Source organism: Enterobacter sp. RHBSTW-00175 (assembly GCF_013927005.1).
Classification (GTDB): domain Bacteria; phylum Pseudomonadota; class Gammaproteobacteria; order Enterobacterales; family Enterobacteriaceae; genus Enterobacter.
Window position 1 is genome coordinate 1,840,404 of sequence record NZ_CP055930.1, and the last position, 57,671, is coordinate 1,898,074.

The window sequence follows — 57,671 nt, forward strand, 5'->3', positions numbered from 1 at the left end:
GACGCGCGGCAATTTCGCCATAGCGAGTCTGTTTCTCTTTTGGCAGACCAATACCGGACAGCTCAAAATCACGCAGCGCGTTATCCACAGATTTCTTCTGCGCGGTATTCAGTGACGCATAGTGATCGCCATCGCGCAGGTCGCGGTAGGCCTGGTACAGCCCTTCATGTTGACCCACCCAGGTGCTGTACTCAGAGAGCAGCGGCAGGGTTTGCTCGTAGGCTTCGCGCAGCTCCTGGCTGTTTTTCACCGAGTTCAGATGACTCACTGGCGAAAAGATACGGCCCAGCACGTCATCCACTTCCGCCAGCGGCTGACACAGATTTTCCCAGGTGTACGGCGCACCTTGCGCCACCACGCTTTCTACCGCCGCACGGCAATTATCCAGCGACTGCGTAACGGCTGGAACCACATGCTCAGGGAGGATTTTAGAAAACGGTGGCAACGAAAAAGGCGTCAGTAATGGATTGGTCATAAGCGCTGTCCTGTTGAAGAAGATGAATGAAGCGCGCATCCGGCGCTGTACATATTGGTTCAGTAATGGGGTTAAGTGTAGAGGATTTCAATGGTGCAAGCGGGGAATTACGCCCGACAGCGTAACGCTGCCGGGTATGGGTTACTTAGTGTGCGTGATGCCCGAGTGCATAGGCAGCAGGCAGGTTCAGACGCTGCCAGAACTGCTGATCCGGCGTTGTCCCGGAGAGCGGATAACCCGCAGGCAGCGCAGTTTTCACCATCAGCGCCTGGCGCTGGGCTGCACTGAGGTTTGGCAGTGCCGCTTCCAGCAGCACATCGGCCCCTTCAGGCACTTTCAGACTCTGCTGTTCGCCTTTTTGCTGCGGCAGATCGTAGGTCATGGTGAAGCGATAGAACGTCTGCATGGCCGGGTCACGATACGGATCGTTCTTACCGTCGGTCTTTGCGCACTCAGTCAGCGATGTCCCACACTCTTTTTCCAGCGCGGTGCGCAGCTGGTCGCGGGCTTCGTTAAACAGCGCGCGATAGCTGGCGTCATTCAGATAATGGGCTACATTACGCTGCGCCACCATTCGCGAGCCCATCACATCCAGCGGATAATGCACGCCGAGGACAATACGGGAATAGCCATAGCGTGCCCCCCGCGTCACCAACGCATCAAAACGTTCCGGGATCATCTCTGCCATCAGCAATGCGTCGGTGTAACCGGTGTTGGTGTGCCCGCTCGGGAACGAACCGCCGTCAGCGGTATAGGGTTGATTGTCTTTTACCACCACGTCATCAGGCACCAGATGAATGGTATTGCCCTGGATAAGGAACGGGCGCGGGTTGTTAAAGTGCTTTTTCGCCTCGCCAGTGCTGACTTCAGATGCCTTAATCAGCGCCGCGGCTTTGCCAAGGTCCCCTTTGTCATAGGCATCAAGAAATGCCTTACCCAGACGCGGCCCCAGCGCGTCGCTCAGGAAGTAGAGATAGCTAATCCCTTCGGCATCCGCCAGTGCCTGATGGCGAGTGAGTTGCGAAGCATCGCGGTTAATGGCAGTCACTGTTTGGAGGTTTGCGTTGATAACGGTCTCGGGCAGTTTACTGAATACCGAAAGCAGGTCGATACCCGCCTGCTGGTTCTCTTTCACCCGGAAGTCATAGCCGCTTGCCTTAAGCCAGGCTTTATCGGCCTGGGTTTTGTTCTGCTTCGCCTTTTCGAGCTGGTCACGCGTGAGCGTGGCGGCATCACCTTTCAGCGCCGCACGCAGTTGCGCCAGCGTCTGAATTTCCAGAGCATCAAACGACGGGCTGGCAGATGCCGGCGTAACGCTGCTGGCGATGTCGGCCGCCTGGCTGAGCGGAACCTCTTTTGCCAGTACCGGCAGCGCGAGGAGGAGTGCTGATGTGAGCAGTGTGAATTGCAGCTTCATTATTTTTCCTTTTATTCAAAGAATTACCTTGCCTGCCTGCGACGCTAGCCCTGCTGGTTGACACTTTTATGACACCGATATGTTTTGCAACGCTTTTGCCGGAATTGAAACAGCACGGCGCTTTAGCGGTAATCCAGGCGGATCTACGGTAAACTAGCGCTTAACTTGTCTACTTCCCGGAATCTCTGCATCCATGCTCAGTTATCGCCACAGCTTTCACGCAGGCAACCACGCCGACGTCCTTAAACACACCGTTCAGAGCCTGATCATTGAAGCGCTCAAAGAGAAAGATAAACCCTTTCTCTACCTGGACACGCACGCCGGCGCGGGCCGCTATCAGCTGAGCGGCGAGCACGCCGAGCGTACCGGTGAATATCTCGAAGGCATCGCCCGTATCTGGCAGCAGGATGACCTGCCGGCAGAGCTGGAGCCTTATATCGGCGTGGTTGAGCATTTCAACCGCAGCGGCCAGCTGCGTTACTACCCAGGCTCTCCGCTGATTGCCCGCCAGCTGCTGCGCGAGCAGGACAGCCTTCAGTTGACCGAACTGCACCCGAGTGATTTTCCACTGCTGCGTTCCGAATTCCAGAAAGATAACCGCGCCCGCGTGGAAAAAGCCGATGGCTACCAGCAGCTGAAAGCCAAACTGCCGCCGGTTTCCCGCCGTGGCCTGGTGTTAATTGACCCGCCGTACGAAATCAAAACCGACTACCAGGCGGTGGTGACCGGCATCAACGAAGGCTACAAACGCTTTGCAACCGGCACTTATGCTCTGTGGTATCCGGTGGTACTGCGCGCGCAAATCAAGCGCATGATCAAAGACCTGGAAGCCACCGGCATCCGCAAAATCCTGCAAATTGAGCTGGCCGTGCGCCCGGACAGCGACCAGCGCGGCATGACCGCCTCCGGCATGATTGTGATCAACCCGCCGTGGAAGCTCGAAGCGCAAATGAACAACGTGCTGCCGTGGCTGCACAAAACGCTGGTGCCAGCCGGTACCGGCCATGCGACAGTGGGCTGGATCGTGCCTGAGTAATCGCAGTCATTGGTGGAACCTATTGATTTCAGGTATACAATCGCGGCAATTCACGATTAAGGATAAAAGCTATGACGAAGCATTATGACTACATCGCAATCGGCGGCGGCAGCGGCGGTATCGCCTCTATCAACCGTGCAGCCATGTACGGCCAGAAGTGCGCGCTGATTGAAGCCAAAGAGCTTGGCGGCACCTGCGTGAACGTGGGTTGTGTACCGAAGAAAGTGATGTGGCACGCGGCGCAAATCCGTGAAGCTATCCATATGTATGGCCCGGATTACGGCTTTGACACCACCATCAATAACTTTGACTGGGACAAGCTGATTGCCAGCCGTACGGCTTATATCGACCGAATCCATACCTCGTATGACAACGTACTGGGTAAAAACAACGTCGATGTGATCCGGGGTTTTGCACGCTTTGTTGATGCCAACACGATCGAAGTGAACGGTGAGACGATCACTGCCGATCATATCCTGATCGCCACCGGTGGCCGCCCAAGCCACCCGGACATTCCAGGTGTGGAATACGGTATCGACTCCGACGGTTTCTTCGAACTGCCTGCCCTGCCAAAACGCGTTGCGGTTGTTGGCGCAGGTTACATCGCGGTAGAGCTGGCGGGTGTGATTAACGGTCTGGGCGCCGAAGCACATCTGTTTGTGCGTAAGCACGCACCACTGCGCAGCTTCGACCCGCTGATCGTCGATACCCTGGTCGAAGTGATGAACGCCGAAGGCCCGACCCTGCATACCCACGCCGTACCAAAAGCGGTCGTGAAAAATACAGATGGCAGCCTGACCCTGGAGCTGGAAGATGGCCGCAGCCAGACCGTCGATTGCCTGATCTGGGCGATTGGTCGTGAGCCGGCAAACGACAACTTCAACCTGGCCGTCACTGGCGTGAAAACCAACGACAAAGGCTATATCGTCGTCGATAAATTCCAGAACACCAGCGTGCCTGGCATTTATGCGGTGGGTGATAACACCGGTGCCGTTGAACTGACTCCGGTCGCGGTGGCCGCTGGCCGTCGTCTCTCTGAGCGTCTGTTCAACAACAAGCCGGACGAGCATCTGGACTACAGCAACATCCCGACAGTGGTATTCAGCCACCCACCAATCGGCACCGTGGGCTTAACCGAGCCGCAGGCGCGCGAACAGTATGGCGATGACCAGGTGAAAGTGTACAAATCGGCGTTTACCGCGATGTATACCGCCGTCACCTCTCACCGTCAGCCATGCCGCATGAAGCTGGTATGCGTTGGCCCGGAAGAGAAAATTGTCGGTATTCATGGTATTGGCTTTGGTATGGATGAGATCCTGCAAGGCTTTGCTGTGGCACTGAAAATGGGCGCAACCAAGAAAGACTTCGATAACACCGTAGCTATCCACCCAACTGCGGCGGAAGAGTTTGTGACCATGCGTTAATCTCGCATTGCCTCTGGCGTCAGGCGATTAATATTTGCCCGACGCCAGAACATTCTTCGAAAACAAACATCCTCCTGTGCATATTCATCAAACGCATCCCCGCCACCTGGCAACCACGAAAGACAATAGGTTTTGTCACCACTGAATGCGAAAAACAGACATTGCGCATATCGCAGTTTTCAAATGTAATATTTTCCAGACAACAACGATTTAACGTTAAGTAAGAAAAACAAATATCTCGGAACGAAATTTCACTTAAATTACTGCGATAAATGATTGCGCTTATTTTCTCCCCCCGGATATTCAAACCTACCAATTGTCGATTTTCTATTAAACCATTTAAGTCTGATATAGTGTTTCGCTGCGTATTCTGTAAAGACAAAGGCATAGCGCCCTGACGCTTCGCGTTAAGGTTCATAAAGGTTCCATTTTTAGTGTTGTCATCAGAAAGGATGACGAGTGAGTGGATCCCTTTAATGCCTTACTGCGCTATGCCGAAACAACAGCGATTTTGTCCATTTATTTGCAGAGTTGGTCTGCAAAATAAAAGCGTTTAAATAAACAATTCCAAATCACGTAACGTAATAATTTTATTTAAGTGAGTTTTTAATGCCAAAACACACAAGCAGTAATTGTATTCTGGTGATCGAATCCCCGTGGGAGTTAGATGGGCAAGACTCTAATCGTTCTTCGGTTGTACCGTTTATCGAGGGCATCGCAAAGTTACACGGGGATACTGATGTCTATTTTCTGAATTTTTACGACAAAAGTAGTTTTAAGACCGCGCTTGATTGCCTGTGTAAGCAAACTTTTGCGAATACAATCGTCTATGTTGCAGCCCATGGCAGCTCAACACACATAGCAAAAGTGCCGTTGAAGGATATCCTCAGCGCCGTGAGTGAGAAATCCGCAAAATTCAACATCAGGGGCCTGATGCTGGGGTCATGTTTCGCCGGAGGAAAAACGCAGTTATTGCAGAATTTCACTCAGGGTAGTGGTCTGCGCTGGTGTGCGGGATATGCCTCTTCGTGTTGCTGGCTGACAGGTACGATGATTGATTGCGCCATTATCCGCAGTGCACTGGGGATGCATGAAGAGCATTACCAGGATCGTGATTCAATGAACCATGCATTTGCGAATGCACTCGCTCCGTTTGCACCAAATGCCATTATTGGCAACGGTAAAAAGCGCGATAACGTTCCTCTTTGTGAGTCTCTGCAATTTGTAATTCAGCCTGAAGGCAAAGGTCATCGCCCTCTTCTTGCGGCTGAAGAAATATTCGCGCAGGCACATTCGCTGCGTGTAGAAGTAGAAACAGAAGACGAAGCCTACTAGCCCCCCGGTTAATACATACTCTGTTGCAAAGTGAATGCTCTGAATTTTAAGGTGTTCAGGAATGTAGGGTTAGCAGGTTTATGGTTTAAATATCATGAGCCTGTGTAACCTTTTATCTTTTTCACCTCCCTGCCAAAACGTGATCTACCGCACATTTAACTCCCCACGCATCGAAGCGAATGTCTACGCTTATGAGACACCCGGAAAAACCTGTCATTGTGAATACAACCGGAGGTCCCTATCACTATGTTCAGCCAGAAACTACACGCCGCCGATATCGTCGAGTTCGGGATTGAGGAAGAACTTCGCTACGAGGCCGATCCCTGCGAGTTGAAACTGGATGAAATGATTGAAGCGGAGCCGGAACCCGAAATGATCGAGGGGCTGCCCGCATCCGATGCCCTCACCCCCGCCGATCGTTACCTTGAACTGTTTGAGCATGTGCAGTCATCGCGGCTGTTTGCAGACAGCAAAACCTTCCCCGACTGCGCACCGAAAATGGATCCGCTGGATATTCTTATCCGCTATCGCAAGGTAAAACGTCACCGGGATTTCGATTTGCGCCAGTTCGTTGAGAACCACTTCTGGATGCCGGAAGTGCTCTCCAGTGAATATATTTCTGACCCAAATCTTTCCCTGAAAGAGCATATCGATAATCTGTGGCCGGTGTTAACGCGCGAACCGCAGGACCATATTCCCTGGTCGTCACTATTGGCGCTGCCGCAGGCGTATATCGTGCCCGGCGGGCGCTTCAGCGAAACCTACTACTGGGATTCCTACTTCACCATGCTGGGGCTGGCGGAAAGCGGACGCCACGACATGCTGAAGTGCATGGCGGACAACTTCGCGTGGATGATTGAGCGTTACGGCCATATTCCCAACGGCAACCGCACCTACTACCTGAGCCGCTCGCAACCGCCGGTGTTTGCCCTGATGGTCGAGTTATTCGAGGAAGATGGCGTGCGCGGCGCGCGGCGCTATCTCGACCATTTGTTACTGGAATATGCCTTCTGGATGGATGGCGCGGAATCGCTGCTGCTGAATCAGGCCTACCGTCACGTCGTGCGAATGCCGGACGGCTCTATGCTTAACCGCTACTGGGACGATCGTGACACGCCGCGCGATGAATCATGGATTGAGGATGTAGAAACAGCGAAACACTCCGGTCGCCCGCCGAACGAGGTCTATCGCGACCTGCGTGCGGGTGCGGCTTCGGGCTGGGATTACTCCTCCCGCTGGCTGCGCGATGCCGGGCGTCTTGCCAGCATTCGCACCACACAGTTTATTCCCATCGATTTAAATGCCTTCCTGTACAAGCTGGAAAGCACCATCGCTAATCTTTCTGGTCGGAAAGGTGATAAAGCGGCCGAAGCCCATTTCCGCCAGAAGGCAAGCGATCGCCGGGCAGCAGTAAACCGCTATCTGTGGGATGACGAGAACGGCTGTTACCGTGATTACGACTGGCGACGCGAAGAGATGGCATTGTTCTCCGCCGCCAGCATTGTGCCGTTGTATGTCGACATGGCGACCCACGAGCAGGCCGACCGTCTGGCCGATGCCGTTAACGCCCGTCTGTTGACGCCGGGCGGTATTTTAGCGACCGAACATGAAACCGGCGAACAGTGGGATAAACCTAACGGCTGGGCGCCGTTGCAGTGGATGGCTATTCAGGGGTTTAAACGCTATGGCAACGACTCGCTGGGCGATGAGATTGCCCACAGCTGGCTGCAAACGGTGAACCATTTCTATAAGAAACATCACAAGCTGATTGAGAAGTACCATATCGCCAGCAGCACACCGCGTGAAGGTGGCGGTGGTGAATATCCGTTACAGGATGGGTTTGGCTGGACGAACGGTGTGGTGCGGCGTTTGATTGGGCTGTATGGGGAGCCGTAGGTTACCGGGGTGGTAGCGGTGAGTCACCCCGGCACTCTCCCGCAAAGTTACCGAATCACATCATAAATAGCGGTCTGAATAGACTGCCATTTTTTAGTGTTATCGTCCGGCTGCGCCTGGGCGCGACGCGTGGCCATATCCGTATCATGCTGCTGGCGTTTCACCACCGCAGGTACTGTGCAAAACGCCTTAAGATACTGCTTACGCAGCGAAGTCAGGGCATCACCGTTCGACATGGCATGGCTGAGGGTATTGATAAACCGACGGCACGGTTTTTCCTCCACCATTTGCGACCGGTAACGCAGCATCAACTCCAGCACGCCGTCGTGCTCCGCGGCCATCGCCTCTTCAGTCCATGAAAGCTTCCAGTCCATTCCGCCCTGGAGGAACAGCTGCGCCACGCGGGTGTCGTTACGGTTGATGGCCGAACGGAAATTGTTTTCATCCCAGGTCACGCCCATGCGCGTGAGTGTTTCACGTGAAGTGGGCGCTTCGCGCATCTCCTGAGTCGGGGAAGCTTCCTCTGCGTTTGCGGTTGCAGGTGGCGGTTTACCGCTGGTGACGAGCCAAAAACCTCCCATCACGATGGCAATCACCATCACCCCAACCGCCGCCCATAGCAGGCCAGAAATCAACTGGTCGCGCTGTTCTTGTGTACGCGGCGCACGCTGGGTCGGCTTTTCAATGGTGTCGCGCACCTCGAACAGATCGCCACCGGTGATGCGGTCCATTTTTTGCGCGTTTTCCCAGAAGTTATGCAGCTCGCTGGCGTCCACCGACATCAATCCCGCCGGGTTGATGCGCGTGCGCCCTTCTTCAAACGCCCGCTGAACGGGGCGGGTAATTTGTGTGTAGTAGTTATCCAGCAGCAAAATTTGTGCGGAGCTCAAACGCTGGTTAACGGCAATGCTGTTGCGGATCTGGCGGATATCATTCAGGAAGGTTTGCAGGGTTTTTCGCGGCTCAACCAGCAGCGTCAGCATCATCGGGTCGCTAAACAACGGGGAGTAGTAACGGCTAAATTCCCGTTTATCCACCAGCATCTGTGCCAGCTCGCTAAACATCATGCCGCTGAGGATATCGTTGATTTCACCCAGCTTCAGCCAGCGCCGGACGCGGTCGGCGTTAAATAACGTTTTAAGGTGATTATTGAGCCGCACCGGATCGGGCCACGCCTGCTGGATAAGCCCCTTAATCATCAGCTCAATTGCCCGAACCTGCTTTTGCGCCTGCTGTTGTTGGATCTCGTTGCCTGCCGCAAGCTCCGTACTGTAGGTTAAAAGCGTCTGTTGCAGACGCACGTGTTCCAGGGCGGTCACAAAACGCATGGCCGCAATCAGCTGGTTTTCACTGACATCCTGCCCACTTTCGTACTGTGGGACTCGCTGCTGCAACAGGCGCAGTTGCAGCGTAAAGTCCGACATTTCAGCATCATTCAGGTTGAGTTTTTTCGCCACAGCGCCCCAGCCACCTAATGCGAGGCGGGCGCTATCCAGTTGTTCAAGGAACCAGCGAGGATCTTTGCCTTCCGAAACATGGACATTCAGGAGAAGCAACATTTCGACTGAGGCCTGACGAATGACCGCCAGGCAGTGCTCAAACTGCTCGCGGATATGATGTGATGTGCTGAGAGTCATTGTTTTCCTTCAGGGACAACGAATACATCATGGCAGACCCGATAAGGTCATTTTTCTTTTTATTTATACGAGGTTAAACCATACCTGAGTTTCTGTTGAAATACAGTGACAGCCCTATAATCATTTACACATGCTCTGGAGAACCCGAATGCCTTCCCTCACCACCGCACGTCTGACCTGCTCGCCGTTGCAAGCGTCTGACTGGCCCTTCTTTCTTGCATTGCAGCAGCATCCCGACGTCATGCGCTTTGTCGCAGAAGACCGTTCCGTTGCAGACATCCGCGAAGCCTTTGATTCCCGCCTTGCCCCGTGGGCGCCAGGCAGCGCGCAGTGGTTATGTCTGGTGGTGCGTGATGCCGCCAGCCAGACACCGCTGGGCGTCACGGGTTATATCCATCGGGAAGACGATTGCGCCGAAGTCGGTTTTCTTTTCGCGTCATCCGCCCAGGGCAAGGGCTATGGATTTGAATCATTGCGGGCACTCTGTGATTTTGCGTTTAACCAGGGCGGCATCCGTCGGCTGACCGCTACCGTCACGGCGGGCAATATCGCCTCACGGGCTTTACTGGGAAAATCAGGGTTCAGGCTGGAAGGCGAACTGCGCGAAAGCTATTTCCTCTCCGGACAGTGGCACAATGACTGGCTATTTGGTTTGCTGAAGCATGAGTTTCAGGCTTAAAAAAACAGTTCAACAGCCATTTGGCGGATATTGATCACCCACCATTTCCTCTACAGTCATGCCAGAGAGAGGAAACGAATATGATATGCCGTTCGCTGAAGATATCGTCGTCTGGAATTGAATTAATTAAACAATATCAGGGTCTGTCCCTTGAGAAATATTGTGATGAAAGTGGTTTATGGATTATTGGATTTGGCCACGTGATCGGTCCGAAAGAGACAACTTCCGCGTTTATTACTCTGGCTCAGGCCGAACAATTTCTCTACGACGATATTCAGAAATGTGAAGACGTTCTACGGGAAAATATCGCCCGTCCGCTGACGCAAGAAAAACATGATGCCCTTATTTCATTGATATTCAGCTGCGGGATTAAAGACTGTCTGAACACTGGTATTATTCAGGAGGTTGCACGCGGTAATAACGCGCAAGCGACACTGCTCTGGCGTAATGCTCTTATGCTTAATGGCAAAAAGATCAACAGCCTGGCGCAGCAACGCCAGGCTGAATGTGCACTTTTCGACAGCGAATAAACCTCAGGCTGCCCGGGTATAAAACAGGGCTGCCTGCGTGCGATTTTTGACATCCAGGCGGCGAAAAAGCGCTTCCAGATGGGCTTTTACCGTTCCTGTGCTGATGTTTAGCGTGCGGCTAATTTCTTTGTTTGTCTCACCCGCTGCCAGCAGTTTTAGTACTTCGCGCTGGCGCTCACTCAGCGAAGAGAGCCCCTGCTGCGGCCGGGAATGTTGTTTAAGCCAGTCGCACGGGAAACAGACCATCCCCTTCGATACCGACTTCAGCATTGCAGCGATCATTTCCGGGTGTGCATTGCGGGGAATAATGGCCGTGACATTATTCTGCATAAGCTGCTCCACCCATCTGACATCATTTTTTGCCAGCACCATGACCACACGCAGTGCCGGAAAACGCAGCATAATCTCTTCCAGCATCGTCATGCCGGCATCCTCAATAAAGCGGCCGTCAATCATGAGGATAGATGTTGGCGAGGCGGATAAAAGCGCCCACAGCTCATCAGTCTGACGGGTTCCCGATATATTTATTTCTGGAATTAATTCTTGCAGACGATTTATCGCTCCATGAATAAATATTGACTGCCTGTCAAACATGATAACTCGCATTATTTTTACTCCCACTGAAAACCCCGTGCCACGAAGTATCGTCATGGATAGATAATAAAGACTCAATAATTCGAGGGGGATTCTACAGAGGGTCTGCCTGAGAACAAACTCAACTACGGGAAGCGTTACAAAATGCCCGACTTGATTAAATCTTGCCAGATTTTGACATAATTGCTTTAAGGAACATCTTAATCACTACCAATACGGGGATCCCTCCCCGCAGGCCATTGCATTACAGGAACATCCCGCCTGAAACTTCAATACGCTGGGCGTTCATCCAGCCCAGTTTATCGCTCAGCAACGCGGCGATCGCATCACCAATATCGTCCGGTAAGCCCACACGACCCAGCGCGGTTTGAGACGCCAGCATCTGATTCAGCTGCGCGTTGTCTCGCACCCGTCCACCGCCAAAATCGGTTTCAATCGCGCCCGGGGCAATAATATTGACCGAGATCCCTCGCGCACCCAGCTCTTTTGCCTGATAGCGGGTCAGCACCTCCATTGCCCCTTTCATTGAGGCGTAAGCCCCGGAGCCTGGCTGTGTAAAACGCGCCAGCCCGCTGGACACATTCAGGATGCGGCCACCGTCTTTAATCACCGGCAACAGTTGCTGGGTCAGAAAAAACGGGCCTTTGAAATGGATATTCATCGCCTCATCAAACTGCGCTTCCGTCGTCTCGGCAAAAGGCGCATATAAACCTGTGCCCGCATTGTTCAATAAACAATCAAAGGTATCACGCTGCCAGATGTTTTTGAGCGTTTCCTGAACCTGCCTGCTGAAATCCTCAAAGCTGGCGACATTGCCGACGTTAAGCTGTAATGCTGCGGCTTTAACGCCTTTTCCCTCAATTTCCCGCACAACTTCAAGCGCTTCTTTCTCGCTGCTGTTATAGGTCAGGATAATTCCTGTACCTGCATCAGCCAGCTTCAATACCGCGTTTTTCCCCAGACCACGGCTACCACCTGTTACTAATGCAATACGTTCAGACATAAGAAACCTCGTTCCGGCTGTTATGAAGATTGAGAAAGAGCTTATTAGGTGATAGAAGATCAATAAAGGCAGTAAGAAACGCTTCACTGTTTCATTACGAACAACAATGAGCCACGCCTATGGATAAAATTCACGCAATGCAGCTCTTCATCCGTGTCGCGGAACTGGAAAGTTTTTCCCGCGCGGCGGATACCTTAGGCCTGCCGAAAGGGAGCGTTTCGCGGCAAATTCAGGCGCTGGAAAACCTGCTGGGCACGCAGCTTTTACACCGCACCACGCGCCGCGTCAGCCTGACGCAGGACGGCATGGTCTATTACGAGCGCGCAAAAGATCTGTTGACCAACCTCGACGAACTGGACGGCATGTTCCAGCTTGATCCCTCCAGCATCAGCGGACGATTGCGTGTCGATATGCCTGTGGGCGTTGCTCGAAATTTAGTCATCCCTAAACTCCCGGCATTTTTACAGCAGTATCCCGGTATTGAGCTGGAACTCAGCAGCAGTGACCGCCTGGTCGATGTGATCCGCGAAGGGTTTGACTGTGTGGTGCGCGTCGGCGCGCTGAAGGACTCCGGACTGATTGCCCGCCCGCTAGGCAAGCTGTCGGTGATTAATTGCGCCAGCCCAGAGTATCTGGAGCGTTTTGGTTACCCGGATAGTCTGGACGATTTGGCTTCACATGCGGTCATTCACTATGCCGCCAGTCTGGGCACTCGCCCGCAGGGCTTTGAGTATTACAACGGCAACGTTACGCAGTGGATAAAAACGGGCGGGATCCTGACCGTAAACAGCACGGAAACCTACCATGCGGCCTGTATCGCCGGGCTGGGGATAATCCAGGTGCCCCGTGTTGGTGTGCGTGATTCGCTGCGAGCCAAAAAACTGCTCGAGATCCTGCCGCAATACCGCGCAGAACCCATGCCCGTGTCGCTGATTTATCCGCACCGGCGTAACCTCTCCCGCCGGGTGCATCTGTTTATGGAGTGGCTAACCGTATTAATGAAAGCCTATGTTGATTAAGGGCAGGCTATAATTTCAATTACATCCCGCCAAACGAATAAGGAAAAGCGTGTGACGCCGGAAAACAACCAGCAACGTCCCCCACAGGAAAACACCCCAGGAAAAGCCGTCAACGCGCTGAAAACCGTCACCAGCACGGCACAGAAGATCCAGCGTCGGCCTTTGATTGCTCATCTGATACGCGCGACTGAGCGCTTCAATGATCGTATGGGGAATCAGTTTGGCGCCGCCATCACCTATTTCTCATTTCTGTCGATGATCCCCATCCTGATGGTGTCGTTTGCTGCCGCAGGTTTTATTCTTGCCTGGCATCCGACGTTGCTCCAGGACATCTTCGACAAGATCCTGATGAACGTCAGCGACCCTACGCTCGCGGGTACGCTCAAAAGCACCATCAATACCGCCGTGCAGCAGCGTACCACCGTTGGTCTGGTTGGTTTGCTCATTGCGCTCTATTCCGGCATTAACTGGATGGGAAACCTGCGTGAAGCCATTCGCGCCCAGTCCCGCGAAGTATGGGAACGCACGCCGCAGGAGCAAGAGAAAATTTGGGTTAAGTACTTCCGTGATTTTGTTTCGCTGATTGGCCTGCTTGTGGCCCTGATTGTGACGCTATCCATTACCTCTGTTGCCGGTTCAGCACAGCAGATGATTATCTCAGCGCTCTATCTCGACAGCATTGAATGGCTTAAACCTGCATGGCGAGGCATTGGGCTGGCCATTTCTGTCTTTGCCAATTACCTGCTGTTCTTCTGGATATTCTGGCGGTTACCACGCCACCGGCCACGTAAAAAGGCGCTGATCCGCGGCACACTGATTGCGGCAATTGGTTTTGAAATCATCAAAATCGTGATGACCTACACCCTGCCAGCGCTGGTGAAATCCCCGTCGGGAGCGGCATTTGGCTCGGTGCTGGGGTTAATGGCGTTCTTCTACTTCTTCGCCCGCCTGACGCTGTTCTGCGCCGCATGGATAGCCACCGCGCAATACAAAGATGACCCGAGAATGCCGGGTAAAACCCACACCTGATGGAATATGCGGGCTGAATAAGAATGCAAAAATTCAGCCCGTTCTATAATTTCAGAATATAAATCCAGTCCGTAACTTTTATTTAACCAAAAACCAGTTTTATCATCTAATATTTAAAAACTGTGAAGCATTTCATAGAAGATATTTTGCTGGTCTGAAAATTATTCGCTTTTTGCTGCTTTTATCGCCATTGATCCGGTTTGTTACAGATTGAAATGTCGCTTTTGCTGTGCGTAATATGGCCGTTCGTTCGTCAAAATATAAGAATATTTTATGCAAGCAACCGCCACAACACTCGACACTGAACCGGAAAGCACGCCGGTTAACTCACGTAATAAAGTTGTCGTCGCCTCGCTGATTGGCACCGCCATTGAGTTCTTCGACTTTTATATTTATGCCACAGCTGCGGTTATCGTTTTCCCGCATATCTTCTTCCCGCAGGGTGACCCAACGGCCGCCACGCTACAGTCTCTGGCGACATTCGCCATCGCCTTCGTTGCGCGCCCGATTGGCTCTGCGCTGTTTGGTCACTTTGGCGACCGCATCGGCCGTAAAGTCACGCTGGTGGCGTCACTGCTGACCATGGGGATTTCTACCGTGGCGATCGGCCTGCTGCCGACTTACGAAACCATCGGCATTATGGCGCCGGTTCTGCTGGCGCTGGCGCGCTTTGGTCAGGGTCTGGGGCTGGGTGGTGAATGGGGAGGTGCAGCGCTGCTGGCAACCGAAAACGCCCCTGCCCGTAAACGCGCGCTTTATGGCTCGTTCCCGCAGTTGGGAGCGCCGATTGGCTTCTTCTTTGCCAACGGCACTTTCCTGCTGCTCTCCTGGCTGCTGACGGATGAGCAGTTCATGAACTGGGGCTGGCGTATTCCGTTTATCTTCTCTGCCGTGCTGGTTCTGATTGGCCTGTACGTGCGCGTTTCTCTGCATGAAACGCCAGTGTTCGCCAAAGTTGCGGCGGCGAAAAAGCAGGTTAAAGTGCCGCTGGGCACGTTGCTGACAAAACACGTTCGTGTGACCGTGCTGGGCACGTTCATCATGCTGGCGACCTATACGCTGTTCTACATCATGACGGTCTACTCAATGACGTTCAGCACCGCTGCCGCACCTGTTGGTCTGGGGCTGCCGCGTAATGAAGTGCTGTGGATGCTGATGATGGCGGTTGTTGGTTTTGGCGTGATGGTGCCGATTGCAGGCCTGCTGGCGGACAAATTTGGCCGTCGCGCAAGCATGATTGTTATCACCTCGCTGATTATCCTGTTTGCGCTGTTTGTCTTCCCGCCGCTGCTGGGCTCAGGCAGCCCTTCGCTGGTGATGGCTTATCTGTTGATTGGTCTGAGCCTGATGGGACTGACCTTCGGCCCGATGGGCGCGCTGTTGCCAGAACTGTTCCCGACTGAAGTGCGTTATACCGGAGCATCTTTCTCCTATAACGTCTCTTCTATCCTGGGGGCATCTGTTGCGCCATATATTGCCACCTGGTTACAGGCTAACTATGGTCTGTTCTATGTGGGTGTGTATCTTGCGGCGATGGCGGCACTGACGCTGATTGCGTTGCTGCTGACCCACGAAACTAAAGATCATTCTCTGTAAACGGGTCATGCCGGGTGGCGGCTTCGCCTTACCCGGCACAAACAGACCGCACCATCACTTCTTCATCTGCGCCAGAATAGTCCGGCACTGATTCGCATCCCCTTCCGACGGTGATACCAGAGCCAGCAGTGCTGCCGCTGGCGTCACCAGCGTAGCCAGCGCCGCCGCAACCGCACCACGCGCAATCAGCGGCCCGGCTTTCACGCCAGCCTGCGGATACTTGAACGAACCGCGCACATACAGCGGTGAACGCAGGGTGATGATACGAATGCCCTTACTCTCAGGATCGATAGTCAAATCCAGCTGTTCAGAGGCCATACTGGCCGTCCCGGTGACATTGATAACGGCATTTTCCGTGTCGAAGGCAAAAATCTGCGGGCGCGCAACGCCATTGACCAGATCCAGGTTCGCCGCTGCGCAGTTCACACGGATTTCATCGTCGCCAAAAATCTGCCCGATAATGTAGTTACCGACGTTAAGCCCGAGGATCTCCATCAAATTCCGGCTTACCAGCCCGTCATTCATCAGGAGCTTCAGGTTGCCGTTACTGCTGCCCAGCAACGCCGCCACCGAATTACCCACACCGCGAATATCCGCATCGCCGTTCATCTCGCCCAGGGTTTTCTGCATCAGTGCAATATCCGGCATCAGTTGCTTTAGCTTCAGCCGCCGTGCCTGAATATCCGCCTGCCCGTGCATCGGCTTTTTATCCCCTTCAAGATGAATATTGGATGAGATAGTCCCGCCCGCCAGGCCAAATTTCAGCGGCTGTAAGCGCAGGTCGGCATTTTTAAGGATCAGGTGCGTGGAAAGGTCGCTGATGGGCAAGGTGCTACCGTGCTCGATTTTGCGCCCTTTAAAACGGACATCGGCATCCATGACGTTCCACTTGTCGGTTTCAAAGCGTTCATAAGGCAGGACTTTACCCGCCGGCTGGGGATCCTTTTTGACATCTTTGGTCTTCGTGCCTTTACCAGAATCGATACCAATCAGCGGCCCCAGATCGGCCAGGCGTAGCTGGCGAGACTCCATATCGCCTTCCAGTTTTGGGCGTGGTTTTCCGGTCGTATACGTCAGAGAACCGTGGATATCGCTATCCCCAATCCGGCCATTAAAATCGCGGTAATTGAAAACTGACGCAGTTTGCAGGTCGATTTTCGCCGTTAAATGCCCGTCGGTTTCAAAAGGTGGCGTATCGGGCAGCAGTACGCCGGTCAGGTCATATAGCTCGCCAAGTGAATCCCCGGCAAATTTCAGCCGCAGGTCAACACCGCCCATTTTCATTGGATCGTTAACCGTACCCACGAATGCCACGCGGGTATTCCCCGAGCGAAAATCTGCCTGTACCGGGAAGGGTGTACCTTCACTTCTCAGCGCCAGCATCCCGCCGATTTTACCCGTGCCGCTCAGAGGCTGGCCGTTGTAGCGCCCTTTCGCCGTCAGGCCAAACACGTAATCGCCTGCTTTGCTGTTGTCCCCTTTCTCTTTGCTGCCCGTAACCTCACTAAACGGCAGCGGTTTTCCCAGCGGATCGACCATGATCTCCACATCCGCTTTACTCACCTTGTCATCAATGAGGATCCGCCCGCGATCGAAAAGAATATTATCCAGGCGAAAAGACCAGGACGACGGCTGGGCATCAGGCGTGCTGTCGCCACTGCTGGCGAGGTTGAACGTCCAGTTGTTATTTTTTTCAGATAAGCGGATCAGGCGCGCATCTGGCTGCTGGAGTTTGATCCACGGCAGATAGACCGTTTTGGTCAGTAGCGCGAGAGGGGCCAGCGTGGCTTCAACACGTGGCAGGTGCACCATAGTGATGTCGGGAATATCCGGCGGATTGCCAAGAATGATGTCATCGGCGTGAACATGCGGCCAGGGCACCCAGCTTCGCCAGCCGGTTTCCTCTTTCTGCCGCTCCCAAACCACGCCCAGATCGCCGCGAATGGCAAACGGCCGGTTCAGTTCGGTAGAGACTTTCTGGTTGATGGTCGGTTTAAGGCGGTTCCAGTCAAACGTCGCGAGAATGATGATTGCCACCACAATCAACAACAAGAAAATCCCACATCCCCAGGTGACAATCCTGGTTGTTTTCGTCATTGTTTCCCCCTTACCAGATAGTCTTACCTTTCATCAATATAGCTCATGACACAGGTAAGCGGGGGGCCACTGCGTCCGGTAATAATGCGTAAGTGCGACGCACTATTACGGGAAACAGATTACTTTACAACGTAATAACGACGTTATTCAGGGTATCCATCGGGACAGGACGAGAGAGGAAATAGCCTTGCGCTGCTGCCGCAGGTGAGTTTTGCACATCACGCCACTCTTCCAGCGTTTCAACACCTTCAACAATGACACCCTGGCAATAACGGTTCATCAGTTGCAGGAGCAACGTGAACAGATTTCGGCCTTCCGGCGTCTGGCGCAGCATAATAAACAGGTCGCGAGCCACTTTGATGTAGTCATAGCGCACTTCACTGAGCGCGGAGAAGTTCGCCATACCTGTACCAAAGTCGTCCAGCCACAGCGGGCCAAACTCACACATAGTGGCAAATGACGAATCCTGAGGCAGGCTGACGTGCTCCACCAGCTCGAAGCGCATCCACGGCAGCGTGGCGATCAGCTCCTGCAATTTTGCGTTCTGGCGCAATGCTATCAGGGTCGGGCCGTCTACATTCACCGATGCAAGAATATTGTGCTGAGTGAAAAACTCATGCTTTGTCGACAGCATTTTCAGCTGCTCTTCCAGCACATCGATACGCTGGCGAACGGCCACTTCAGCAAAATAGCGATCCGGCGGAATACGCTGCGAAGGGTTCGACGGATGCGTAACAACCGTTAAAATCTCAATGGCCATCAACCGGCCGTCAGTACGGTAGATCGGTTGATAGGTATAGGCACGCTCACATTGCAGCCAGTAGCGATGCTCCTGCAAGTTCTCAATACTTGCCTCAGGCGTAGTGCTTAGCCGCTGGATAACCTGCTCTGACTTCATTTCAGATGTCCTGTTTTATGGGGATGACCTTTCTGGACTCGTCAAAGGGTTATCGGCGGGACAATTGAGAACTTTATGTCCAGTTCGCCGGGAAAATGAAATTAAGATGACAGAAATTATCAGGAATACGCGCTGGCTCAAAAAAAATATTGGAACGTCGTTTTAATATAGTTGACCACATAATCCACACAGCGCACACTGCTTCTAATTTATCTGTTCAGGTTCACGACTATGTCTAAAAAAATTGCCGTGATTGGCGAATGCATGATTGAGCTGTCACAAAAAGGCGCGGAAGTTAGCCGCGGTTTTGGTGGCGATACATTGAACACATCGGTTTACATTGCCCGTCAGGTCGCTCCCGACGCACTCGCCGTGAATTATGTTACCGCACTGGGTACGGACAGTTTCAGCCAGCAGATGCTGGAGTCCTGGCAGAGTGAAAATGTACAAACTTCCCTGATTCAGCAGATGGAAAACCGCCTGCCGGGTCTGTATTACATTGAAACCGACAGTACCGGCGAGCGTACGTTCTACTACTGGCGTAACGAAGCCGCGGCCAAATTCTGGCTGGAAAGCGACGCCGCAGCTGCCATTTGTGAAGAACTGGCTACTTTTGACTATCTCTACCTGAGCGGGATTAGCCTGGCGATTTTAAGCCCGTCCAGCCGCGAAAAACTGTTGTCATTACTGCGTGAATGCCGCGCCAATGGCGGTAAGGTGATTTTCGATAACAACTACCGCCCTCGTCTGTGGGCCAGCCGCGAGGAGACGCAGCAGGTTTATCAGCAGATGCTGCAATGCACCGACATCGCGTTCTTAACGCTGGATGACGAAGATGCTCTGTGGGGCGAAAAACCGGTCGATGAAGTTATCGCCCGTACTCTGGCCGCTGGCGTGAGTGAAGTCGTGATTAAGCGCGGTGCAGAGTCGTGCCTGGTGGCGATTGCGGGGGAAACCGTTGTGGAAGTCCCGGCAGTCAAATTAGCCAAAGAGAAAGTGATTGATACCACCGCTGCGGGCGATTCATTCAGTGCGGGTTATCTGGCGGTACGTCTGACGGGCGGTACGCCAGAAGCGGCGGCACAGCGCGGGCACCTGACCGCCAGTACGGTGATTCAGTATCGCGGGGCGATTATTCCGCGCGAGGCAATGCCTGCGTAAATCAGGAGGGGGCTGATGCCCCCACCCTAAGCCTCTCCCACCGGCATTACTGCCCCTGCGGAATATCCGTTGCATCCTGATGTAAATCATCTGCCGTTGTCGTCTGCGCAGCCTGCGGTGCAGTGACCATAATCGAATCCCAGGTTGACTGAAGTTCTTTCATGTCATATTCCGGCTCGCCCTTTGGCTGCAACAGAATCAACGCCATATCCTGCGACAGTTGCTGACGCAAATCCTGATTCAACATATCGACCGTCAGACTGCTCAGGAAGTCCTGACGCAGTTTCTGATACTGTTCCGGCGCAATATCAACAACCTGGTTTTGCAGCGAACGAATACGCTGGCTAATCAGGATATCGGTATCTGCGCGGGCATAGGTCGCAAACAGTTTTTGCAGTTCGAGTTTTTTCTGCGCCACCAGCGCATTAAATTCCTCTTCTGACAGCCCCACCTTGCGTACTTTCGCCAGCTCTTTCGCCACCAGACCCAGGTTCGCATTCAGCTTGTCACCCGGTGATTCCACGTTGATGGCGCACTGGGCGCGCTGGAACAGCACACGGCAGTCAAAGCCCAGGCCGATGTCCTTCATGTTGTTTTTGCTCAGCGTCTGCTGAACGTGCCAGAACAGCGCCTCACGGGCGAGATCCGCACGCCAGTAACGCAACAACGCCGCAGACTCACGAATGGGCTGCCAGGCGGTATCCCACATCATAGAGAGCTTATCCTGACGCACCGTGTCCGTCATAATGCTGACCGGCTCTGCGCGCAGCGGTGAAAGCGTAGGGACAGGGGCTGGCGATTCACGCTTGCCTTTCAGATCGCCAAAGGCCTTGTTGATCTGCTCAACCACCGCACGGCTATCAACATTACCCACCACAATCAGGGTCATTGCATCCGGGGTATACCATTTCTGGTAGAAGGATTTGACCTGCTCAGTATCGACGGGCTGTTTCAGCGGCTCTGCCGGGTCATGTCCCAGCAGCGTGGAGCCTTTCAGGCGGTAGCGCCACCAGCCTTCTTTCGTGTCCACAGGCCAGGTTGCAACCATGTCGCTGTTGCTCAGCGCATAATTTACGGTGTCTGGTGTGATGGCAAGCTTGCCAGTGGCATCAGACAGATAGGTCAGGGCTTCTTTCAGGAGATCGTTACGGTTGTTCGGCAGACTCAGGTTAAACATGGTGTAGTCATAAGAAACGACTGCCGGAGGAAGTGGGCGTTTAGGGTCAATGGCTTGTTGCCAGAGAGAACGCACCTGAACTGCCTGCAAACTGCCGCTCTGGGTGAGCGCCAGCCGGGGAATAAAGTGACTTAAACCGGTCTGCTGAGTGCTTTCTGTCAGAGAGCCTGTATTCACAGACAGACGAATTTCAATACGGTCACTCGGGCGCTGCGGAGTGGCTAAAACTTGCCACTGAAAACCGTTCGCCAGAGTTCCTTGTTGCCAGGCCGGGTCTGGCTGGAGCGCATCTGCCTGCACATAACTGGCTGCTGCCATCATCAGCAAACCGCCGGTTAAGAGTCGAATTTTTGTGCCCTGCATGTGAACCCCTGATCAACATTCCTGGTTAAAAAGAGTGTCTCGTGACGTGGAGCACTCCAAAAGATGACGATGAAAACACTTCGATTAGACCGCGTGTTCTGCGAAACGTCACGGACGGAAGTGAAATATACCTTAAAAAAATCTTGTCGAATTATGACAGGTATGAACAGTTATTATGCGCAGGAGCCCGCATCCCGACAAGGGATAGCGGGCATTTGTGACGATATTAGGAGGATATACCTTGAGTCTTGCTGTCAGAATTGCGGTTATTCAGCGTGTCATCAAGCTTTTTGTGATCCAGCTCTTTCACCCATTTCGCCACCACAACCGTGGCCACGCCGTTACCCACCAGGTTGGTTAACGCACGGGCTTCTGACATAAAGCGGTCAATACCGAGAATCAACGCCAGACCTGCCACCGGTAGATGCCCCACTGCCGAAATGGTCGCGGCCAGAACGATAAATCCACTGCCCGTTACGCCCGCAGCGCCTTTCGAAGAGAGCAACAACACCACCAGTAGGGTTATCTGATGGAAAATATCCATATGGCTGTTGGTTGCCTGTGCGATAAATACCGCGGCCATCGTCAGGTATATCGAGGTGCCGTCGAGGTTAAAGGAGTAACCCGTCGGGATAACCAACCCCACCACCGACTTACGGCAGCCCAGTTTCTCCATCTTATCGAGCATTCGCGGCAGTGCAGACTCAGACGATGAGGTACCCAGCACAATCAGCAGTTCTTCGCGGATATAGCGGATAAACTTGAAGATGTTGAAGCCTGCCGCGCGGGCAATCGACCCCAGAACCACCACTACGAACAGAATACAGGTAATGTAGAAGCAGATAATCAGCTGACCTAGCTGCACCAGCGTACCTACGCCGTATTTCCCGATGGTAAAGGCCATCGCCCCGAATGCGCCGATCGGTGCCAGACGCATGATCATGTTGATGATGCCGAAGATGACCTGCGAGAAGCTCTCAATCACGTTGAAGATCAGCTGACCTTTACTGCCAAGACGGTGCAACGCAAAACCAAACAGCACCGCAAACAGCAGAACCTGCAAAATATTGCCGCTGGCGAATGCGCCGATGACGCTGCCAGGAATAACGTCCAGCAGGAAGGCCACAACGCCCTGGTCTTTTGCCTGCTCGGCGTACATCGCGACGGCTTTGGCATCCAGCGTCGATGGATCAACGTTCATCCCCGCGCCCGGCTGCACCACGTTAACAATAATCAGACCAATAATCAGTGCGATGGTACTGACCACTTCGAAATACAACAGAGCGACTGCTCCGGTACGACCAACAGCCTTCATGCTTTCCATGCCAGCAATGCCGGTCACCACCGTACAGAAGATAATCGGGGCGATGATCATTTTGATGAGCTTAACGAACGCGTCGCCAAGCGGTTTCATTTGCGCGCCTAATTCAGGATAGAAGTGACCAAGCAGAATACCGATCGCGATGGCTGTCAGGACCTGAAAGTAGAGACTTTTGAAGAGTGAGGTTTTCATAGGGTGTCCTTGGGAAGAAAAACCACAGGTTTTGTAAGATTTTGGTTAACCTGCGACTTTAAAATAACACCCGTAAAACATGACAGAAATAAACTTACATCAACTTTGAAACACGAATGTTAAGAAATTTGAGCTGACTCGCGCAAGCCAGCAACAAATTTACGCTTTTGCATTATTGCTTTCATTCGCCAGATAGCGTTGCTCGAACACATCCGAAGGGACTGCGCGGGCAAAAAGGAACCCCTGTCCGCTCTCCACCCCTGCGGCTGCCAGCCAGTCGCGTTGCGCTTCGGTTTCAATGCCTTCTGCAATCACATGCAGGTTGAGGCTACGCGCCATCTGGATGATGGCCTGCACCATGCTGCTGTCTTCCGGTAGACCGTCAACGAAGGTTTTATCGATTTTCAGCACATCAACCGGCAGGGTTTTCATGTGATGGAGCTGACGCAGCCCGGCATACCCCATGCCAAAATCGTCCAGCGCGATGCGGATCCCGGCATTACGCAGCGGTTTCAGAATAGTGACCGCTTCGTTAGGGTCGTCAATACGGCGGCTTTCTGTCACTTCCAGGATCAGCGTGTCAGGTTTTACCCGATAGCGGTGGATAAGCTCCAGCATCTCCGAAACCATGGTTGGATGCATAAGCTGTAGGGCAGACAAATTCACCGACAGCGGCAACGTGACACCCCGCTCCTGCCAGGCCGCAAGCTGGCGGCAGGACTCTTCAAGCACCCAGTAACCCACGGTGACCATCAGGCCACAGGACTCAATACGCTCAATCAGCCCTTCGGGCAGCTCCCACGAGCCATCAGGCTGCTGCATCCGCAGTAATGCTTCTGCGCTTTTGACTTCGCCCGTCAGTAAATTCACCTGTGGCTGGAGCCAGATGGCAAACTGGCGGTTATCCAGCGCGGTCAGAATATCGCTCTCTTCGGTCAGGCGCTGCTGCGCTTTTTCCATCTGCTCCGGTTCGAAGAACTGGATCTGGTTTTTCCCTTTACGACGGGCAGTGAAGGCGGCAGAAAACGCGCGGCGATACAGCTGCTCTGCTGTGAGGTCGCCGTAGAACATAGCGATCCCGATGCTTGCGCTTGGACGTAGCTGAATACCCTGAATGGGCAACCGCTCATTAATGACAGTGAGTACTTGCTGACCTAATGTAATCGCGTGCCACGGCTCTTTCACGCCGTGGGCAATGATCACCAGGTCATATCCGCTGACCTGGGTCAGCACCATGCGCGGAGCCAGGACAGATTTCACCTTTTCCACCAGCGTCAGCAGCAGCACTTCGCGCTGGCTCTCTTTGAGAACACCCGCCGTGTCCTGCAAGGTTTCACAGGCGACAACCATCAGTGCGGTCGTCTGCTGGCGCGCCACGGTCTGCTCCAGCAGGGCCATCAAAAAGGCTTTGTTGGGAAGCTCTGAAACCGGAAAACGGGTCGCACTGCTGTTCAGATCGTCCTGCTGGCGCAAAATACGCTGCTGGTTGAGGTTATAGCTGCGCACCAGCATGCCAATTTCATCGTCATGGTGCAGATGCGGAACCTCCAGCTGATGCCCCACCTGTTCCTGCGGCGAGAGGTTATTCAGCTCGCGAGCGATGCGGCGTACAGGGTGCACAATCAACCGGTTAATACACCAGGTCAGGGCCACGCTGAGGATCAGTGCCAAAAGTAAGTAAGTGGTTACTAACGTAATAACCCAACTCATCACAAATTTATACAGGCGATATGAGTCGGCCTGAAGCACCAGATAGGCTAACGGTTGCGGGTTCGCCGGGCGCTCAAGAGAATAGACAGGCAGGGAAATTTGTACCGGCAGCTCAAACAATCGCATGATCATGACCGGAACCGGACGTTCAGGGATAAAACTCATCCGCAGTGCCTGGAACTGGTTAGGCAGAACCACATCCGCGCGGCTGACTATACCAGCAGGCTGGATGCGTTTTAATATCGTTTCCGCCTCAGGAATATCCCCTTTCAGGATAGAGGCAGAAAGTGGCCCACGTACTGCGCGGGCAATACTTTCAAGTTGTGTAGCCGTGTTATAGCGATTCTGCTGTACGGAATGAAACAGCAAAATGACGCAGAAAAGGAAAACAAACAGCATCGTGACGGCAGAAACCATCGCCATCTGTTTGATAGTTAAAGAACGGCTGACACGCAAAATGACTCTCCACAAAACTCAAAGCGCAAGGCGCACCAGGGCGTTAACCTGGTGCGCCTGAGTATACCCGATTGCTGCGTTTATTAGAGAGACTTACAATTGGATTAAGGTAAATCTGATTACCAGTCCGCGTACGGAATAAGCGGCTGCGGTGGCAGATCCATGTCTCCTTGCCAGCCCGCCGCAGAATAACGTACGTAGAGCAGCGCATGGCTCGGGGTATAATCTTTTGCTTCCTGAATATCAACGCCCATCCCGACAAACCAGTTAGACGTTACACGACGTTCAACAATCGCTCTGGCGGTATAACCCGTGCCTGACGAACTGCTGCCGTTTTCCGGCTCTCCCCGGTCCGTATAGTTTGTCGGGATCAGGCTCTGAATGGGATATCGCATTCCATCGTCCGTTTTGGAGTGCGACCAGGAGACTGAACCACCCAGCTCCCATGACCAGTTTTCGGTACGTTTACGCCAGGTCACAGGCAAGGCAAAAGAGACATACTGCTGCGGGCTGTAATAACCGCCCTGGCCCAGCGTATACCCGCTAAGATCCTTGTCGTAATGCCACAGCATATTGCTGACGCCAACGGTCAGGCGCTCATTATTTTTATTAATGAGCTTGTAGTAGTAACCGGTCATCCAGCGAACACGCCAGTTATCTTCCACATTTTTCCCTGTCAGGCTATCAGCACTCAGGCTTGACCAAATGCCGTTCGCCTCACCTTTGTCATAGCTCAGGCTCACGCCGCCACCGGTGGCACGCACGCCGCCCCATGTGGTGTCGGTGTTGGAATCACGCTGCCCGGCAAACGCCAGAAGCGAGCTGGAAATCGGGCGACGGTGGGCGTTTACGGTATAACCAATTGGCCCCAGATCGTTGCTGTAACTCAGGCCACCAACCACATCCACCACGTCGAAACCCATCGGCGTTGTGCCGATGTCCATCGCCCAGGTTTTATTCTGCCAGCCCACGGCAACGCTCGCGCCGTTTGCGGTCTGGTTGGTATTGCCATGACAAGGCGTCGCCGCACAAGTACCCCATTTCGGATCGTACTTTCCGTCTTTGGTGGCAAATGTCCCGGCATCCATGTTGACCAGATCGCTACGGAAGAACATACGCCCGTCAGAAAGCGGCGCATCCACCTGCAACATGGTGGTGTGAGCTTTCAGGTCGGAATAACCGCCCGTACCGCTTGAGCCCCAGTAGTCGTGTTGCAGCGTGACGTTAACGTCTTGCTGACGGTATAAATCACCGGCATCGCTGCGTACGCCGCGCTTCAGCCAGTCGTCGTTCTCGTCGTTACGCGTCAGGCGGGTAAAACTGTCGTTATCCGTTGGACGCGTGGTGGTGATACCAGAAGACACCATCGCGTCTTTATAGGTTTCCAGCGCCTGCTGAGGCTGGCCGTTTTGCGCCTGAAAACGCGAGGCGTCACGCAATACCAGCGCATTATCCATAGACGCAGGCTGCGATTTCGCCTGAGGAATTAGCTTGCTGAAGGTTTGCTCCGCTGCGGCGTTATCGCCTAGCCCCGCCTGCGCCATCGCAATCCGCCGCTGCATGTTCAGTGACTGCGGTTGCCCGGCTTTCGCATCCGGGAGTTTTGCCAGTTCGGCGCGCGCGGCGTCTTTATTCCCTTCCGAGATATAGATTTCCGTCAGCCCAAGGATGGCGTCTTCGTTTTGCGGTTCACGCTGCAACACCGCGTTATACGCGGCTTTCGCCTCTGCACGGTCACCACGCTGCTGCGCCCAGTCAGCCAGGGTTAAATCGATACGCGTTGAAGAAGGTTGCTGACGGAGCAGGTTTTCAGCCTCTTGCTCTTTACCGCTGTCCCGCAGACGGCTCGCCGTTTCCAGCACCTGGTTGCTTTGCAGACGGTCAGCCAGCTCCTGGATATTGCCATTCCACTGGCTGCGCGGCAGGGTGTTCAGGTGAGCCAGAGCGGCCCTGTCCTGGTCGTTACCGGAAAGATAAAGCCCGCTGGCGTATACCTGATCAGGATCGGTCGGTTTTTGGTTTGCCAGCTGGCGCATCAGGGTGTCGGCCTGGCTGCGCTGGCCCGCACTGTAGAGATCGCGCGAAAGACGATAAGTTATCCACACATCGCCCGGCGACAGCGCCAGACGACGACGCTGAATTTCCGCAGCCTGGGCATATTTGCCTTCGTTTTCCAGCTGCTCGGCCTGCCGGGACAACTGTTCGTTCGTCAGGCTACGTTCAATATCATCAATGCTGCGGCGCTGGCTGGCAGAAAGTGACTGGATAAACTGCGAGGCTTTTTCCGGTGACTGGGCACGATAGATATTGGCCAGTCCGCGTACGGCGTTACTGTTACCGCTGTCCATACGCAACGCCTGGCGATAGTAACGCTCAGCTGCGTCATTATCTTTGCGCGCCGCCGCCACATCCCCAAGACCGAGCACCGCATAGCTATCGGTGTTGTCGATATTTCGCGCCTGCTGGTAATAGCGTTCCGCCTGCGCGGTGTTGTTCGCTTTAAGCGCGGTATCACCCTGCTGGATCAGCAGCCAGTAGCGGTTAACCTTCAACAGGCTATCCCACTTACCCCGGTTATCGCTCTGCGGATCAAGGGCAATGGCTTTTTCAAACTGCGCCACTGCACGGGCGCGATCGCCTTTTTGCGAATACGCCTGGCCCAGTGCGCCAACGGCCTCGCTGTCGGCATGGTTAGCGCTAACCGCTTTTTGCAGTTCCGTGACCGCTTTACTGCCCTGCCCGGCATCGACCGCCGCTAAGCCTTCGGCTTTGGCACGAAACGTCGGGTCGGCCAGCTGCTTTTGCTGCGCTTCAAGCTGGGAACGCGCCGCTGTCACGCTATCGCCAGTGCTGAAGACAGTCAGGTATTTTTGCAGCGCGCTCACGCTGGCGCTGCTGGCAGGTTGGTCTTTAATCTGCTGATACCACATGTCAGACGCCTGATCGCGGCCATTATTGGTTTTGGCCATATCCTGCAATACCGCGAATCCTTCATCACGGCGTCCGTTCTGGAACATCAGCTGCGCCAGTGTGGCCTGTAGCTGCACATTGCCAGGATTGCTGGCATTGATTTTCTTAAGCTGGTTAATGGCACTGGTACGTCGGGCAGGATCTTTGGCCACCACATTCCAGTACTCTGTTGCTAAATCGCCACCAGGCGGGTTTCCGGCAAAGAGTTTGTCGTAAGCCGCAATCGCTTCCTGAGTGTGGCCTGTTGTGGCTAACAAACGCGCCTGCTGCAAAGCCTGGCGGCCATCCGGCGTTGAAAGCAGCATGGTATTACGGGAAGACTGATACACAGCCGAACCCGGGGCGATCCCTTTCAGGCGATCCAGCTCTTTTTGCGCGCCAGCAGTGTCGCCCTGGCGCAGCAAATAACGGAAACGTGCGGCAATCACATCCGGGTTGTTTGGATCGATAAGCTCAAGACGATAGAGCGACTGGCGAACCAAATCCTCGCGCTGCGTTGATTCGCCCAGACGAACCTGCTCCAGCAGCTGTTTCTGCTGGGGGGAGTTGGCAGCCTGCGCCATCGGCATCAGTGCCAGGCCAAGCGATAAACTGAGTAGATTTAATGTGAACTTGCGCATTCCTGGCCCCAATCCGGTATTAATTCACCTTTTTCGGTGAAGCGAAAACGATGCTGATCCCATCCTTGTCCAAAGAGAGTCAGTACGTAGCTGTAATAGGCGTTGTTATCGGGAAAGTTATCAGCGACACGCTGGCGCTGAACCGCTTGCGCGTCACGGGATTGTAAAAAGGGCAGCAGAGAAGCCGAAAATCCCACCGGGCCGTGACCCGTTCGTTTCCCGCCCGCCACATCCACTTTCTCCGGCGGTATACCCTGTTTTTTTGTCACCGCAGCCATCGGCTGGAAACGCGCCAGCAGTCGGGCTTTTTGCGGGTCTTTGTCGTTCATCATCCCCACCCAGAGATAAACCCGGATGGCATCGTAGCTGCCGACCAGGGTTTTATCCGGCTTCAACTGCCAGCCTTTATTTTTCTGGTATTGCACCCAGTCCGGGGAAAATCCTTTCGGTGCCGTTTCCAGCAACAGGCGCAGGTTAGTCTCGCGAAGGGTTTTCCAGGGAGCGCCAAAGCGGGTGAAATAGCTCGCAAGCTGAGGGGGAAGGTAGCTGGGGTTGAAGCGCCAGGCATTCTCTTCTGCAAAGCCGATTTTGCCCGGCAGCAGCATCGAGCCAAGACCCGGTACTTTTACCACTTCCTCGCTGGCAATACGTTTGAGCAGCGCCTTCCCGGCGCGGGTGTAGTCCGGGTGTTTCCATAACCGACCGGCTTCGAGCAGTGACCAGGCAATCCAGATATCGCCATCAGATGCAGAGTTAGTATCGATGACCGCCCAGGTGTCTTTGTCTTTTTGACCCCACAGCCAGGCGGGCAGACGCTCGTGTAAATCCCCTCCGGCGAGGTTATCGCGCGTCCACGTCAGCAACTGGTCGAACGCCTTGCGGTCATTCGCCGCAAGGGCAAAGAACAAGGCGTAACTTTGCCCTTCTGAGGTAGTAATTTTGCGCGTGTCACTGGGGTCAATGACACGCCCGCTCTCGCTAATGTAATCCTTTTTAAACTGCTCCCAGGCAGGCCAGGTGCAGGCGGCGCGAAGATTCGTCGCCGCCAGCATCAACGCTGCTAACGCACACCAGCGAAAGGCTTTCATCACATCTTACTCATGATCCGGGTTAAGGCGACGACGGCTGATGATACGCAGCAGACGCCACAGCACCCACGCCAGCAGTACGACACTCACTGCCGCCAGAATTGCGAGCAGAACCGGGTGGTTTGACAGCGCATACCACAGGCGTTCGAACCACGGCAGATGGCCGACGTAGTACACATCGCCCACGCGCAGGCTATCCACTCCAGACTCACGGATAACGGCGACAGAGCCAAACATGGAGGCACGTTTACCGCTGTCGTTCATCGCGTTGTTGAGCAACTCATAACCGCGCGGGCTATCAGCCAGCAGCGCGATGACGCTACGCTGATCGTTAAACGGAGACTGGAAGCCCACGATTGCCGCCATTGAGCCAGAAGACGATACTTCGGTCTGAACGCTGGCCTGACGATCGTTCGAATCCGGCATAATGCTTGGGAACTCGGTCTGACGCAGCGGCGTGTTCACCCAGGACTGGGTAGCCTTCACCAGCAAATCAATACGCTTATCATCCTTCAGCTTATCCGGGATGGAGCCAATCACCATGATGTCAGCGTCTTTGTCCTGGATCTGGCTGCCGTCATCCGTCAGCGTCACATTAATCGCCGGTAAACCTGTCTGAGCGCCCACGGAAGCCATGGTGTCCAGCAGGGTTGTCACCTGGCCTTCGGTTGGCGCTTTTGGCATCACAACGATGGATTCAGAGAGATCCGCCATACGGCTGAACGGGAAGCTGGCATTCGCAAATGCGCGCAGATCCGGCATCGCCAGGAAGTGATAATACCTGGAGAAGTCGATGGTCGAATCATCACCAATGACCACATGGTTCTGCACCGGCTGGAAGGTAATACAGTTATCCACCGAACCACCCGGCATTGGGTTCATGTACTGGAAATTAAAACGCAGCTGGTTTACCGCGCCCAGTTTCAGCGCAGGGATAGAGACATCCGTTTTACCATCCAGCAGCCCTTGTAGCACCGGCAGACGAAGCATTAGTTGGTTGGTGTCCTGGCTACTGGTCAGGCTAAAGGATTGCAGGAACTGGTTGTTCAGGCTGATATCCATGCGCGAGCTGTCTTTGGTTACAGGCGCGGTGTAACGGTATTTCAGGTTGATATCAATCCCGTTGGTACGCATCAGATACAGGTCTGGCGGCAGGTTCAGCGAAAGGCTGATTGGCGATGGCTCAAGCCCGGTCGACTGAAGCTGTTCTTCATAGGTTTTCAGCTCACCAAAGCTAATTGCGCGGTCGGTACGCACCCAGTTAGGCGCATCGTAAGGTTTACGCGCCAGCAGAGGTTTCACGTTGTCGACAGTCACGCTATTGCCACGGAACAGGACGTTACCCTGGGCAATGCCTTTCGCCGCCTGGAGCAGGTCTTTATCATCACGCCCGAACACCACCAGCAGCTTCACATAAGGGTTATCCGGGTGGTTCATAACTTCAACCGTCGGTGCTTTCACGTCCGGGTGGTCGCGCAGGAACGACGGGCGTTTATCATTGGTTGCAAACACAATGGCATTGCGATCCGGCAGTTTATCGTACATCACCGGGAAGCTCTGACCGCGCCAGGCCGCACGTGAACCAAACCATGAAGCGACAATCGTCGCAGCCAGCTGCTGAGTCACATCCGGAGAGGCCGCGAAGACTACCGGCAGCGTGAGCTGGCGGTTATCGCGCGGATCAAAGAATGGCACAGGGAAAGCCGAGAGATCGTTTTTCAGCGCCAGCGACTGATAAGTCATTTGCAGCGATGTGTTACGCCCGACATCCATCCACAGCGTACTGCTGGCCGGGTTTTCGCATACATCGCGATAGTGCCCGACAAACTCCAGACGAACGCGGTTAAAATCGGTGATAAACAGCGGGTTGATAGGTACCTGTGCCAGCGTCTTTTTGCCGAGCTGTTCTTTGGTAACCGGCAACACGTCCATCAACTCATCGTTGAGATAGACCTTAAGCTGGGACTGAACCGGCAGCAGAGAAGGTGACGGTGTGTATTCCAGGTTTAGCATCGCCTTCGACACCACTTCATCGCTGCGCATTCCAAACTCAACGCCGCCGTTCGGGTTAATGCCACGCAGGACCATGCTGCCCGGAGGTGGGGCGATCTGTGCAAAGGTCAGCTTCACGTCCCTGGACGGGGCATTATCTGCCACGACAGGCGCGTTCGCACCACGCACGCCAGGCAAGACGCTGCCGATAGGTTGAGCCGTCCCGTCTGCCGGTTGATTGGACTCAGCGTTATCGGTCGCGGTGACGGTTGGATCGGTTTCCTGCACCACAGGCGTAGCCGTAGTCTCAGGAGCTGCATTCGCCATCATAGGGGGAAGCGCACTCATTCCCATTGCCACTGCACATAACCAGGAAAGTTTTGTTTTCATCGCGTTATCATCATTGTTGAGCCATAACCGGGTCCGATTGCTTCGCCTCTTCCCGCTCAGGTCGGCGTGGAATAAACGACACGACCCAGGAAACCAGCGAGGTAAGTGACCGGAAAATTAATTTCACAGACGACGGGGCAAATTCTGCAAGGTGACGATAGCCACGGAACCCCAGCTTAAGAATATCCAGCAGGCTTTCCAGAGGTTTATCTTCCGGGAAGCTGTCCTGCCAGAGAGCCCACGTATCCGCGCGGGCAAACGTACACTGCACAAAATCAATGTGTTGCTTTTTAGTCAGCGGCATCAGCTGCAAACCCACTTCATTGCCTAACACACGCACAACCTGCGTCGGGAAGACGTACTCCTGCTGGCCGCGTTTAAGCAGTAGGTTGACCTTCTGCCCTTCCAGCACTTTCGCCTGGCCGTTGATCTTGATACCCAGACCACCGTCAGAGAAGTCATGCACGGTACAGGAGAAGAGATGACCATCTTCACGGGCAATTGCCGCAGGCATACTGATTTCAACGCGATGCGCGCGGCGCACCTGTTTACTCTCTACCGAAACCGCCACCGCGCCGCCAAGAATAATCAGGTTGTAGAACACCCACGCCATACTCACGATCACGGTCAGCACTTCGTTTTCGGGGCCGTAGAAGTAGCGCCAGATACCGGCGATAACACCCACAATATTCAGCAGCACCAGGAAGATATACGGACGGGAGATCACCCAGTCGACATACTCTTCTTCCACCAGGCCGCCCTTCGCGGTGACGTTAAACTTGCCTTTATGCGGATTAATCAGCGCCACCATCGTTGGCGGGGCGATATACCAGGCGAGCACCGTTTCGTAGATTTCACTCCAGAATGAATGGCGGTATTTACCCTGAATCTTCGAGTTCGTCAGGCTCGCGTGGATCATGTGCGGCAGAACAAACAGCGCAATCATCAGCGCTGGCGCGTAGATGATGTAAGCGTGAAGCAGCAGGAACGCCAGCGGCGCGGTCAGGAAGATAAGCCGCGGAATACCGGACAAGAAGTGGAACATAGCGTTGACGTAGCACAGACGCTGCGCCAGTTTTAACCCTTTGCCCACCAGCGGGTTATCAAGGCGGAAGATCTGCACCATGCCGCGCGCCCAGCGAATACGCTGGCCGATATGGGCTGATAGCGACTCCGTCGCCAGGCCTGCCGCCTGCGGAATACGCATGTAGGCAGACGTATAGCCACGACGGTGTAAACGCAGCGAGGTATGGGCATCTTCGGTGACTGTTTCTACGGCAATGCCGCCAATCTCATCCAGCGGTTTACGACGGATAACCGCACAGGAGCCGCAGAAGAAGGTGGCATCCCACATATCGTTGCCATCCTGCACCAGCCCATAGAACAGCGTACCTTCGTTTGGGGTTTTACGAAAACGCCCGAGGTTACGTTCAAACGGGTCCGGCGAGAAGAAGTGGTGCGGTGTCTGCATCATCGCCAGCTGCTTCTCTTTCAGGAACCAGCCCATCGTCATTTGCAGGAACGAGCGGGTCGGTACGTGGTCGCAGTCAAAGATGGAGACAAACTCCCCTTTGGCGTATTTCAGCGCATTATTGATGTTCCCGGCTTTCGCATGTTCGTGGGTAGTTCGCGCGATATACTCCACGCCCACTTCCTCGGCGAACTGGCGGAACTCCGCGCGGCCACCGTCATCCAGGATCCAGATTTTGAGTTTATCTTTTGGCCAGTCGATACCTAACGCCGCATAAATGGTGTTTTTTACCACCGTCAGGTCTTCGTTGTAGGTTGGCACAAACAGGTCAACAGACGGCCATTGCGTGGTGTCTTTTGGCAACGGAACAGGCTGGCGATTGAGCGGCCAGATAACCTGGAAGTAACCCAGAACCAGCACAATCCATGCATAGGTTTCCGCAAACAGCAGAATCAAACCGCACACCAGGCTGACCGGATCATCCCAGTTCAGCGTTGAGGTATAACGCCACCAGATATAACGGCAGGAGACGGTCAGTGACAGCACAATCAGCATCAGGGCCGAGAAACGCCCAGGAATACGCCGGACCAGCAGCGCCACGCCCCACAGCAGGATCAGGAAGGTAAACTGCGCCAGCGGGTTAAAGGGCTGCGTGATACAGACCACAGCAAGAATGAGCGAGAAGACGACAATTACGCCGAGGATAAAACGCCTCAAGCCCGGGTGCAGATGCCCAAGTTCTTTGTGGTTATCCAGATGGCTGGTTTTGTGACTCACACTATCGGGCAGTCTGTTCAGCCATTGATGGTAGCGTTCACGTAAATTCGCCACCCGGTCGAAGCTGCGCCAGCGCGGAGCTTTATGTTCCTGTCGGGGCATGGTGGCCACCAGCCAGACAGCCTGGATAAGATAACGGGCCGGATCCAGCGGCCGCGGCCGGTCGGGATTAATGTGCGGGTAAAGCTCGCTGTGGCGCGCACGAATACGCTGCCAGCGCGGGTGTTCAAGCGGTATAAACATCCATGCCAGGATCATCCAGAAACAGCCAAGCGCAGCGCTTAACACCGATGCGCCGTGTCGACGGTAATGTCGGTAGCGTTCGCTTAAGCGCGCGCTGACCGGTGGGATGAGTAACCAGGTGGACACACGACTCATACAGCACTCCTGGCAGACTCTGGACGACGAGTGAAGTGCAACAGACACCAGTTCGCCAGTGTAAGGATCTCTTCTGCCGCCAGTGAATCACCACGGTATTCACCGAGTGGCTGTTTGGAGGCGAGACATTCCGCCATCCCCTCGTCACGATGAATCACCATAGGTAACAGGCGGCGCTGAGTTTGCAGCCAAATCTGGTAAAGATCGTCCTGAATCTGGCTGCTGATGCGTAAATCGTTAATCAGAATATGGGCGTCTGCGGGCAACGCTTGCTGATGCAGGCGGATATGACAGTTTGCGTCCACATTCACAATCGACAGAATGTGATCACAGTGGGTAATGAGCTGGCGCGTCAGCGGCGCAAAACCGTGCGGCAGATCCAGCAATATCCAGTCGTAATGGCTCTGTTCCTTCAGGCGCTCCAGCGCGTAGGTGAATTGCTCCAGGGTTTGCTGGCTTGAGGAATAGTTCTCACGTTCTTTTGCAGTCAGATGCCCAAAGGGGAGCAGATCGAGCTGGGAGGTGTAGCGCAGTCCTGCATCCTGCCAGTCTTTACCGTCAAGCAGCGCGCGCGCCCAGCCATCGTGGTGATCAAAATCAACGTTGAAAGACATGCGCAGCAAATTATCGGGGCAGGCATCAATAACCAGCACCGATTCACCTAATAACTGTAATGACCACGCCAGCGCTGCTGTAATGGATGTCGTACCGACACCACCGCGGACGCCCTGTAATCCTAGTATGGCCATCAATGGCTCCCTTATTGTTGTTGGGCAAATTCAGCCAATAAAGGCCAGCGTTTAATAGCCGCTGCCAACTGTTCCCGCTGGGAAATATCGGTGTAATCAATTTCAGGCAATGAAAACGCCTGAGTCAGAGCCAGAAAATCGTTTTGGAATGTGTACCCCAGACTCGAGTCGACGGGTGTTCCGGGTTCGTTATTATGCATTTTTATCTCATCCCATTGAGTAAAATCTTACGATCAGATGTAGCGAGGCGTCCTGCCAGGAATTTTCGTTTACATGCTAAATCTGATGTTCTTTAATTTCAATGTTAGGTTTATTTCTACGCTTTCGCTAGTAAACTGAGATACAGATAAATTAGATGAAAAGAGGGACACCGTGGACTCCATATTTTCTATTGGCATCCAGTCATTATGGGACGAATTGCGCCACATGCCAGTCGGAGGAGTGTGGTGGATTAATACTGACCGCAATGAGGATGCTGTAAGTCTGGTTAATCAAACCATCGCCACGCAGACGAAGGATGCGCGCGTCGCCGTCATCACCATGGGTGAAGAACCGAAGAAAATCATCAGGCTTGAGGATGACCGCGGGCCACAAACGGTTCAATTATTTTCCATGTCAACCGAGGCAGATAGTCTATACTTTTTGCCCCGCGACATTCAGTGCACTCTTGATCCCGATCACTATTTAGTGATTCTTAAATGCTCAAATAATGCCCTGCAAAATATACCGACTGAGAAACTTCTGCACTGGCTTGAAAAAATCAACAGATGGGCGAAAAATCAAAACTGCACGGTATTGGTCGTAAACCCTGGCAGTAATAATGACAAGCTATTCTCGCTTTTAATGGGGGAATATCGTTCTCTTTTCGGTCTTGCAAGTATCCGTGACCAGACCGACAGTTTTCTTTACGATATTGCTTTCTGGTGTAATGAAAAAGGCGTGAGTGCGCGACAACAACTTGCACTCAAACTTATCGAAGGCAATTGGCATGTCGCGCAACAAGAAGAAACCGTAGTGCAACCGCGCAGCGATGAAAAACGCATTCTCAGCCAGATTACGGTATTAGAAGGTGCGCCGGCCCTTTCTGAAAATTGGTCGCTGTTTGAAACAAACGAAGCGCTATTTAATGAAGCCCGTACCACTCAGGCCGCCACTATTGTTTTTTCCTTGATGCAAAATAACCAAATCGAAACGCTGGCGAGACAGATTCATATCTTACGCCGCCAGCGCGGCAGCGCGTTAAAAATCGTGGTACGTGAAAATAATACCAGCCTGCGCGCAACGGACGAACGCTTGCTGCTGGGCTGTGGTGCGAACATGGTCGTTCCCTGGAATGCCCCGCTTTCACGCTGCCTGACGCTGATTGAAAGCATTCAGGGCCAGCAGTTTAACCGCCGCGTGCCGGAAGATATCTCCACGCTGTTGTCCATGACTCAGCCGATGAAACTGCGCGGCTATCAAAAATGGGACACGTTCTGTGATGCCGTCAGTAACATGATGAACAACACGCTGCTTCCGGCAGACGGAAAAGGGGTGATGGTTGCCCTGCGTCCTGTGCCGGGTATCCGCGTTGAGCAGGCGCTCACGCTGTGCCGCCCGAACCGTTCGGGGGATATCATGACGATTGGCGACAACCGCCTGGTGCTGTTTTTATCCTTCTGCCGGGTGAACGATCTCGACACCGCCCTGAACCATATTTTCCCGTTGCCAACAGGGGATATCTTCTCTAATCGCATGGTCTGGTTCGAAGACAGCCTGATCAGCGCCGAGCTGGTGCAAATGCGAACCCTCGCACCTGAGCAGTGGGTAAAACCGTTGCCGATGACTGCCGACACCAAACCCATTCTCAATGCTAAACATGACGGGCATGTATGGCGTCGGGTTCCTGAACCACTTCGCTTGTTATCCGGGAATGAGGAGAACGCATCATCATGAATATCAGTGATATTATTCAACTGGTCGTACTCTGTGCGCTCATTTTTTTCCCGCTCGGCTACTATGCACGCCATTCGATGGGCCGTATTCGTAATACCGCCAGGGCGCTGTTTGTAAAACCTCGCTACGTTAAACCAGCCGGAACACTGACACGGGCTCCGCACGTCAAGGCAAACCGAAAACATGACTAACTCTACCTATACCCATTCGGCGCCATCGCCGCTCTGGCAATACTGGCGCGGCCTTTCCGGCTGGAACTTCTATTTCCTGGTGAAGTTTGGTCTGCTATGGGCAGGCTACCTGAATTTCCACCCCCTGCTTAACCTGGTGTTTATGGCCTTCCTGTTGATGCCAATCCCCAGCATCAGGCTGCATCGTTTGCGCCACTGGATTGCCATTCCGGTGGGCTTTGCTCTGTTCTGGCATGACACCTGGCTACCCGGCCCGGACAGCATTATGAGCCAGGGCTCGCAGGTCGCAGGCTTTAGCTCTGACTACATTCTCGATCTGACCGAGCGGTTTGTTAACTGGCAAATGATTGGGGCAGTATTTGTACTGCTGGTTGCCTGGCTGTTCTTGTCGCAGTGGGTGCGTGTAACGGTGTTTGTTGTGGCCATCCTGATATGGCTTAACGTACTGACCCTGGCGGGGCCTGGCTTCTCTTTATGGCCTGCTGGCCAGCCGACAACCACGGTCACTACCACGGGTGGAGCCGCTGCCGCAACAGTGGCAACTGCAGGAGATAACCCGGTCGTTGGGGATATTCCAACACAGACGTCACCACCAACATCCACTAACCTGAATGCCTGGCTTTCAAGCTTCTATACCGCAGAAGACAAGCGCCAGACCAAATTCCCGGATGCGTTACCTGCTGACGCTCAGCCGTTCGAGCTGCTGGTGATTAACATCTGTTCCCTGTCATGGGCCGATGTGGATGCCGCTGGTTTGAGCTCCCATCCGCTGTGGTCGCACTTCGATATTCAGTTTAAAGATTTCAACTCGGCTACCTCTTACAGCGGCCCGGCGGCGATTCGTCTGTTGCGCGCAAGCTGTGGTCAGCCATCGCATAAAAATCTTTATCAACCCGCGGGGAATCAGTGTTATCTGTTTGATAATCTGGCGAAACTGGGCTTTACGCAGCACCTGATGCTGGGCCATAACGGCCAGTTCGGCAACTTCCTGAAAGAAGTGCGTGAAGAAGGCGGAATGCAAGCGCCGCTGATGGATCAGACCGGCCTGCCGGTATCACTGCTGGGCTTTGACGGTTCACCGGTTTATGACGATACCGCCGTTCTCCAGCGCTGGCTGCAAACCATTGAGAAAGATGCTAACCCGCGCAGTGCCACGTTCTATAACACCCTGCCGCTGCATGACGGTAACCACTTCCCGGGCGTCAGCAAAACGGCTGATTACAAAGTGCGTGCGCAGAAAATGTTTGATGATCTGGATGCGTTCTTTACCGAGCTGGAAAAATCTGGCCGCAAGGTGATGGTCGTGGTTGTGCCGGAACACGGTGGTGCGCTGAAGGGTGACAGAATGCAGGTGTCTGGCCTGCGTGATATCCCAAGCCCGTCCATTACCAACGTACCTGCCGGGATTAAATTCTTCGGTATGAAGGCTCCACACCAGGGCGCGCCAATTGAGATCACACAGCCAAGCAGCTATCTGGCGATTTCTGAGCTGGTGGCACGTGCGGTAGACGGTAAGCTGTTTGTGGAAGATAGCGTGAACTGGAATCAGCTTACCAGCGGCCTGCCGCAGACTGCTGAGGTATCGGAAAATGCCAACGCTGTTGTTATCCAGTACCAGAACAAACCGTATGTTCGTCTGAACGGCGGCGACTGGGTTCCGTATCCGCAGTAATCAAGACTCCCTCTCCCCAAAAAGGAGAGGGAACTCGTCCGGCCCCAACGTTATTGCCCTGCGAGCCATACCAGCATTTTCAGGCTCGCGGAGTAATAATCATCTTTGGCAGTGATTTCCGGTTCACCAGGCGCCTGCCCCATCGTTAAATCACGCACGGCCAGCAACCCCCCTTCCATCATGTACGGCGCGTACTCATTGGTAGTGACATTCACCCACGCCGGGGTTTGCTCGCGGCTGAACTGAGCAAACCAGCTGCGCCACGGCGTCAGCAACGAACTTTGTTTATCCGTCCAGGCGACGTAAAGCGGGATACGAATCGCGTCATAGCTCATCCGCGGAGCCCAGGCTTTAGCCGGGACCAGCTTGCCGCCCGCTTCCAGAGACTCCCAGTCTGTTGGCAGATTCGCTTTACCCGATCCCATTTTCCCGAGCAGTCGCTGTCCGTCCTGAATCAGCTCCCGCCAGACCTGTAAATGACTGCGATCGGCAAACGCCTGCCAGGCAGGGAACACAAAGTAAGAAGGATTAAGCACCACTTCACTGTTCAGGTTAAATCCCTGCACGCCAGGCAGCATCACCCGGTATCCCGCATAGCGGATCACATTGTGCGCAATCAGCGCTTTAGTGATGCTGTCCGATGCTGTGCTGTAGCGCTTGTCATGCCAGCGGGTGTCAGCTTTCAGCAGCGCCCATGCAATCAGGACATCGCCATCAGATGCATTGTTTTTGTCGGCGACCGGGTTGGCTTCCACCGGGTTATATCGCCAGTAAAACAGCCCATTGTCTTTGTTTTTCAGCGTGCTGTCTGTCCACTGCCAGAGCTTGTCGAAGGTGGCTTTATCGTCGTTTGCCACGGCCATCAGCATGGCAAAGCCCTGCCCTTCCGTATGAGAAACATTGCCATTACCGGTATCAACTATCCGGCCATCCGGCATAAAGAAACGCGCCTTATATTGCTCCCAGGCCTGACCGGCATGGGAGAAAGGCGAAACCAACAAACTCATCATGACCACCAACGCGGCACATGCGGGCTTTCGCATAATCATCTCATTGTGGATTGTGATAGCGGAACTGAACGTCCGAAATGGAAAAGAGACGATCGCGACTCACCGTCACGTGCGCTTTTCCGCCCTGCCCCTGCATCCAGTGGGCATATAATCCCTCCAGTATTGCACAGAAGGCATGACACCAGCGGTTTTGCTGCTCTGCAACACGGCTCACCGGTAGCCCCTGATGACGAAGCGTCAGATCGGTGTCGCGGGTGGTGATATCCACACATCCCCAGCCAAAACGGGCCAGTTGCCTGTTGATATTCGCCTCCAGCTCACCCACGGTTTCCGAGGGCTGGAGCGGGAACTGCTCCGCCAGCGCGTGCCCCATCTGGCGCAGGAACGGCTGGCTTTCATGTTCGCCGACGTTACTCACCATTCCTTCGACCATTAAGGCCAGCAAATCAAACCAGCCTTCTGGCGTTTGCTGCCCACGAAACCAGCTCATCAGCGCAGGATTGTCCATATTCTGTGTCATCACTTATCTCCCAGCATGTAGCGGAAATAGAGCCCCGCCGTACTTTCGTTATAGCTGCCAAAGGTGTCATAACCGACGTTGCCGCCAATGGTCATATCTTTGTTGACGTTGTAATCCACCCCTGCGCGAACCGTGTAGCCAATACCGTTTTCCGAGCTGCTCTTATAGCGGGCCTCTTTGGCGAAACCACTGGCAACCGCCCCTTCAAGCAGATCCTGCCAGGCGTCTTTCGTCGGGAAGTAGTCACTGCTGTCCTGGCTATACGATTGATACCCAACGGAGCCACCCAGCTTCAGTTTCCAGTTATCAATTTTCTGGGTGTAATCCACCGGCAACGCTACGCTGACGTAGTTCTGCGGGCTGAAGTAACCGCCCTGGCCGAAGGTGAACTGGCTCAGGTTTTTCGAGAAGTCCATCCAGCTCATGCTCAGCCCGGCCTGTACCTGACGGAGATCGTCATGATAAGGCCGCAAATAGACCCCGGCGCCTGCGTTCACGCTGGTGTTGCTTGCCACATTCTCGCCAAGATAGCTGTAGCCACCGCCGCCAACGTAGAACCCGGCATCGCCATCGTCATAACTGAGCTGTAGGTTGCCCCCGTTTTTGGTGACGCGCCCCCAGCTCTTGCCAGAGTACTTATCTTCCAGGCCAACATAAGAGAGCAGACTGTCGGTCACGGCGCGACGTTCACCGGTCAGGATAAGCGAGAGGTAATTGGTGAGTTTCGGCGACCATTTCACCCCGCCAACCAGCGTACTCAGGTCCTGTCCGAGCGGCGTACTGCCGATGTCCATACGGTAATCTTTACCACTCAGCGCCATGCTCAGCTCGACGCCGTTCGCTTTTTGCGAATCGGTCGACACATCGCCTGGCTGGCTGACGTTTGGCTTGTGGCTGGAGGCTTCAAGGTATTCACCCACCGCCCCGCCGTCGTAAGCGCCAAGCTTCGCCAGATTGAGCTGCCCGTCGGTACTGGTCAGGTTAAAGTCGCTCGCATTAAGCGTGCCGAGAGAGTCGATCGTCGCCATTTCAGGATGGCTGGCGAGATAGGTTGCCCTGTCGGTATCACTCATCGCCGCCAGAGATTTTTGCTCGTTAGTGACGGTAGAAATCACGTTCGAGGCCGCATTAGCCAGCGGGTTTGAGCCAAAGCGGCGCCACGCATCACCGCTGGCGCTGCCTGCACTGAGCGTGACCGGGGTTGCGGTAAATTCGAAGCGCGACTCGCCAAACGGCGAGCTGGACCAGGTAAGCGGCGCTTTCGCTTCCGTAAGCTTGCTGGTTCCCGATTCACCGTCACGACCACGAATTTGTACGCCGCCCTGCAACCAGGTGCCGGTTTGATCCTGCATCTGCAGCATCATGTCATCCACCTGGCGCAAGGTACGGCTCTGAACAGTTTCTTGCGGCAGGTCGGTCCGTGTGGTGCCTGGCAGCGTAGACCCCGGCTCACGCGCGGTTTGCGCCAGTTGCCATGGCAACGCGCTTTCGCTGGACACCGTGGCTCCCGCCGCCTGAGAGGTACGACTGGTGCTGACAAACGGGTTGTCTGCCAGCAACAAGCCACCCATCGTCGGCGTGGCGGCGCTGTTGGTAGACTCCAGCCCCACCAGCTTGCCGCGCGCGCTACGCAGATACGTCATCGCCTGCTGGTGATTACCCTGCGCCTCTTCCAGACGCGCCAGCAACAGCAAACGCTGCGGCGAGTTGTTGGTTTGCAACCCATTAGCCAGCTGTTTCGCCTTCACGACATTGTCTTGTGCCAGCGCAACATCGATTGCGCCCACGCGCGCATCCTGATCCGGCGTATCGCGCGTCATCAGGTAGTCATAAACCACGCCCGCTTCTTTGTTCATTTTGCCGGTCTGGTAAAGACGCGCCATCGCAAACATCAGATCGGTATTTTGCGGATCGCTTTGCAGCGCGCGGATCAGTTTGTCGTAGGCTGCCGCATAATTACCCTGCTCGCGAAGCTGATCCGCTTCGTTGATCACATAGCCATTACGCACCCCTGCCAGTTGGGTTGGCGTACTGCGTGAAAGCAGTTCCGGGTTTGCCAGGAAGCGCTGAGCTTCGCCGTTCAGCCCGGCCTGGTTCAGTACGGCAACCTGATCGGCATAGTCGCCGGCATTGCCCTTCACCCCGTCGTTCATGTTGTTGCGAACGACCGATACCGCTCCCGTGAGGTCGCCGCTTTGCGCCAACATCCTGGCCAGCTTGCCTGCATCTGCCGGGCTTTCCGGTGGACGAGACGACAAGGTTTTCAGCGTGTTGGCCGCCGCAACTCCATTGCCCTGCGCCAGATAGCGCTCAGCGGTAGCCATTTGCAGGTTGTAATTCACCCGCTGCGAGAGCTCACGCATTTGCGGTGTCTGGCTGGCGGGAGAAACCCGTGACAACAATGTTTGTGCCTGCTGCCAGGCATCGTTTTCACTGGCAAACAGAGCGGATGCATACAGTGCACTGGCTCCTGCCCCCGGACGTGACGCAGGTTGCATCACAGATGCCGCTTCACCATCAGCCCCTGATTTTTGCAGCAGACGCGCCAGATCAAGACGCAGCCACGGATCGTCCGGCAAACGGGCAACACCCTGACGCAGAATAGCGATAGCCTGTTGCGTATTGCCGCTATCGACAGCCTGTTGCGCCTGACGACGAACAGGATCTCCCGGCAAACCGGTCACCACACGCGGCTGAAGCTTCGCCTGAAGCGATGCCGGTAAGGTTCGTAATATGGCCTGCGCGTCATCCGTTTTGTTTTGCTCTTTCAGGACGTAATAGAGATTTTCGCGCGCCGCGCCGTTTTGCGGTTGGTTGTTCACCATTTCACGCAGGATTTGTTCAGCCTGCGGGTAGTCTTTGTTATGACGCAGCACATCGGCACGGAACAGTTTGGCAGCCGTCCCCCGCTCACCTGTTTGCTGGGCCAGAGGTGCGGAGAGCACGAGCGCCTGGCTAATATTGCCCTCTTTCAGCGCCTGCTGAGCCTGGGCAAGCTGGCCGTAAAATGCCGCGTCATCTGCCTGAGCTTGTCGCTGTGCAGAGGCGTCACCGCCCTGACTGGCCGCACGCCCCAGATACTGCGCCGCTGCCTGATAATCCCCTTTGCGCTGTGCGATATACCCCATCCCGGCCAGGGCATCGGCATCCTGCGGGTTGGTTTGCAGCACTTGCTCGAACTGGCGCTTTGCGGCATCGGTATTGCCGCTGTTCAGGGCGGTAAAACCTTCGCCTTTTGCCGCACCGCCCACGTTTTTGCGGTAGTACGCCTGCACTTCGCTGTCCTGCGGATGGCGCTGCAACCAGGTATCATAAAACTGTTCATCGCCCGGTTTTGGTCCCAGCCATAACAGCGCCTGACGCAGCCCGGCATCGGCATCTTTGCTGCCGCTGGCCATCTCCTGCAATTGCATCATCCCGTCACGGCGCGTCTCTTCCCGCCAGGTAAGCATTTTTCCCAGCGCCACGCGTGCCGCGTTATCCTGCGGATTCTGTGCCGAGAAGCGCTGTAATTCTGCCAGCGCCTGAGGATAGAGCGCTTTGTCACTGCCCATCGTCAGGTAGTATTCCGGCGCAAGGCTCACCGGGGGAGTATCGCCATTAAACAACGTTTTCCAGGTATCGAGCGCCGCAGGAATATTGCCGCTACGTGCCTGCTGACGCGCCAGAGTTAACGTGCCCTGTGGCACCTGGGTCATCTGCCTGGCGTTATCCAGCGCCTGTAATCCGGCATCATCTGGCGAGACTTTCGCCAGCCGTGCACGCCACTGGGCCGCGGTTTGTAAATCGCCATTTTGCTGCGCCCACAATGCCATCAGATAGAGTGCCTGGGTGTTATTGGCATCCACCATCAACACTTTTTTCAACGACTCACTGGCGAGGTCATCATGGGATTTTTCATGCCAGTAATTTGCCTGGTCGAACAGCGCTTTCAACGCAGCATCGTTTTGCGCCGCAAATGCCGTCGTACCAAACGTCAGCACACCGGAAAGGCAGATAGCCGATTTAATTGTTATTTTTTTCACTTTCCTGTCTCCGGGTTCAGGCGCTTATGCGCACGCTTTTTCAGGAAGGCATAAAGCGCCAGTCCGGTCAGCGAACTGATAATCAACCCAAGAATGGCCAGCAGCGCCGAATGCTGGTTGGCATACCAGACAATCATCATTTGCATCGGCATTTGCCCGCTCGGGAATTGCGACCCGACGCGGAAACTGCGTACACCGTTTTCGTTGGTGATAATCGCCGCATCGCCACGAATACCGGCGTTGATGCGTGCTGAGGTTAAATCCTCATGCAGGCGTGAAAGCTGATCGTCATTGCTGCCCAGCGCCATCACCACCAGTCGGTCACTGTTCCACGGCGAGCGGAAGCTCACAAACCCGCGCCAGGCTTCGTTGGAAGAGAAGTAGCGGTCAGCGTCGACGCCATCGGACGTCCAGTCTCCGGTGAGCCACCGTTGCAGCTTCTGCCAGGTTGTCGGCTCACGCACGCCCAGGGTGTTGTCATGCGAGGTAAACGGCGAACTGCTGAGCAGCGCCTGGTTGAAGTCATGCTGAGCCATCCCACTGACGGCAAGCACATCGCGGGTACGCAGCAGCTCCAGATTGCCGCCCGCCGCGGGCACGCCCATCACGACGCGGTTGTTGTACAGTGCAGCACCGGTGGCGTTACCAGAGCGCGCCGCCATGTCCAGAAGCGTCGCGACCTGGGTTTCAGTCGGGTGTTCCGGCAACATCAACACTGTTTCCGAGTAATCAGCCATACGGGTGAACGGGAACGATGCGCCGACAAAGTAAGAGAGGTTTGGCATCAGCGCGAAGTGACGCGTATGGTTCAGATCGATCCACGAATCCTCGTCAATACGGCTCTTGATGTTGTTATTCAGCAGCACGCTGCACGGGGCGTTCTCTTTTGCCGTAATGTTGAAATAGAGCGAAAGCTGGTTGTCGCCGTAAATCATGTACGGCTCCAGCGGCATATCGAATTTCTCCTGCCGCGCATCGCCGCCCACCTTGTGCCAGAGGGTTTCCAGCGCACCTTGCTTGTTCACCGGCAGGTTATGCAGGAAGGTGTCGTTGAGCGTCATGCTGAGCCAGGACTTGTTTTCGTCAATCCAGTTTTCGGTCGGGAAACGATAGCCAATGTGCAGCGGGATTGTTTCGCCATCCCACAGGAACAGATCGGGAGCTGCACGAAAGGCAACGCGCAGCGGTGGATGCCAGATCCCGGTGACGGTCAGGCTTTGATCTTTACGGATCAACTCTGAAAGCTTCACCGGACGATCCGTTGGGATCCATCGCGGGGCATCATAAGGTTTGCTGACAGGGATCTTTTGCACCGGCAGCGAGATACTGGCGGTTTGCAGTGCAAAGTTACCGCGCGTCAGCCGCCATGCCGCCGTGCGCAGCGCGGCTTCATCCTTACCCACGACCAGCAACAGCTTATAAACCGGGTTTGCCGGGTTATCGACGATTTGCAGCATCGGCTGAGTGGTTTGCGGCAATGTCATACCGCCAATCTTCTCGCCGGGATGACCAATCAGAATGCCGTTTTTCTCTGGCAGCGTGTCAGTCAGCGCGGCAAACGAGACACCGCGATAATCTGCCTGAATCCCCAGCCAGGAAGAGATCAGTGCCGCCGCGCTGAGCGAATCGCTGCTAAGACTTGCCCCAAACGCAAAGGCGATGGTGGCTGGCGTCATCTGCATACTGTCAAAGAACGGGCGCGGGAAGTGGCTCAAATCAGCGCCAATATCCAACTGCTGCCCTTCCAGTTCAAAACGGGAATCAGGCAGGACCGTAACGCGATATTTATCCGTCAGATCACGCTGGCACTGCATCGCATCACCATCGTTAATCTTAAAGCTCAGGCTGTTGCTGGAGACCAGCAGCGCAGAGGGAATATCCAGCTGGAATCGTGAAACATCGCTCTCTTCCGCTCCCAGCGGCACAGTGCCAAGCGGTTGCCCGTTGAGCATCAGCTGCATAGTGGCATTACGCGTGGCCATCGCCGGAGAAACTTTCAGATTCAGTAAAAGCTGGGCGTTAGTGACCACCTGATCGACCGGCAGGGTAAAGCGTGTACCGCCCTGCAACTGGCCGCCGCTCAGCACAATCCCCTGCGGTTGCCCCATTTGCGCCACGCTAATGGTGTTCACCGAGGTAGGGGCAAAGGATGCAGCAGGCGCGGCTGGCGCAGGCATTTCAACCGGCAATAACGACGCTACTGTGGTTTCCTCACTGTGCAGTGGCAGCGCAAACAACGACGCCGCCAGCAGGGTGAGTGTTGTCAGACGTTTCATGCGTTGCCGTCCTCCTGAACCTGTACTTTTGCCTGCACGCGGCGGTTTGCCCGGCGGGTTTTCCAGGTCATCCAGAACAGTTCGAATACACAGCGAACAATGGTCGCCAGCGAGCGGAATGGATTGTCCTGCGGTTTCGGCGGCTGGATCCACGCATCGGCGCGCGCCAATACCACCCGCACCAGTTCGCGGCGTCGTGACAGCGGGATATCGTCGAACATCAGGCGGATATAGCGTTCATCCGTCGTGACAACTTTCACCGGAATGCTGATCGCCCCTGATTGCAGCAGCAGCTCAATTTCTTCAATCTCATCCGTCAGGTGACGGTCGTCTGGCAGCTCAATACGGCAGCCGCCCATTGACAGATCGGCCGTCTGGCTACGGGAAGAGATACCGCTGGCGTAGTGGATAAGCACCGGAATGGTGACATCAATACGAATCGTTTTGCGTGTCTGACGCGTTTCACGCGCCACCGCAATGGCGGCCAGCAGGAAGATCAGGCTGTAGAGTCCCCAGCCCACGTTAAGTGCGATAACGCGTGGATCAACGCCGTAGTAGTCATGCGCGAAGGCGCGGACAATCCCCGCAATCACGCCGATACCAAGCAGAATGGCAATCACCAAATGGGGCCGAACAACCCTGAAATCAAAATACCCGACGTCCAGCAGAGCGCCCTTGTCGGTCACGTTAAACTTGCCGCGTTTCGGGAAGACCATGGTGACAACCGTTGGCAGCACCAGATGAAACGCCAGCACCAAATCGTAAATTTCACCCCAGAAGCTGTAACGGTAGCGACCGTTCATGCGCGAGTTGATGTAGATCGCCAGGAAAAGATGCGGCAATGCGTACGCGAAGACCAGGCTCGCCGACGAGTGAATGATATTGAGGTTGAACAGCAGATACGCCAGCGGCGCGGTTAGAAACGCGATGCGCGGTAAGGCAAACTGGTAATAGAGCATTGCGCTCAGGTAACACAGACGTTGCTGAATCGTCAGGCCACGGCCAAACAACGGGTTATCCAGACGGAAAATCTGCGTCATTCCTCGCGCCCAGCGGGTACGCTGAATCACATGTAACACCAGACGCTCGGTCGCAAGACCGGCAGCCAGCGGAATATCCAGGAACGCCGATTTCCAGCCCAGACGCTGCATCTTCAGCGCGGTGTGAGCATCTTCGGTAACGGTTTCCACAGCAAAACCGCCGATCTCTTCCAGTGCGCTACGGCGAATAACCGCACATGAGCCGCAGAAGAAGGTCGCGTTCCAGTTATCGTTACCCTGCTGGATAGGGCCATAGAACAGCGTGCCTTCGTTCGGGATATTGCGCCCGACAGAGAGGTTACGTTCGAACGGATCTGGCGAGTAGAAGTAATGAGGCGTCTGCACCAGCGCCAGTTTTGGATCTTTAAGGAATCCACCGACTGTTGCTTGCAGGAAGATACGCGTGGCTACGTGGTCGCAGTCGAATACGGTAATCAGCTCGCCCTGAGTCAGCTTCATCGCATGGTTGAGGTTACCCGCCTTGGCATGAGAATTATCGTTACGCGTGATGTAACCCACACCGACATCCGCCGCAAACACCGCAAACTCCCGGCGTTTCCCGTCATCAAGCAGGTAGATCTTCATTTTGTCGCGCGGATAATCGATACACTGCGCCGCGAGCACCGTATCGCGCACCACTTCCAGCGATTCGTTGTACGTAGGAATATAGACATCAACCGTTGGCCACAACGACATGTCATCCGGCAAAGGCACAATTTCGCGTTTCAGCGGCCAGATAGTTTGCAAATAATTCAGCAATAACAGCACCCAGACGTAGACCTCTGCCAGAAATAACCCCATGCCGAGGATGGTTTCAATCTCTGAATTAAAATGCAGCGTTTGAGTCAGGCGAAAATACATATAGCGGGTAGACATCAATAATGACATCACCACCATAATCACTGAAATGCTTCGTTTTTTACTGAAGCCCATTAAAAACAGCAGGCCGATGCTAATCAGGCCAAATATATACTGCTTTTGGCTATCCATCGGGGTAATGACAACCAGCAAGGCAACAGGAACCATTGCCAGTACCAGCAAAATTAAGAGCAACTTTTTCATAGGAAACCCTGCGTGGAATTAGAACCCCGACATACGCGGAAGGGTATGAACCGTACCGTCACCCACTTTCACCCCGAGGATGCCTGCAACTTTTTTGGCGATAAGCTCAATGTCGAAAGCCGCTGCGGATGCCGGGCTAAAATCGAAAACGGATTGCTGAGAAGCATTGGCTTCACCTACGCTTTCATCCCGGTGAACGACGCCAAGCAGTTTTTCACCCAGCTTGTTCTCGACAAAGGCCGTCACATCGCGGCTGATTTGGCGGCGGTTGTCGCTCTGGTTAAGCACGAAGTAATGACCTGATTTCTGATTGAGTACCCCACCCGTCAGGCGCTGGTTTTCAATTTGCGGCAGAAGCGATAGCGAAGCTGTATCGGCCAGTAACGTCACCAGATGGAGATCGGCCAGGCGGGACATCGCTTTCAGCGCAGGCGTTGGGCCAGGAGGAAAATCTGCGATGATAATCAGTCCTGGATAGTTCAACAGCGTACTCAGACCTCGGGTCAGGAAGTGCTCGTCGTGAGTGAGGCGTTCTTCAAACGCCAGACGCTGTGGTTCGGTCGCATCGCCATAAGGCAGGACAAAGATATTGCCCCCGGCGGTCAGCACAAACTGGCTCCAGTCGGAAGACTCAGCGGCCCTGGCAACGTAGCCACGGCTGTCGGAAAGGGGTACCCCAAAGTGCAGGCGCAGCGCATTTTGTACATCAAAATCCAGAGCCAAAACTTTGCTCCCCGCGCGCGCGAGTGCATACGCCAGATTGGCGGTCATGGTGGTTTTACCCACGCCACCTTTCGGTGAACAAACGCAAACTAACGGCATGTGGCAATCCTTTCCAGCAGTGAATTTAATGGCTGGTTTTTCTCAGCCGCAGGGACAGGTTTTGTGGTCGCGGGGGCAAACAGACGAGTAAAATCGACAGGCCCTTGTTCCGGCTCAGTGACGGGATGTGATACCTGCACCCGGGCAGATATGGGTGTCGGCATGGCTGGAGCCTGCCGGGGTGTTGACGCCAGTTGCTCATCTACCCCTTGCAGGATCGAGGACACAGGCATGGGTGCAGGCTCGGCAACAAGAACCTGTGGCACTGGAGTGAGTTCGCTCACCGCAAATGTCTCTTCCGTGACCGGCTGAGGGGCCGACAATGAAACATGTCCGCCGGCGGCGAGTGAATTAACTTCAGTGGCAGGAAGAAGCTGGTTGATAATCGCCCAGCTTCCCTGTTCCTGCGCATGGCTCTGAGCTGAAAAATCCTTAAAATCAAGCGACTGACTACGCGTTTTATCCTTAAATCGCTGCAAATCATCATAATGATTCATAGTTATACTCATGATTTACAAAACAATAATGCACCTGCCACGGCTAGAATTCAGTGGTCATGTACGATCAATGGATGTATTTATTCAGGTGTAGGGGCACAGTAACGTTACGGTGGTGATGCTGCCAACTTACTGATTTAGTGTATGATGGTGTTTTTGAGGTGCTCCAGTGGCTTCTGTTTCTATCAGCTGTCCCTCCTGTTCAGCTACTGACGGGGTGGTGCGTAACGGCAAAAGCACCGCCGGACATCAGCGCTATCTCTGCTCTCACTGCCGTAAAACATGGCAACTGCAGTTCACTTACACCGCTTCTCAACCCGGTACGCACCAGAAAATCATTGATATGGCCATGAATGGCGTTGGATGCCGGGCAACCGCCCGCATTATGGGCGTTGGCCTCAACACGATTTTCCGCCATTTAAAAAACTCAGGCCGCAGTCGGTAACCTCGCGCATACAGCCGGGCAGTGACGTCATCGTCTGCGCGGAAATGGACGAACAGTGGGGATACGTCGGGGCTAAATCGCGCCAGCGCTGGCTGTTTTACGCGTATGACAGGCTCCGGAAGACGGTTGTTGCGCACGTATTCGGTGAACGCACTATGGCGACGCTGGGGCGTCTTATGAGCCTGCTGTCACCCTTTGACGTGGTGATATGGATGACGGATGGCTGGCCGCTGTATGAATCCCGCCTGAAGGGAAAGCTGCACGTAATCAGCAAGCGATATACGCAGCGAATTGAGCGGCATAACCTGAATCTGAGGCAGCACCTGGCACGGCTGGGACGGAAGTCGCTGTCGTTCTCAAAATCGGTGGAGCTGCATGACAAAGTCATCGGGCATTATCTGAACATAAAACACTATCAATAAGTTGGAGTCATTACCCGTTACGGTTATACCGTACGCATATTATTGGCGTGTATAAATTACAGCTTTACTTCCACGCGACTTATTATCGGCAATAGCATTAACATCAATAGTACACATGCTATCTGTTTTTTAAGGTAAAAAATATGCAGGGGTTTTGACTTGATATCACCATCATAATGGCATTTATAATTAAACAACCATCATTAAGTAGAGTATTAATTCAATAAAAACGTATGCAATGGCATTAAAATCCAATTAAGACGATTCTTACTTTAATAACTTGTTACTCTGAGAAATATTTAGAAATACTTTTTCATCGTTACTTTTTAATAATTTAGCTTAACTCTTTCTTCTGGCTGAAATTATCTCCTGCCTACTATTTTCAGGAGGGGGGGAGATAACCACACTGACAGGCAAAAAAAGGGAGCCTGTGGCTCCCGGAATTTATTCAGCACTGCGTAGCGAGATTTCACCGCCTACCCAGGGCTTAATCATGCCATCCTGTTCAAGAAGCAACGCGCCCTGCGCATCAATTCCGCGCGAGATACCGTAGATCTCCTTCTCGCCAATCAGCAGTTTTACCGGACGGTTGATAAAGTTATCCAGTTTTTCCCAGCGAGAGAGGAACGGTGCCAGCCCTTCTTGTTCAAACAGTGATAAGGAGTCGCGAAGCTCTTTAATCAGACGTACTGCAAGCGTGTTGCGATCGATGGAGATCCCCGCTTCCTGTAGATTAGTCCAGGCCTGGTTTACCACATCGGTCTGCACATTACGCATCACCAGGTTTACGCCTGCGCCAATCACGATCTGTGCAGCATCGCCGGTTTTACCTGTTAGTTCGACCAAAATGCCGGCGAGTTTACGATCCTTAAGATAGAGATCGTTTGGCCATTTAACCCGGACTTTATCCGCGCCCAGATCATGCAGAACTTCGGCCATCACAATCCCGATGACCAGACTCAGACCAATAGCAGCAGCTGGCCCCTGCTCAAGACGCCAGTACATAGAGAGATACAGGTTGGCCCCAAAGGGTGAGAACCACTTACGGCCACGACGACCACGTCCCGCCTGCTGATATTCCGCTACGCAGGCATCACCCGACTGTAGCTCGCCCAGGCGATCCAGAAGATACTGGTTGGTTGAGTCAATAACGGGCAGCACGGCAACCTTTCCATGTTCAATCTGACTGCCGATCAGCTCTTCATTCAGGAGCTGAATAGGCTCTGGCAGGCTGTAGCCTTTTCCCGGCACCGTAAAGACATCAACACCCCAGTCGCGGAGAGTCTGAATGTGCTTGTTGATGGCGGCACGACTCATCCCCAGGCGCTCGCCCAACTGTTCGCCAGAATGAAATTCACCATCAGCAAGGATGCCGATCAGGGTTAATGGAATGGTATTATCCTTCACGCAATGGCCTCCACAGCATTCACTTCACCGGAACGGCCAATGAAGCGGACTTCAGGTTCGAGCCAGACGTTGAATTTTTCACCCACACACTGACGTACATGGTGCGCCAGCTGCACAACATCGCTGCCGGTCGCATTGCCCTGGTTAATCAGAACCAGTGCCTGCTGGCGATGCACTGCGGCACCACCCATCGTGACACCTTTTAACTGACACTGATCGATGAGCCAGCCCGCAGCCAGCTTAACGCTGCCATCGGCCTGCGGATAATGTGGCGCAGTTGGCCAGCCCGCGAGAAACGCTTTTGCATTTTCGCCGCTGATTACCGGGTTTTTGAAGAAACTACCCGCATTTCCGTTCACTTTCGGATCGGGGAGTTTGGTCATTCGCATGTGGCAAACAGACTCAAACACTTCGCGCGCGGTTACAGTTGCCGGGTCAAGACGCGTCAAATCACCATAGGTAAGAATCGGGTTCCAGTTTTTCGTCAGGCGCAGGCCAACGGCCACAATCACATAGCGATCCTGATATTCATGTTTGAAAATACTGTCACGATAACCAAAACGACACTGTTCAGCGGTCAAACGCAGAGCGTTCCCTGTTGCCAGTTCGATGCAGTCGACATATTCACAAACATGTTTAAGTTCAATGCCATAGGCACCGATGTTTTGAATGGGAGATGATCCTGTGCAGCCCGGAATCAACGCAAGGTTTTCCAGGCCAGGCATCCCTTTTTCAAGGGTGTATTGCACCAGATGATGCCAGTTTTCCCCGGCACCAACGTGCAGATGCCAGCTATCGGCGCTTTCTTCGACATCAATACCCATGATGCGGTTGACGATCACGGTACCTGCAAAATCGTCGAGAAACAGGACATTACTTCCTTCGCCCAGAATTAATACAGGTTCACTGTTTTCTGTTGCGTTTTGCCATGCAGCCAGCAGTTGCTGGGCATTTTCGGCACGTACAATTTCGTTAGCATTCCGCTGAATACCAAAGGTATTCCAGGGCTTAAGGGAGTGATTCATAGACGCTATCCTGATGCAAAAACCGGGATAGTTTACCGTATATAGGGAAGGATAGGTGATTAGTTTATGGATACCGGGAAGGGAGAAAAACGCAAAAAGGCCATCCTTGCGGATGGCCTCTTCACTTAATTGATGCCTGGCAGTTCCCTACTCTCACATGGGGAGACCCCACACTACCATCGGCGCTACGGCGTTTCACTTCTGAGTTCGGCATGGGGTCAGGTGGGACCACCGCGCTAAAGCCGCCAGGCAAATTCTGTTAAATCTGTATCAGGCTGAAAATATTCTGTCTCTCAACCGCCGAAACAGCTTCGGCGTTGTAAGGTTAAGCCTCACGGTTCATTAGTATCGGTTAGCTCAACGTATCGCTACGCTTACACACCCGACCTATCAACGTCGTAGTCTTCAACGTTCCTTCAGGACTCTCAAGGAGTCAGGGAGAACTCATCTCGGGGCAAGTTTCGTGCTTAGATGCTTTCAGCACTTATCTTTTCCGCATTTAGCTACCGGGCAATGCCATTGGCATGACAACCCGAACACCAGTGATGCGTCCACTCCGGTCCTCTCGTACTAGGAGCAGCCCCCCTCAATTCTCCAGCGCCCACGGCAGATAGGGACCGAACTGTCTCACGACGTTCTAAACCCAGCTCGCGTACCACTTTAAACGGCGAACAGCCGTACCCTTGGGACCTACTTCAGCCCCAGGATGTGATGAGCCGACATCGAGGTGCCAAACACCGCCGTCGATATGAACTCTTGGGCGGTATCAGCCTGTTATCCCCGGAGTACCTTTTATCCGTTGAGCGATGGCCCTTCCATTCAGAACCACCGGATCACTATGACCTGCTTTCGCACCTGCTCGAGCCGTCACTCTCGCAGTCAAGCTAGCTTATGCCATTGCACTAACCTCCTGATGTCCGACCAGGATTAGCTAACCTTCGTGCTCCTCCGTTACTCTTTGGGAGGAGACCGCCCCAGTCAAACTACCCACCAGACACTGTCCGCAACCCGGATTACGGGTCTACGTTAGAACACCAGCCATTAAAGGGTGGTATTTCAAGGTTGGCTCCACGCAGACTGGCGTCCACGCTTCAAAGCCTCCCACCTATCCTACACATCAAGGACCAGTGTTCAGTGTCAAGCTATAGTAAAGGTTCACGGGGTCTTTCCGTCTTGCCGCGGGTACACTGCATCTTCACAGCGAGTTCAATTTCACTGAGTCTCGGGTGGAGACAGCCTGGCCATCATTACGCCATTCGTGCAGGTCGGAACTTACCCGACAAGGAATTTCGCTACCTTAGGACCGTTATAGTTACGGCCGCCGTTTACCGGGGCTTCGATCAAGAGCTTCGCGTTGCCGCTAACCCCATCAATTAACCTTCCGGCACCGGGCAGGCGTCACACCGTATACGTCCACTTTCGTGTTTGCACAGTGCTGTGTTTTTAATAAACAGTTGCAGCCAGCTGGTATCTTCGACTGATTTCAGCTCCACCCGCAGGGGCTTCACCTACACATCAGCGTGCCTTCTCCCGAAGTTACGGCACCATTTTGCCTAGTTCCTTCACCCGAGTTCTCTCAAGCGCCTTGGTATTCTCTACCTGACCACCTGTGTCGGTTTGGGGTACGATTTGATGTTACCTGATGCTTAGAGGCTTTTCCTGGAAGCAGGGCATTTGTTACTTCAGTACCGTAGTACCTCGTCATCACACCTCAGCGTTAAAAAGAGTCCGGATTTACCTAAACTCTCCGCCTACATGCTTAAACCGGGACAACCGTCGCCCGGCTAACATAGCCTTCTCCGTCCCCCCTTCGCAGTAACACCAAGTACAGGAATATTAACCTGTTTCCCATCGACTACGCCTTTCGGCCTCGCCTTAGGGGTCGACTCACCCTGCCCCGATTAACGTTGGACAGGAACCCTTGGTCTTCCGGCGTGCGGGCTTTTCACCCGCATTATCGTTACTTATGTCAGCATTCGCACTTCTGATACCTCCAGCATCCCTCACAGGACACCTTCAACGGCTTACAGAACGCTCCCCTACCCAACAACGCATAAGCGTCGCTGCCGCAGCTTCGGTGCATGGTTTAGCCCCGTTACATCTTCCGCGCAGGCCGACTCGACCAGTGAGCTATTACGCTTTCTTTAAATGATGGCTGCTTCTAAGCCAACATCCTGGCTGTCTGTGCCTTCCCACATCGTTTCCCACTTAACCATGACTTTGGGACCTTAGCTGGCGGTCTGGGTTGTTTCCCTCTTCACGACGGACGTTAGCACCCGCCGTGTGTCTCCCGTGATAACATTCTTCGGTATTCGTAGTTTGCATCGGGTTGGTAAGCCGGGATGGCCCCCTAGCCGAAACAGTGCTCTACCCCCGAAGATGAGTTCACGAGGCGCTACCTAAATAGCTTTCGGGGAGAACCAGCTATCTCCCGGTTTGATTGGCCTTTCACCCCCAGCCACAAGTCATCCGCTAATTTTTCAACATTAGTCGGTTCGGTCCTCCAGTTAGTGTTACCCAACCTTCAACCTGCCCATGGCTAGATCACCGGGTTTCGGGTCTATACCCTGCAACTTAACGCCCAGTTAAGACTCGGTTTCCCTTCGGCTCCCCTATACGGTTAACCTTGCTACAGAATATAAGTCGCTGACCCATTATACAAAAGGTACGCAGTCACACCACGAAGGTGCTCCCACTGCTTGTACGTACACGGTTTCAGGTTCTTTTTCACTCCCCTCGCCGGGGTTCTTTTCGCCTTTCCCTCACGGTACTGGTTCACTATCGGTCAGTCAGGAGTATTTAGCCTTGGAGGATGGTCCCCCCATATTCAGACAGGATACCACGTGTCCCGCCCTACTCTTCGAGTTCACAACCTGTGTGCTTTCGTGTACGGGGCTATCACCCTGTATCGCCGGACTTTCCAGACCGTTCCACTAACACACAAGCTGATTCAGACTCTGGGCTGCTCCCCGTTCGCTCGCCGCTACTGGGGGAATCTCGGTTGATTTCTTTTCCTCGGGGTACTTAGATGTTTCAGTTCCCCCGGTTCGCTTCGTTAAGCTATGTATTCACTTAACGATAGTGTGTCGGAACACACTGGGTTTCCCCATTCGGAAATCGCCGGGTCAAAGGTTCATATCACCTCGCCGGCGCTTATCGCAGATTAGCACGTCCTTCATCGCCTCTGACTGCCAGGGCATCCACCGTGTACGCTTAGTCGCTTAACCTCACAACCCGAAGATGTTTCTTTCGATTCATCATCAAATTGCGAAAATTTGAGAGACTCGAACACACCACTTAAGGTGTGTCGTTTCAATTTTCAGCTTGATCCAGATTTTTAAAGAGCAAAACTTCGCAGTGAACCTTTTCAGGTACACTCTGAAGTTTTCTTGTTTTCGCAGTAAAGATGGTGGAGCTATGCGGGATCGAACCGCAGACCTCCTGCGTGCAAGGCAGGCGCTCTCCCAGCTGAGCTATAACCCCATCGTATACACTAATCTCTGTACCGCTCATCCTTTAACATAAGGATTTTGGTAGGCCTGAGTGGACTTGAACCACCGACCTCACCCTTATCAGGGGTGCGCTCTAACCACCTGAGCTACAAGCCTGCAGAGATTTTTACTGCTATTTTTCATCAGACAATCTGTGTGAGCACTACAAAGGCAGGTTCTTTAAGGTAAGGAGGTGATCCAACCGCAGGTTCCCCTACGGTTACCTTGTTACGACTTCACCCCAGTCATGAATCACAAAGTGGTAAGCGCCCTCCCGAAGGTTAAGCTACCTACTTCTTTTGCAACCCACTCCCATGGTGTGACGGGCGGTGTGTACAAGGCCCGGGAACG

At 54.0% G+C, this 57,671-nt stretch carries 40 protein-coding genes, 2 tRNA genes and 3 rRNA genes (2 of these 45 cut by a window edge); 14 read left to right on the forward strand and 31 right to left on the reverse strand.

Annotated features, from left to right (window positions below):
* Window positions 1-475 carry the 5' portion of an oligopeptidase A gene (gene prlC, locus HV107_RS08755; RefSeq protein WP_182062873.1) on the reverse strand. It extends 1,568 nt beyond the left edge of the window, so only the first 475 of its 2,043 coding nucleotides appear in the window; the start codon lies at window positions 473-475; its stop codon lies off the left edge, out of view.
* Window positions 476-620: 145 nt separating this feature from the next.
* Window positions 621-1,892 (reverse strand): phosphatase PAP2 family protein, encoded by a 1,272-nt coding sequence (locus HV107_RS08760; RefSeq protein WP_182062874.1) that lies wholly within the window; start codon window positions 1,890-1,892, stop codon window positions 621-623.
* Window positions 1,893-2,085: 193 nt separating this feature from the next.
* On the opposite strand from HV107_RS08760, the gene HV107_RS08765 reads away from it, so the two are divergent.
* Together HV107_RS08765 and gorA are read left to right on the forward strand one after the other, a co-directional pair.
* On the forward strand, window positions 2,086-2,928 hold the full coding sequence (locus HV107_RS08765; protein ID WP_182062875.1) for a 23S rRNA (adenine(2030)-N(6))-methyltransferase RlmJ: 843 nt from the start codon (window positions 2,086-2,088) through the stop codon (window positions 2,926-2,928).
* A 71-nt stretch (window positions 2,929-2,999) separates the two neighbouring features.
* Window positions 3,000-4,352 carry a glutathione-disulfide reductase gene (gene gorA / locus HV107_RS08770; protein WP_182062876.1) on the forward strand — a complete coding sequence of 451 codons (1,353 nt, stop codon included), beginning with the start codon at window positions 3,000-3,002 and terminating at the stop codon, window positions 4,350-4,352.
* A gap of 19 nt (window positions 4,353-4,371) precedes the next feature.
* On the opposite strand, the gene HV107_RS08775 is transcribed toward gorA, so the two are convergent.
* The gene (locus HV107_RS08775; RefSeq protein ID WP_182062877.1) at window positions 4,372-4,770 is read right to left on the reverse strand and encodes a hypothetical protein; all 399 of its coding nucleotides are present in this window, start codon (window positions 4,768-4,770) and stop codon (window positions 4,372-4,374) included.
* Between the two features lie 191 nt (window positions 4,771-4,961).
* Here HV107_RS08775 and HV107_RS08780 point away from each other — a divergent pair, with 191 nt between their 5' ends.
* Together HV107_RS08780 and HV107_RS08785 are read left to right on the forward strand one after the other, a co-directional pair.
* Complete coding sequence (locus tag HV107_RS08780; protein ID WP_182062878.1) at window positions 4,962-5,687, forward strand: hypothetical protein; 726 nt, start codon at window positions 4,962-4,964, stop codon at window positions 5,685-5,687.
* A 246-nt stretch (window positions 5,688-5,933) separates the two neighbouring features.
* On the forward strand, window positions 5,934-7,583 hold the full coding sequence (locus tag HV107_RS08785) for an alpha,alpha-trehalase (protein WP_182062879.1): 1,650 nt from the start codon (window positions 5,934-5,936) through the stop codon (window positions 7,581-7,583).
* 47 nt (window positions 7,584-7,630) lie between these two features.
* Here HV107_RS08785 and HV107_RS08790 read toward each other — a convergent pair whose 3' ends face one another.
* Entirely contained in the window at window positions 7,631-9,220 is a 1,590-nt protein-coding gene (locus HV107_RS08790) for an STY4199 family HEPN domain-containing protein (RefSeq protein ID WP_182062880.1), read from the reverse strand.
* A 148-nt stretch (window positions 9,221-9,368) separates the two neighbouring features.
* Here HV107_RS08790 and HV107_RS08795 point away from each other — a divergent pair, with 148 nt between their 5' ends.
* Window positions 9,369-9,899, forward strand: a complete 531-nt coding sequence (locus HV107_RS08795; protein ID WP_182062881.1) for a GNAT family N-acetyltransferase — start codon at window positions 9,369-9,371, stop codon at window positions 9,897-9,899.
* An 80-nt stretch (window positions 9,900-9,979) separates the two neighbouring features.
* A complete protein-coding gene (locus HV107_RS08800) occupies window positions 9,980-10,429 on the forward strand; it encodes a lysozyme (protein ID WP_182063488.1) in 450 nt (149 codons plus the stop codon).
* Window positions 10,430-10,432: 3 nt separating this feature from the next.
* On the opposite strand, the gene HV107_RS08805 is transcribed toward HV107_RS08800, so the two are convergent.
* Together HV107_RS08805 and HV107_RS08810 are read right to left on the reverse strand one after the other, a co-directional pair.
* Window positions 10,433-11,035, reverse strand: coding sequence for a response regulator transcription factor (locus HV107_RS08805; protein WP_182062882.1), 603 nt, complete (start codon window positions 11,033-11,035; stop codon window positions 10,433-10,435).
* A gap of 232 nt (window positions 11,036-11,267) precedes the next feature.
* Window positions 11,268-12,026: an SDR family NAD(P)-dependent oxidoreductase gene (locus tag HV107_RS08810; protein WP_182062883.1), complete on the reverse strand. Its 759-nt coding sequence runs from the start codon at window positions 12,024-12,026 to the stop codon at window positions 11,268-11,270.
* 119 nt (window positions 12,027-12,145) lie between these two features.
* Between HV107_RS08810 and HV107_RS08815 the strand changes: the two genes are divergently transcribed.
* The 3 genes from HV107_RS08815 (at window position 12,146) to HV107_RS08825 (ending at window position 15,670) form a co-directional block, all read left to right on the forward strand.
* The gene (locus HV107_RS08815) at window positions 12,146-13,045 is read left to right on the forward strand and encodes a LysR family transcriptional regulator (protein WP_182062884.1); all 900 of its coding nucleotides are present in this window, start codon (window positions 12,146-12,148) and stop codon (window positions 13,043-13,045) included.
* A 51-nt stretch (window positions 13,046-13,096) separates the two neighbouring features.
* Entirely contained in the window at window positions 13,097-14,074 is a 978-nt protein-coding gene (yhjD, locus tag HV107_RS08820; RefSeq protein ID WP_182062885.1) for an inner membrane protein YhjD, read from the forward strand.
* A 273-nt stretch (window positions 14,075-14,347) separates the two neighbouring features.
* On the forward strand, window positions 14,348-15,670 hold the full coding sequence (locus HV107_RS08825; RefSeq protein ID WP_182062886.1) for an MFS transporter: 1,323 nt from the start codon (window positions 14,348-14,350) through the stop codon (window positions 15,668-15,670).
* Between the two features lie 54 nt (window positions 15,671-15,724).
* Here the strand turns inward: HV107_RS08825 and HV107_RS08830 are convergent, their stop codons facing one another.
* Both HV107_RS08830 and pdeH read right to left on the reverse strand, forming a co-directional pair.
* A complete protein-coding gene (locus HV107_RS08830) occupies window positions 15,725-17,767 on the reverse strand; it encodes an AsmA family protein (RefSeq protein WP_182062887.1) in 2,043 nt (680 codons plus the stop codon).
* A gap of 124 nt (window positions 17,768-17,891) precedes the next feature.
* Window positions 17,892-18,665 carry a cyclic-guanylate-specific phosphodiesterase gene (pdeH, locus tag HV107_RS08835; RefSeq protein ID WP_182062888.1) on the reverse strand — a complete coding sequence of 258 codons (774 nt, stop codon included), beginning with the start codon at window positions 18,663-18,665 and terminating at the stop codon, window positions 17,892-17,894.
* 231 nt (window positions 18,666-18,896) lie between these two features.
* Between pdeH and HV107_RS08840 the strand changes: the two genes are divergently transcribed.
* Window positions 18,897-19,826, forward strand: coding sequence for a sugar kinase (locus tag HV107_RS08840; protein WP_182062889.1), 930 nt, complete (start codon window positions 18,897-18,899; stop codon window positions 19,824-19,826).
* 46 nt (window positions 19,827-19,872) lie between these two features.
* On the opposite strand, the gene HV107_RS08845 is transcribed toward HV107_RS08840, so the two are convergent.
* The 9 genes from HV107_RS08845 to bcsR all read right to left on the reverse strand — a co-directional run bounded on the left by HV107_RS08845 (window position 19,873) and on the right by bcsR (window position 35,680).
* A complete protein-coding gene (locus HV107_RS08845) occupies window positions 19,873-21,366 on the reverse strand; it encodes a pitrilysin family protein (protein ID WP_182062890.1) in 1,494 nt (497 codons plus the stop codon).
* Between the two features lie 226 nt (window positions 21,367-21,592).
* Window positions 21,593-22,879 (reverse strand): dicarboxylate/amino acid:cation symporter, encoded by a 1,287-nt coding sequence (locus tag HV107_RS08850; RefSeq protein ID WP_182062891.1) that lies wholly within the window; start codon window positions 22,877-22,879, stop codon window positions 21,593-21,595.
* Between the two features lie 159 nt (window positions 22,880-23,038).
* Complete coding sequence (gene hmsP / locus HV107_RS08855) at window positions 23,039-25,045, reverse strand: biofilm formation regulator HmsP (RefSeq protein WP_182062892.1); 2,007 nt, start codon at window positions 25,043-25,045, stop codon at window positions 23,039-23,041.
* Between the two features lie 119 nt (window positions 25,046-25,164).
* Complete coding sequence (gene bcsC / locus HV107_RS08860) at window positions 25,165-28,635, reverse strand: cellulose synthase complex outer membrane protein BcsC (protein WP_182062893.1); 3,471 nt, start codon at window positions 28,633-28,635, stop codon at window positions 25,165-25,167.
* Window positions 28,617-29,723 carry a cellulose synthase complex periplasmic endoglucanase BcsZ gene (bcsZ, locus tag HV107_RS08865; protein WP_182063489.1) on the reverse strand — a complete coding sequence of 369 codons (1,107 nt, stop codon included), beginning with the start codon at window positions 29,721-29,723 and terminating at the stop codon, window positions 28,617-28,619. The genes bcsC and bcsZ overlap by 19 nt, the downstream gene beginning before the upstream one ends.
* A 6-nt stretch (window positions 29,724-29,729) precedes the next feature.
* Window positions 29,730-32,105, reverse strand: coding sequence for a cellulose biosynthesis cyclic di-GMP-binding regulatory protein BcsB (gene bcsB / locus HV107_RS08870; protein WP_182062894.1), 2,376 nt, complete (start codon window positions 32,103-32,105; stop codon window positions 29,730-29,732).
* Window positions 32,106-32,115: 10 nt separating this feature from the next.
* The gene (bcsA, locus tag HV107_RS08875) at window positions 32,116-34,731 is read right to left on the reverse strand and encodes a UDP-forming cellulose synthase catalytic subunit (protein WP_182062895.1); all 2,616 of its coding nucleotides are present in this window, start codon (window positions 34,729-34,731) and stop codon (window positions 32,116-32,118) included.
* Window positions 34,728-35,480 carry a cellulose biosynthesis protein BcsQ gene (gene bcsQ / locus HV107_RS08880; protein WP_182062896.1) on the reverse strand — a complete coding sequence of 251 codons (753 nt, stop codon included), beginning with the start codon at window positions 35,478-35,480 and terminating at the stop codon, window positions 34,728-34,730. The genes bcsA (HV107_RS08875) and bcsQ (HV107_RS08880) overlap by 4 nt, the downstream gene beginning before the upstream one ends.
* 11 nt (window positions 35,481-35,491) lie before the next feature.
* Entirely contained in the window at window positions 35,492-35,680 is a 189-nt protein-coding gene (gene bcsR / locus HV107_RS08885; RefSeq protein WP_014072225.1) for a cellulose biosynthesis protein BcsR, read from the reverse strand.
* A gap of 172 nt (window positions 35,681-35,852) precedes the next feature.
* On the opposite strand from bcsR, the gene bcsE reads away from it, so the two are divergent.
* The 3 genes from bcsE to bcsG are packed head-to-tail and all read left to right on the forward strand — an operon-like array spanning window position 35,853 to window position 39,278.
* Complete coding sequence (gene bcsE / locus HV107_RS08890) at window positions 35,853-37,415, forward strand: cellulose biosynthesis c-di-GMP-binding protein BcsE (RefSeq protein WP_182062897.1); 1,563 nt, start codon at window positions 35,853-35,855, stop codon at window positions 37,413-37,415.
* Window positions 37,412-37,606 (forward strand): cellulose biosynthesis protein BcsF, encoded by a 195-nt coding sequence (gene bcsF / locus HV107_RS08895; RefSeq protein ID WP_182062898.1) that lies wholly within the window; start codon window positions 37,412-37,414, stop codon window positions 37,604-37,606. Before bcsE ends, bcsF begins: the two co-directional genes overlap by 4 nt.
* The gene (gene bcsG / locus HV107_RS08900; RefSeq protein ID WP_182062899.1) at window positions 37,599-39,278 is read left to right on the forward strand and encodes a cellulose biosynthesis protein BcsG; all 1,680 of its coding nucleotides are present in this window, start codon (window positions 37,599-37,601) and stop codon (window positions 39,276-39,278) included. Before bcsF ends, bcsG begins: the two co-directional genes overlap by 8 nt.
* Before the next feature lie 50 nt (window positions 39,279-39,328).
* On the opposite strand, the gene HV107_RS08905 is transcribed toward bcsG, so the two are convergent.
* From HV107_RS08905 to bcsO, 7 genes are read right to left on the reverse strand one after another with little or no spacing between them, the layout of a single operon-like run.
* Entirely contained in the window at window positions 39,329-40,321 is a 993-nt protein-coding gene (locus tag HV107_RS08905) for a glycosyl hydrolase family 8 (RefSeq protein WP_182062900.1), read from the reverse strand.
* 7 nt (window positions 40,322-40,328) lie between these two features.
* Window positions 40,329-40,811, reverse strand: coding sequence for a cellulose biosynthesis protein BcsD (bcsD, locus tag HV107_RS08910; protein WP_259349691.1), 483 nt, complete (start codon window positions 40,809-40,811; stop codon window positions 40,329-40,331).
* Entirely contained in the window at window positions 40,808-44,833 is a 4,026-nt protein-coding gene (locus HV107_RS08915) for a cellulose biosynthesis protein BcsC (RefSeq protein WP_182062902.1), read from the reverse strand. Before HV107_RS08915 ends, bcsD begins: the two co-directional genes overlap by 4 nt.
* Window positions 44,830-47,109 carry a cellulose biosynthesis cyclic di-GMP-binding regulatory protein BcsB gene (bcsB, locus tag HV107_RS08920; protein WP_182062903.1) on the reverse strand — a complete coding sequence of 760 codons (2,280 nt, stop codon included), beginning with the start codon at window positions 47,107-47,109 and terminating at the stop codon, window positions 44,830-44,832. Before bcsB (HV107_RS08920) ends, HV107_RS08915 begins: the two co-directional genes overlap by 4 nt.
* The gene (gene bcsA / locus HV107_RS08925; protein WP_182062904.1) at window positions 47,106-49,211 is read right to left on the reverse strand and encodes a UDP-forming cellulose synthase catalytic subunit; all 2,106 of its coding nucleotides are present in this window, start codon (window positions 49,209-49,211) and stop codon (window positions 47,106-47,108) included. Before bcsA (HV107_RS08925) ends, bcsB (HV107_RS08920) begins: the two co-directional genes overlap by 4 nt.
* An 18-nt stretch (window positions 49,212-49,229) precedes the next feature.
* Window positions 49,230-50,033, reverse strand: coding sequence for a cellulose biosynthesis protein BcsQ (gene bcsQ / locus HV107_RS08930; RefSeq protein WP_182062905.1), 804 nt, complete (start codon window positions 50,031-50,033; stop codon window positions 49,230-49,232).
* A complete protein-coding gene (gene bcsO / locus HV107_RS08935) occupies window positions 50,024-50,530 on the reverse strand; it encodes a cellulose biosynthesis protein BcsO (protein ID WP_182062906.1) in 507 nt (168 codons plus the stop codon). The genes bcsQ (HV107_RS08930) and bcsO overlap by 10 nt, the downstream gene beginning before the upstream one ends.
* Before the next feature lie 169 nt (window positions 50,531-50,699).
* On the opposite strand from bcsO, the gene HV107_RS08940 reads away from it, so the two are divergent.
* Window positions 50,700-51,397 (forward strand): IS1-like element IS1B family transposase gene (locus HV107_RS08940; RefSeq protein ID WP_095033700.1). Its coding sequence is split into 2 segments (ribosomal slippage): window positions 50,700-50,949 and window positions 50,949-51,397, totalling 699 coding nucleotides; the frame shifts between segments, so codons are not numbered across the junction.
* Between the two features lie 444 nt (window positions 51,398-51,841).
* Here the strand turns inward: HV107_RS08940 and birA are convergent.
* The 7 genes from birA to HV107_RS08975 form a co-directional block, all read right to left on the reverse strand.
* Window positions 51,842-52,804: a bifunctional biotin--[acetyl-CoA-carboxylase] ligase/biotin operon repressor BirA gene (birA, locus tag HV107_RS08945; RefSeq protein ID WP_182062907.1), complete on the reverse strand. Its 963-nt coding sequence runs from the start codon at window positions 52,802-52,804 to the stop codon at window positions 51,842-51,844.
* Complete coding sequence (gene murB / locus HV107_RS08950; protein ID WP_182062908.1) at window positions 52,801-53,829, reverse strand: UDP-N-acetylmuramate dehydrogenase; 1,029 nt, start codon at window positions 53,827-53,829, stop codon at window positions 52,801-52,803. The genes birA and murB overlap by 4 nt, the downstream gene beginning before the upstream one ends.
* Before the next feature lie 134 nt (window positions 53,830-53,963).
* Window positions 53,964-54,079 (reverse strand): 5S ribosomal RNA (gene rrf, locus HV107_RS08955).
* Window positions 54,080-54,150: 71 nt separating this feature from the next.
* Window positions 54,151-57,056, reverse strand: a 23S ribosomal RNA gene (locus HV107_RS08960).
* Window positions 57,057-57,236: 180 nt separating this feature from the next.
* Window positions 57,237-57,312: transfer RNA gene (locus tag HV107_RS08965), tRNA-Ala, on the reverse strand.
* 48 nt (window positions 57,313-57,360) lie between these two features.
* Window positions 57,361-57,437, reverse strand: a tRNA-Ile gene (locus HV107_RS08970).
* 69 nt (window positions 57,438-57,506) lie between these two features.
* A 16S ribosomal RNA gene (locus HV107_RS08975) occupies window positions 57,507-57,671 on the reverse strand (it continues 1,375 nt past the right edge of the window).
* The 16S, 23S and 5S rRNA genes sit together here with 2 tRNA genes alongside, the layout of an rRNA operon.

Bases quoted from the DNA above. Each gene is read 5' to 3' on its own strand.
- HV107_RS08795 (WP_182062881.1), top strand. From the start codon at position 9,369: ATGCCTTCCCTCACCACCGCACGTCTGACCTGCTCGCCGTTGCAAGCG.
- HV107_RS08850 (WP_182062891.1), bottom strand. From the start codon at position 22,879: ATGAAAACCTCACTCTTCAAAAGTCTCTACTTTCAGGTCCTGACAGCC.
- bcsC (WP_182062893.1), bottom strand. From the start codon at position 28,635: ATGCGCAAGTTCACATTAAATCTACTCAGTTTATCGCTTGGCCTGGCA.
- bcsF (WP_182062898.1), top strand. From the start codon at position 37,412: ATGAATATCAGTGATATTATTCAACTGGTCGTACTCTGTGCGCTCATT.
- bcsR (WP_014072225.1), bottom strand. From the start codon at position 35,680: ATGCATAATAACGAACCCGGAACACCCGTCGACTCGAGTCTGGGGTAC.
- pdeH (WP_182062888.1), bottom strand. From the start codon at position 18,665: ATGAAGTCAGAGCAGGTTATCCAGCGGCTAAGCACTACGCCTGAGGCA.
- bcsG (WP_182062899.1), top strand. From the start codon at position 37,599: ATGACTAACTCTACCTATACCCATTCGGCGCCATCGCCGCTCTGGCAA.
- bcsA (WP_182062895.1), bottom strand. From the start codon at position 34,731: ATGAGTCGTGTGTCCACCTGGTTACTCATCCCACCGGTCAGCGCGCGC.
- HV107_RS08765 (WP_182062875.1), top strand. From the start codon at position 2,086: ATGCTCAGTTATCGCCACAGCTTTCACGCAGGCAACCACGCCGACGTC.
- HV107_RS08775 (WP_182062877.1), bottom strand. From the start codon at position 4,770: ATGAACCTTAACGCGAAGCGTCAGGGCGCTATGCCTTTGTCTTTACAG.
- HV107_RS08825 (WP_182062886.1), top strand. From the start codon at position 14,348: ATGCAAGCAACCGCCACAACACTCGACACTGAACCGGAAAGCACGCCG.
- HV107_RS08815 (WP_182062884.1), top strand. From the start codon at position 12,146: ATGGATAAAATTCACGCAATGCAGCTCTTCATCCGTGTCGCGGAACTG.
- HV107_RS08830 (WP_182062887.1), bottom strand. From the start codon at position 17,767: ATGACGAAAACAACCAGGATTGTCACCTGGGGATGTGGGATTTTCTTG.
- HV107_RS08905 (WP_182062900.1), bottom strand. From the start codon at position 40,321: ATGCGAAAGCCCGCATGTGCCGCGTTGGTGGTCATGATGAGTTTGTTG.
- bcsQ (WP_182062905.1), bottom strand. From the start codon at position 50,033: ATGCCGTTAGTTTGCGTTTGTTCACCGAAAGGTGGCGTGGGTAAAACC.
- HV107_RS08790 (WP_182062880.1), bottom strand. From the start codon at position 9,220: ATGACTCTCAGCACATCACATCATATCCGCGAGCAGTTTGAGCACTGC.
- gorA (WP_182062876.1), top strand. From the start codon at position 3,000: ATGACGAAGCATTATGACTACATCGCAATCGGCGGCGGCAGCGGCGGT.
- HV107_RS08840 (WP_182062889.1), top strand. From the start codon at position 18,897: ATGTCTAAAAAAATTGCCGTGATTGGCGAATGCATGATTGAGCTGTCA.
- bcsO (WP_182062906.1), bottom strand. From the start codon at position 50,530: ATGAATCATTATGATGATTTGCAGCGATTTAAGGATAAAACGCGTAGT.
- HV107_RS08760 (WP_182062874.1), bottom strand. From the start codon at position 1,892: ATGAAGCTGCAATTCACACTGCTCACATCAGCACTCCTCCTCGCGCTG.
- bcsQ (WP_182062896.1), bottom strand. From the start codon at position 35,480: ATGGCCATACTAGGATTACAGGGCGTCCGCGGTGGTGTCGGTACGACA.
- bcsB (WP_182062894.1), bottom strand. From the start codon at position 32,105: ATGAAAACAAAACTTTCCTGGTTATGTGCAGTGGCAATGGGAATGAGT.
- HV107_RS08805 (WP_182062882.1), bottom strand. From the start codon at position 11,035: ATGCGAGTTATCATGTTTGACAGGCAGTCAATATTTATTCATGGAGCG.
- murB (WP_182062908.1), bottom strand. From the start codon at position 53,829: ATGAATCACTCCCTTAAGCCCTGGAATACCTTTGGTATTCAGCGGAAT.
- bcsZ (WP_182063489.1), bottom strand. From the start codon at position 29,723: ATGAAAGCCTTTCGCTGGTGTGCGTTAGCAGCGTTGATGCTGGCGGCG.
- bcsB (WP_182062903.1), bottom strand. From the start codon at position 47,109: ATGAAACGTCTGACAACACTCACCCTGCTGGCGGCGTCGTTGTTTGCG.
- HV107_RS08785 (WP_182062879.1), top strand. From the start codon at position 5,934: ATGTTCAGCCAGAAACTACACGCCGCCGATATCGTCGAGTTCGGGATT.
- HV107_RS08845 (WP_182062890.1), bottom strand. From the start codon at position 21,366: ATGCAGGGCACAAAAATTCGACTCTTAACCGGCGGTTTGCTGATGATG.
- HV107_RS08800 (WP_182063488.1), top strand. From the start codon at position 9,980: ATGATATGCCGTTCGCTGAAGATATCGTCGTCTGGAATTGAATTAATT.
- HV107_RS08810 (WP_182062883.1), bottom strand. From the start codon at position 12,026: ATGTCTGAACGTATTGCATTAGTAACAGGTGGTAGCCGTGGTCTGGGG.
- bcsA (WP_182062904.1), bottom strand. From the start codon at position 49,211: ATGAAAAAGTTGCTCTTAATTTTGCTGGTACTGGCAATGGTTCCTGTT.
- HV107_RS08780 (WP_182062878.1), top strand. From the start codon at position 4,962: ATGCCAAAACACACAAGCAGTAATTGTATTCTGGTGATCGAATCCCCG.